Genomic DNA, 57,671 nt, shown 5'->3' with positions numbered 1-57,671 from the left:
TCGCTGCTGATTTGCCCGCCCGTCTGTTCCAGCAGGCGCATCAGCGCCAGCGCGGTGACCGATTTACCGGATCCGGACTCGCCAACAATCGCCAGCGTCTCGCCGCGCCTGAGCGTGAACGATAAATTCTGTACTGCGGGGATGAACTGCCGCTCTTCCTGAAACGCAATATTGAGCTGATGGACAGCCAGCACTTCGCGGTTGTCCAGTTCTTCACTGTGCGGCACGCGCTGCCCCCTTATTCACGATAGATGCCCGTGCTCGGCTCATCACCGGCATAGCCCCAGGCGCGGTACATACCTTCGCTGTTGAACGGCAGAGCCACGTTGCCCTCACGATCCACCGCAATGAGTCCGCCGACGCCGCCCAGGGCGGGCAGTTTCTCCATCACCACGCGCTCGCAGGCTTCGCTGAGGCTTAAACCGCCGTAATCCATCAGCGCGGTGATGTCGTAGGCCGCGAGGGCGCGAATAAACACTTCCCCGGTGCCGGTACACGACACCGCCGCCGTCGCGTTATTGGCGTAGCAGCCGGCGCCCGGCAGCGGGCTGTCGCCCACGCGTCCGGGCAGCTTGTTGGTCATCCCGCCCGTTGAGGTCGCCGCCGCGAGGTTTCCGGCCTTATCCAGCGCCACCGCGCCGACCGTGCCCATTTTGGTGGTTTCATCAAGCGGCGCTGCATGGTCAAGCTGCGTCATGCCCGCCGAACGGGCTTCCAGCAGCTGCTGATAGCGCTCCTCGGTGGAAAACAGATCCGGCGATACCGGTTCCATCCCGTGCCCGAAGGCAAACGCCTCCGCTCCGGCCCCTGTGAGCAGCACGTGCGGACTCGCCTCCATCACCAGACGCGCCGCCAGCACCGGATTGCGCAGATGACTCACGCCCGCCACGGCGCCCGCTTTCAGGGTGACGCCGTCCATCACGCAGGCATCCAGCTCGTGCGTTTCATCCCGGGTAAAGACCGAACCGATCCCCGCATTAAATAACGGGCACTCTTCCAGCAGGCGCACCGCCTCGGTGACCACGTCCAGCGCGCTTTCGCCCGCTTCCAGCATTTTCTGGCCCGTTTCCACAATGGCGTACAGCGCGTCGATATAGCGCTTTTCCTGCTCGGGACTGAGCTGTGCTCGGGTGATTGCCCCGGCGCCACCATGAATTGCGATTACCGCATTAACCATTCGCATCACCCGTTAGCCTGATTTGCGGCTTTTTCTATAAATATCATTATCGTCGATGAAACTTCAGATGATTTTTGAATATAGAAAGACGTAACTGTGATGTAAAGCGTACACCCATCGGGTCATACAGTTAGCCGCACTTTTCTGCCATAATGGCCGCTTTCGTTGTTACTCCGCAGGAGCCCACCATGGATTTTACCGCCGGACTGATGCCGCTTGAGACGGCACTCACGCAGATGCTTGACCGAGTTTCCCCGCTGAATGACGTTGAGACGCTGCCCCTCGTGCGCTGTTTTGGCCGTATTGCCGCGCGCGATATCGTCTCTCCGCTTAACGTGCCGGGGTTTGATAATTCCGCGATGGACGGTTACGCGGTACGCCTGGCGGATCTCCAGACGGGTAATGCCCTGCCTGTGGCGGGTAAAGCCTTTGCGGGCCAGCCGTTTAGCGGTGAATGGCCTGCGGGCACCTGCGTGCGCATCATGACCGGCGCGCCGGTTCCGGCTGGCTGCGACGCCGTGGTAATGCAGGAAGAGACCGAACAGACCGACGACGGCGTGCGTTTTACCGCGAACGTTAAAGCGGGCCAGAACATCCGCCGCACGGGCGAAGATATCACCCTTGGCGCGACGGTCTTTGCCGCCGGGCAGAAGCTGACGGCAGGTGAGCTGCCGGTGCTGGCGTCGCTCGGCGTGGCTGAAATCGACGTTATTCGTAAAGTGCGCGTGGCCGTCTTCTCCACCGGTGACGAACTTCAGCTTCCGGGCCAGCCGCTGCAGGACGGTCAGATTTACGACACCAATCGCCTGGCGGTACACCTGATGCTGGAGCAGCTGGGCTGCGAGGTGATTAACCTCGGCATCATTCCTGACGATCCGGAAAAACTGCGCGCCGCGTTTATCGAGGCGGATAACGCTGCCGACGTGGTTATCAGCTCCGGCGGCGTCTCTGTGGGCGAAGCGGATTACACCAAAACCATCCTTGAAGAGCTGGGCGAGATCGCCTTCTGGAAGCTGGCCATCAAGCCGGGCAAACCGTTCGCGTTTGGCAAGCTTCAACACAGCTGGTTCTGTGGCCTGCCGGGTAATCCAGTCTCGGCGGCACTCACCTTCTACCAGCTGGTGATCCCGCTGCTGGCGAAGCTTTCCGGCAACAGCGCCAGCCCGCTGCCGGAACGCCAGCGCGTGCGCGCCGCCACGCGCCTGAAAAAATCGCCGGGCCGCCTCGATTTTCAGCGCGGCATTCTGGCGCGCAACGCGGACGGAGAGCTCGAAGTGAGCACCACCGGGCACCAGGGCTCACACATTTTCAGCTCCTTCAGCCAGGGTAACTGCTTTATCGTCCTGGAGCGCGAGCGCGGCAATGTGGAAGCAGGCGAGTGGGTTGAGATCGAGCGTTTTAACCACCTGTTCGGAGGCTGACATGACGGTGGAGCTGAGCGACCCGGAGATAATGCGCTACAACCGCCAGATTGTGCTGCGCGGGTTTGATTTCGAAGGTCAGGAAGCGCTTAAGGCAGCAAGCGTGCTGGTTGTTGGGCTCGGCGGCCTGGGCTGCGCCGCCGCGCAGTATCTTGCGGCGGCGGGCGTGGGCAGGATGACGCTGCTGGATTTTGATACCGTGTCGGTGTCAAATCTCCAGCGCCAGACGCTGCACAGCGATGCGACGGTTGGACAGCCGAAGGTGGATTCTGCCCGCACGGCGCTGGCGCGCATCAACCCCAACGTTCAGTTCACCCTGATTGACGCGATGCTGGATGACGACGTGCTGTCCGCGCAGATTGCGCAGCATGATCTGGTGCTGGACTGCACCGATAACGTCACGGTCCGTAACCAGCTGAACGCGGGCTGCTTTGCCCACAAAATCCCGCTGGTCTCCGGCGCGGCGATCCGCATGGAGGGGCAAATCAGCGTCTTCACGTACGGGGAAGGCGAACCCTGCTACCGCTGCCTGAGCCGCCTGTTCGGCGAGAACGCGCTGACCTGCGTTGAGGCGGGCGTGATGGCGCCATTGGTCGGCGTGATTGGCTCGCTGCAGGCGATGGAAGCGATCAAGGTGCTGGCGCGCTACGGCACGCCTGCGGCGGGGAAAATCGTAATGTATGACGCGATGACCTGCCAGTTCCGCGAAATGAAGCTGATGCGTAACCCGGGGTGTGAGGTTTGCGGAGGTTAAAGCAAACGGCAACCTTCAGGTTGCCGTTTTAGTGTTTGCTCCCTCTCCCTGTGGGAGAGGGTTGGGGTGAGGGCATCAGGCCGCACCCGTCAGATAGACATCCGTCCAAACGCGCCCTGCCAGTCCTGCTCAAACTTCACAATCGCCGCATCCACGGCCGGAGAAGTAATAAACTGCTGCGCCACGTCCAGCGGCAGCGTGATGGACTCGCACCCTGCCAGCAGGCAGTCCAGCGCCTGACGCGGCGTTTTAAAGCTCGCGGCCAGCACCTTTGACTGCGGGGCGTGCAGCGTCAGCAGCTGTTGCAGCTCAACCACGGTCTGGATCCCGTCCCCGCCCTGCGCGTCCACGCGGTTAACGTAAGGCGCCACATATTCCGCCCCCGCCAGCGCGGAGAGCATCCCCTGCGCAGCACCGTAAACCGCCGTACCCAGCGTCGGGATCCCTTCCGCTTTCAGCATCTTGATTGCCGCCAGCCCTTCTGCGGTCACCGGCACTTTTACCACCAGGTCGTTGATGATGGCGCGCAGCTTACGCGCGTCCTCCACCATCCCTTCAGCGGTGGTCGCCATCACCTGGGCGAAAAGACGGCCTTTGCCGCCCAGCGCGTCGTGCAGCGCTGGCAGCAAAACGTCCAGCGGCGTTTTACCTGCCGCCACAATGCTTGGGTTGGTGGTCACGCCCGCCAGCGGGAAGATACGCGCCAGCTTTTTGACTGCCGCAACGTCAGATGTGTCGAGATAAAGTTCCATGATGTCACCCTCAAATTTAGCCTGTACTTACCCTATCACGACAAAACCTGCTCAGTAGTTGACCTGCATCAAGATAACTTTCATTCGAAAGTAATTTAATCTTCATATGCAATACGAGAGGCGAAATCATGATCTTCAATATTCAGCGTTACTCTACCCACGACGGCCCCGGTATTCGAACCGTGGTGTTCCTGAAAGGCTGCTCGCTGGGCTGTCGCTGGTGCCAGAACCCGGAAAGCCGCTCCCGCAGCCGGGACGTGCTGTTTGACCCGCGCCTGTGCCTGGACGGCTGCGACCTGTGCCAGCAGGCGGCACCGGGCTGTATCGAACGCGCGCTGAATGGCCTGGTTATCCACCGCGAGAAGCTTGATGAAGCGACGCTCAACGCCCTTACCGACTGCTGCCCGACGCAGGCGCTGACCGTCTGCGGTGAAGAACAGCAGGTCGAGGAGATCATGGCGACCGTACTGCGCGATAAACCCTTCTACGACCGCAGCGGCGGCGGGATCACCCTCTCCGGCGGCGAGCCGTTTATGAACCCTGAGCTGGCGTACGCCCTGTTTAAAGCCAGCCACGAACAGGGGATCCACACCGCCGTGGAAACCTGCCTTCACGTGCCGTGGCACTACATCGAGCCGTCATTACCGTACGTCGATCTGTTCCTCGCCGACCTGAAGCACGTCGACGGTGACGTGTTCAAACAGTGGACGGACGGTTCGGCTAAGCGGATCCTGGATAACCTGAAACGCCTTGCCGCCGCCGGGAAAAAAATCACCATCCGCGTACCGCTGATCCAGGGCTTTAACGCTGACGAAGCGTCCATCACCGCCATTACCAACTTCGCCGCCGACGAGCTCGGCGTCGACGATATTCATTTTCTGCCGTATCACACGCTGGGCATGAACAAATACACCCTGCTCGGCCAAGCCTACTCTGCCCCTGACAAACCGCTGGATAACCCTGCCCTGCTGGATTTCGCGCAGCAATACGCCTGCCAGAAAGGGTTAACCGCGACCTTACGAGGATAAACCTATGACGACCCTGAATCTCAACACCCTCAGCGAGCGCATTAAGGCGCACAAAACGGCGCTGGTGCATATCGTTAAGCCGCCGGTCTGTACCGAGCGCGCGCAGCATTACACCGAAATGTACCAGCAGCACATGGACAAGCCGATCCCGGTACGTCGCGCTCTGGCGCTGGCGCATCACCTGGCGGAACGTACCATCTGGATCAAACACGACGAACTGATTATCGGTAACCAGGCAAGCGAAGTGCGCGCCGCGCCTATTTTCCCGGAATACACCGTTTCCTGGATTGAGAAAGAGATCGACGATCTGGCGGACCGCCCGGGCGCGGGCTTTGCGGTGAGCGAAGAGAACAAGCGCGTGCTGCATGAGATCTGCCCGTGGTGGCGCGGCCAGACGGTGCAGGACCGCTGCTACGGCATGTTCACCGACGAGCAGAAAGGCCTGCTGGAAACCGGCATTATCAAAGCCGAAGGCAACATGACCTCCGGCGACGCGCACCTGGCCGTTAACTTCCCGCTGGTGCTGGAAAAAGGCCTCGACGGCCTGCGCGCTAAGGTGGCCGAGCGCCGCACGCGCATCAACCTGACGGTGCTGGAAGACCTGCACGGCGATCAGTTCCTGAAGGCGATCGATATCGTGCTGGAAGCCGTAAGCCTGCACATCAAACGCTTTGCCGATCTGGCGCGTGAAATGGCGTCCACCGAAACCCGCGAAAGCCGCCGCGACGAGCTGCTGGCGATGGCGGAAAACTGCGACGTGATTGCCCACGAGCCGCCAAAAACCTTCTGGCAGGCGCTGCAGCTGTGCTACTTCATCCAGCTGATCCTGCAGATTGAGTCAAACGGCCACTCCGTCTCCTTCGCGCGTATGGACCAGTATCTCTATCCGTACTACCGCCGCGACGTCGAGCTGAACCAGAGCCTCGACCGCGAACACGCTATCGAGCTGCTGCACAGCTGCTGGCTGAAGCTGCTGGAAGTGAACAAAATCCGCTCCGGTTCGCACTCCAAGGCTTCCGCCGGTAGCCCGCTGTACCAGAACGTCACCATCGGCGGCCAGAAGCTGGTCAACGGTGAGCCGATGGACGCGGTGAACCCGCTCTCCTACGCGATTCTGGAGTCCTGCGGTCGCCTGCGCTCCACCCAGCCAAACCTGAGCGTGCGCTACCACGCGGGCATGAGCAATGACTTCCTCGACGCCTGCGTGCAGGTGATCCGCTGCGGCTTCGGGATGCCCGCGTTCAACAACGATGAAATCGTCATTCCGGAATTCATCAAGCTCGGCGTTGAACGAGACGACGCCTACGACTACGCGGCCATCGGCTGTATCGAAACCGCGGTTGGCGGCAAGTGGGGCTACCGCTGCACCGGCATGAGCTTTATCAACTTCGCCCGCGTGATGCTGGCCGCGCTGGAAGGCGGGCGCGACGCCACCAGCGGCAAGGTGTTCCTGCCACAGGAGAAAGCGCTCTCCGCCGGTAACTTCGACAACTTCGACGAAGTGATGGCGGCGTGGGACAGCCAGATCCGCTACTACACCCGCAAATCTATCGAGATTGAGTACGTGGTGGATACCATGCTGGAAGAGAACGTCCACGACATTCTCTGCTCGGCGCTGGTGGACGACTGCATCGAACGCGCGAAAAGCATCAAGCAGGGCGGCGCGAAGTATGACTGGGTCTCCGGCCTGCAGGTGGGCATCGCTAACCTCGGCAACAGCCTGGCTGCAGTGAAAAAGCTGGTGTTCGAACAGGGCACTATTGGTCAACAGCAGCTGGCGGCGGCGCTGGCGGATGACTTCGACGGGCTGACCCACGAGCAGCTGCGCCAGCGCCTGATTAACGGCGCGCCGAAGTACGGCAACGACGACGACAGCGTGGACATGCTGCTGACGCGCGCCTATCAGACCTACATCGAAGAGCTGAAGCAGTACCACAACCCGCGCTACGGTCGCGGCCCGATTGGCGGTAACTACTACGCGGGCACCTCTTCCATCTCCGCAAACGTGCCGTTCGGCGCGGCAACGATGGCCACCCCGGACGGACGTAAGGCGCACACCCCGCTGGCGGAAGGAGCAAGCCCGGCCTCCGGTACGGACCACCTCGGCCCGACGGCGGTAATTGGCTCGGTGGGTAAACTGCCGACGGAAGCGATTCTCGGCGGCGTGCTGCTGAACCAGAAGCTGAACCCGTCGACGCTGGAAAACGACAGCGATCGCCAGAAGCTGATGGTGCTGCTGCGCACCTTCTTCGAGGTGCATAAAGGCTGGCATATCCAGTACAACATCGTCTCGCGCGAAACGCTGCTGGAAGCGAAGAAACATCCTGACCAGTATCGTGACCTGGTGGTGCGCGTGGCGGGCTACTCGGCGTTCTTCACCGCCCTGTCGCCGGACGCGCAGGACGATATTATCGCCCGTACTGAGCATACGCTGTAACAGCATATCCCCTCACCCCGCCCCTCTCCCACGGGGAGAGGGAGAAAACACTAACAACGGCAACCTCGGTTGCCGTTTTGCTTTTACTTTCGAATGAAATTAAATTTGTGCTCCCCGTCACCTTGTTATTAGAATGTTTCAAAACGCAGTGACCCAGGAGCACAGTATGACCGTTAAAGTTATCGTCACCGATATGGACGGAACTTTCCTTGATGATGCCAAGCAGTACGATCGTGACCGCTTCCAGGCACAGTTTGAACAGCTTAAAGCCCGCGACATTGAATTCGTTGTCGCCAGCGGCAACCAGTATTACCAGCTCATCTCCTTCTTTCCGGAGCTGAAAGACAGGATCTCCTTCGTGGCGGAAAACGGCGCGCTGGTGTTCGATCGCGGCGAACAGATTTTCCACGGCGAGCTGACGCGTCATGAATCGCAGATCGTGATTGGCGAACTGCTGAAAGACAAAGGGCTGAACTTCGTGGCCTGCGGGCTGGAGAGCGCCTGGGTCAGCGACCAGGCTCCTGAAGAATTCGTGGCGCTGATGTCAAAGCACTATCACCGCTTAAAGCGCATCAGCGATTACCGCGAAATTGACGACGTGCTGTTTAAGTTCTCCCTGAACCTGCCGGACAGCGATATCCCTAATCTGGTGGATAAACTGCACGTCTCCCTGGACGGCATCATGAAGCCGGTCACCAGCGGCTTTGGATTCGTGGATTTGATTATCCCCGGCCTGCACAAGGCCAACGGCATTAGCCGTCTGCTGAAACGCTGGAAAATCTCCCCGCAGGAGTGCGTGGCCATTGGCGACAGCGGCAACGATGCCGAGATGCTGAAGCTGGTGAAATATTCCTTTGCGATGGGCAACGCGGCAGAGAGCATCAAAGAAATCAGCCGCTACGGCACCGACGACAACAACCATCAGGGCGCGCTGAACGTCATCCAGGCCGTGCTCGACAACCATTCCCCGTTCGACGTCTGATCCTCTCCTCGCCGGAGCGTCGCTCCGGCCTCTCACTCTTTTTCCGACCTGTGGCTTGCGTCAAGTTTTTAAACTTGCATTAACTTATTTTTAACTTAAAGTATCACTTGTAGACATTTTTACTTTCGAATGAAAGATGCGAGGCAGTTATGACCTTTACCAGTGAAACCTTGCCAGCGGATCACAAAGCGGCAATCCGTCAGTTAAAACGTGAGATGCGCGCGCAGATCGGCGACGTGCAGGCAGTGTTTAATAAGCTCAGCGACAAAATTGCCACCCGCGTGGCGGAAATCAACGCGCTTAAGAACAAAGGCGAATCCGTCTGGCCGGTGATCCCGTTTGCGAATGTGAAAAACGGCACCATTACCGACGCACAGCGCGAGGCCGTTAAACGCCGCGGCTGCGCGGTGATTAAAGGTCACTTCCCGCGCGAGCAGGCGCTGGCGTGGGATCAGTCGATGCTCGACTACCTCGATCTGAACAAGTTTGACGAGGTGTACAAAGGCCCGGGCGATAACTTCTTCGGCACCCTGACGGCCTCTCGTCCGGAGATTTACCCGATTTACTGGTCTCAGGCGCAGATGCAGGCGCGCCAGAGCGAAGAGATGGCGCAGGTGCAGTCGTTCCTGAACCGTTTGTGGACATTCGAGAGCAACGGCAAGCAGTGGTTCGACCCGGACGTGAGCGTGATTTACCCGGACCGTATCCGCCGCCGTCCGCCGGGAACAACCTCGAAAGGGCTTGGGGCACATACCGACTCCGGCGCGCTGGAGCGCTGGCTGCTGCCAGCCTATCAGCAGGTGTTTGCCCGCGTGTTTGACGGCAACGTCGATAAGTACGATCCGTGGAACGCCGCGCACCGTACCGAAGTGGAAGAGTACACCGTCGATAACACCACTAAATGCTCGGTGTTCCGCACCTTCCAGGGCTGGACGGCACTGTCGGATATGATCCCAGGTCAGGGGCTGCTGCACGTCGTGCCAATCCCGGAAGCGATGGCCTACATTCTGCTGCGTCCGCTGCTGGACGACGTGCCGGAAGACGAGCTGTGCGGCGTGGCGCCGGGGCGCGTGCTGCCGGTTTCCGAGAAGTGGCACCCGCTGCTGATCGAGGCATTAAGCAGCATTCCGGCACTCGAGGCGGGCGATTCCGTGTGGTGGCACTGCGATGTGATCCACTCCGTGGCGCCGGTGGAAAATCAGCAGGGCTGGGGCAACGTGATGTACATCCCTGCCGCGCCGATGTGCGAGAAAAACCTCGCCTACGCGAAGAAGGTCAAGGAAGCGCTGGAAACCGGCGCGTCGCCGGGAGACTTCCCGCGCGAGGATTATGAAAAAAGCTGGCAGGAACGCTTTACCGTGAACGATCTCAACATCCACGGCAAGCGCGCGCTGGGCATGGTTTAACTGTCATACAGCCCTTCCCGCTCCACGGCGGTGCGTCGTTTCCCCTGACGTATCCGCCGTACCGATTCCCGCACGGCCAGCGTGCCGTTAAGCAGTAACGTCCCCACCGGCGCGTCCGGGCGCATCAGCCGCTGCTGGAGCATATATACCGCTTCGGTTCCCAGCTCATCGCGCGGAACGTGCACCGCCGTTAATGGAACATCCTGAATCGCCGCCAGGTTAAAGCCGTCAATGCTCATCACCGACACGTCCTGTGGCACGCGCAGGCCGTGGTTTTGTAATGCGCTAATGGTGCCCGCCGCCATAAAGTCGCCGCCGACCAGGAACGCGGTCGGTAAATCCTTCCCCTGCACTTCACTGAGCCAGCCGCTGACCATCTGTTCCGTTTCGCGCGCGCTGAAGCTGGGCACCACCAGCAGATCGCGTTTATCGATGAATTTCAGGTTGTGAGACTGCCACGCGTCGCGGATCCCCGCCAGGCGCAGCTCCATGGTGTAGCGGCGCAGGCACAGCACGTTCATCACCTCACGGTGTCCCATCTCGAACAGATATTCCGCCGCCCGCTCGCCGATAGCGCGATGATCCGGCGCGACGGCAGGCAGACGCATGTGCCGGTCGCGGCAGTTAATCAGCATGCAGGGTTTACCCACGTCCACCGCCAGATCGTAGATATGGGGATCGTCGATGCCAAGAAGGATTGCCGCCTGAGTGTCCGCTTCGTTCATGCGTGCCAGAAACAGCTGGGCGTCGCTGTCGTTCTCCTCCAGCGCGCAGTAGCGAAGACGCACATCGTGGGACGCCAGGCCTTTACTCACGCTCTGGATCACGCGGTAGTAAAAGATGTCGGACCGCTCGTCAAACGCCCGCTGCGGGGCAAAAACCACCAGGCTGTTAAGCAGCAGACGCCCTGCCGCCATGCCGTCCATGACCCCCAGCTCCCGCGCGCACGCCAGCACCTTTGCGCGCGCTTTTTCACTGGTATTCGCTTTTCCCGCCAGCACTCGCGACACGGTGCTGATCGAGAGCTGCGTCCGGGCCGCGATTTCGGTGATTTTTAGCCTTTTGTCCATTTTGTGATCTGGCTCCATTTGCGAAATGAAAAAATTTTCATAGCGTATTGGTCAGACAATAGCTGACATAAGGGCCATCATGCCAGAGGGTATACGTCAGTTATGAGAAATTTTGCACAAAATCCACTTTTGCCCACTCATTTTCTTCCTTAAGGTGAACTTGTCACACAACTTCCATACTAGTTGTATACCAACTTAAGCATTTTAAACGGATATAAATCAAAGGCATAAAAATCCGTGTGACACCTGAACCTCCGTCCCCTTACCGTCCGTCTTGTGGAGAGTAAAATGAGTCAGGACATCAATAACACCGTAGCGACAAGCAAAACCCGTCGCGTCATCAAGAACCTGCGCTGGTACGTGCTGGTGCTGTTCTTACTTGGCGTCACCGTTAACTACATCACCCGTAACTCACTCGGGATCCTCGCCCCGGAACTGAAAGAGAGCCTCGGGATCACCACCGAGCAATACTCCTGGATCGTCGGTGCGTTCCAGATCGCCTATACCATTTTCCAGCCCCTGTGCGGCTGGCTGATTGACGTCATCGGCCTGAAGATTGGCTTTATGGTCTGCGCCGGGATCTGGGCGCTGATGTGTATCTTCCACGCGGGCGCCGGAAGCTGGCTGCACCTCGCTATTCTGCGCTTCTTTATGGGTGCCTCTGAGGCCGCCGCTACCCCGGCGAACGCCAAAACCATCGGCGAATGGTTCCCGAAATCAGAGCGACCCGTTGCCGCTGGCTGGGCTGGCGTGGGATTCTCCATCGGCGCGATGCTGGCCCCGCCTATCATCTACTTTGCTCACGCGTCGTTCGGCTGGCAGGGTGCGTTTATGTTTACCGGCGTGCTGGCGCTGCTGTGGGTGATCCTCTGGTGGGCGTTCTACCACAACCCGGAGCAGCACCCGAACCTGAGCAAGGACGAACTGGCATTTATCAAGCAGGATAACGAACCGCCTGCGGTCAAACTGCCCTTCCTGACCGCGCTGAAAACCGTCTCGAAAAACAAACGCTTCTACGGTATCGCCATCCCGGCCTTTATGGCGGAACCGGCCTGGGCGGTGCTGAGCTTCTGGGTGCCGCTGTACCTCGCCAAAGAGCACGGCATGGACCTGAAGCAGATTGCGATGTTTGCCTGGCTGCCGTTCCTCGCCGCCGACCTCGGCAGCGTGGCGAGTGGCTACCTGACGCGTCTGTACACCCGTCTGTTCGGCTGCTCGCGCGTTAACTCGGTCGTTGCCAGCTCCGTGACGGGCGCGTTCCTGATGATCTCGCTGGGCATCGTGGCCATTACCCGCGACCCGTATATCACCATCGTGCTGATCTCCATCGGCGGCTTCGGGCACCAGATTATCTCCTGCATGCTGAGCGCCCTGGTCGTTGAGTCGTTCGACAAAGGCCAGATGGCGACCGTCAACGGCATGCGCGGCTCGGCGGCGTGGATCGCCAGCTTCCTGTTCTCGCTGTTAATCGGCGTGACCGCCGACAAAATCGGCTTTAACCCGCTCTTTATTGCCATGGGCTTCTTTGACCTGATTGGCGCTGTCTTCCTGGTAGCATTTATTGCTGAACGTCGCACCAAGCGCGCCTGATAGTGGATGTATTGCATATGAAAACCCTGAAAAACTGGACCGTAGATACGCAGTCGGCAAACCATCTGGAACTGCTGGTCGATAACCAGCACCGCCTGTGCCTGTATGTGCTGGAAGAGAACCTGTTCCGCGTGCTGATTAAACGCAAAGGCGAGCTGGCGCTGGACCGCACCTGGAGCATCGCGCCGGAAGAAGACGTGCCGTGGGAAGGCCGCCGTCGTGACGATATAAGCGGTTTCTCCTGCCCGGCCTGGACCCTGACGCAGCAGGATGAGACGCTCACCGTGGCAACCGAACAGCTGCGCGTGACGGTCCACCAGCCGCTGTGGCTGGAGTGGCACTACCGCAATGAGGCGGGCGAGTGGCAGCCGCTGGCCAACGACCGTCCAACCAGCGCCTACCTGCTGAACGCCCACGGCGACGGCGTGGCGCACTACCTCAGCCGCCGCAAGGACGAGCGTTTCTACGGCCTTGGCGAAAAAGCGGGCGATCTGCAGCGCAACGGCAAGCGCTATGAGATGCGCAACCTCGACGCCATGGGGTACAACGCGGCCAGCACCGACCCGCTCTACAAGCATATTCCGTTCACTATCGCCCGCCGCGACGACGTCAGCTACGGCCTGTTCTACGACAACCTGAGCAGCTGCTGGCTGGATCTGGGTAACGAAATCGACAACTACCACACCGCCTATCGTCGCTGGCAGGCGGAAGCGGGCGACATCGATTACTACATCTTTACCGGCACGCGCGTGCTGGACGTCACCAAAGCCTTCGTGCGCCTGACCGGGAAAACGCTGTTCGGACCGAAATGGAGCCTGGGCTACAGCGGCTCGACCATGCACTACACCGACGCGCCGGACGCGCAAAACCAGCTGATGAACTTCATCCGCCTGTGCGAAGAGCACGCCATTCCGTGCGACTCGTTCCAGCTCTCCTCCGGCTATACCTCTATCAACGGCAAGCGCTACGTATTTAACTGGAACTATGACAAGGTGCCGCAGCCGAAGGTGATGAGCCAGGCCTTCCACGACGCTGGGCTGAAGCTGGCGGCAAACATCAAGCCGTGCCTGCTGCAGGACCATCCGCGCTATAACGAAGTGGCGGAGAGCGGTCTGTTCATTCGCGATTCAGAAACCGATGCACCGGAACGTTCCAGCTTCTGGGATGACGAAGGCTCGCACCTCGACTTTACCAACCCGCAGACGGTGCAGTGGTGGCAGAACGGCGTCACCACGCAGCTGCTGGAGATGGGCATCGACTCTACCTGGAACGACAACAACGAATATGAAGTGTGGGACGGGGAGGCGCGCTGCTTTGGCTTCGGCAAAGAGATCGCCATCAAGCATATTCGCCCGGTGATGCCGCTGCTGATGATGCGCGCCTCGCTGGAAGCGCAGCAGCGTTTCGCGCCGGAAAAACGTCCGTACCTGATCTCCCGCTCCGGCTGCGCCGGGATGCAGCGCTACGTTCAGACCTGGAGCGGCGACAACCGCACCAGCTGGGACACCCTGCGCTATAACATCCGCATGGGTCTGGGCATGAGCCTGTCCGGTCTGTTCAACGTCGGTCACGACGTCGGCGGTTTCTCCGGCGACAAGCCGGACGCCGAGCTGTTCGTGCGCTGGGTGCAGAACGGCGTGATGCACCCGCGCTTTACCATTCACTCGTGGAACGATGACCACACCGTGAACGAGCCGTGGATGTACCCGGGCGTCACGCCAGCCATTCGCGGCGCGGTTGAGCTGCGCTACCGCCTGCTGCCGTACCTCTATACCCTGCTCTGGCAGGCGCACGCCGACGACGAGCCGATGCTGCGCCCGACCTTCCTCGACCACGAACACGATGCGCAGACGTTTGAGGAGTGCGATGACTTCCTGCTGGGCCGCGACCTGCTGGTCGCCAGCGTCGTCGAAGCCGGGCAGCGCGAGCGCCGCGTCTGGCTGCCGGATAACACCACCGGCTGGTATGATTTTTACACCCACGCGTGGTATGCGGGCGGCCAGTCAATCGTCCTCGACGCGCCGCTGGAAAAACTGCCGCTGCTGGTGCGCGCCGGTGCCGGTCTGCCGCTGAGCGAACGCATCACGCATGTGAGTGCCGAAAATGATACGACCCGTGAACTGAAGCTGTTCCCGGTGAAGGGCGTCGGCACGACCACCGGAATGCTGTTTGAAGACGACGGCGAAAGCTGGGGCTACCAGAACGGCAACGCGCTGTGGGTGGAGTGGGAAATGGTGTGCGACGGCGCAACCATCAACCTGAAGGTCAACGCGCGCGGGGATTATCGTCCGGCGTGGAAATCGCTTAAGGTGTCGCTGCCTGCAGGGGAAAAACGTACGCTGCTGGTGAACGGGGTCGAAGGGGGCGAGTGGGTGGTCTAGTGCGGCCTGATGCCCTCACCCTAACCCTCTCCCACGGGGAGAGGGAACAGAACGTAGGCCGGGTAAGGCGAAGCCGCCACCCGGCTTTTTTTTAGTTCTCGATACCTTTACTGCGCAGGTAATCTTCGTAATTACCGGTGAAGTCCACCACGCGCTCTGGCGTAATTTCGATCACGCGGGTCGCCAGCGAGCTGACGAACTCACGGTCGTGAGAGACGAAGATCAGGGTACCCTGATACATCTCCAGCGCCATGTTCAGGGATTCGATAGATTCCATGTCCAGGTGGTTAGTCGGTTCGTCCATCACCAGGATGTTTGGTTTTTCCATCATCAGCTTGCCGAACAGCATGCGTCCCTTCTCGCCACCGGAGAGCACCTTAGCCGGCTTTTTGATGTCGTCCTGGCTGAACAGCAGACGACCCAGAATGCTGCGCACCGCCTGCTCGTCGTCGCCTTCCTGCTTCCACTGGCTCATCCAGTCGAAGACGGTGAGGTCGTTTTCGAACTCATATTCATGGTCCTGCGCGTAGTAGCCAATCTGCGCGTTTTCAGACCACTTCACGGTGCCGTTATCCGGCTGCAGTTCGCCGACCAGGGTTTTCAGCATGGTGGATTTACCCACGCCGTTGGCACCGAGGATGGCAATCTTCTCGCCCACTTCCAGCAGCAGGTTGAATTTTTTAAACAGCGGACCGTTCTCAAAGCCTTTTTCAAGGGCTTCCACTTCCAGCGCGTTACGGAACAGCTTCTTGTCCTGCTCGAAGCGGATGAACGGGTTCTGACGGCTGGAAGCTTTGACTTCGTCCAGCTTGATTTTGTCGATCTGACGGGCACGCGAGGTCGCCTGACGCGACTTAGAGGCGTTGGCGCTAAAGCGGCTGACGAAGGACTGCAGGTCAGCAATCTGCGCTTTCTTCTTGGCGTTATCCGCCAGCAGACGTTCACGCGCCTGGGTAGCCGCCGTCATGTACTCGTCGTAGTTGCCCGGATAAACGCGCAGCTCGCCGTAGTCCAGATCCGCCATGTGCGTACAGACCATGTTCAGGAAGTGACGGTCGTGCGAGATGATGATCATGGTGCTGTCGCGATCGTTCAGCGTCTGCTCCAGCCAGCGGATGGTGTCGATGTCCAGGTTGTTCGTCGGTTCGTCGAGCAGCAGGATGTCCGGGTTAGAGAACAGCGCCTGTGCCAGCAGCACGCGCAGCTTCCAGCCTGGCGCAACTTCGCTCATCGGGCCGTAATGCTGTTCAACCGGAATGCCTACGCCCAGCAGCAGCTCGCCCGCGCGCGCTTCCGCAGAGTAGCCGTCCATCTCGCCGTACTGCGTTTCCAGATCGGCCACTTTATAGCCGTCTTCTTCGCTCATTTCGGCCAGCGCGTAGATGCGATCGCGCTCCTGCTTCACTTCCCACAGTTCCCCATGCCCCATGATCACGGTGTCGAGCACGGTGAACTCTTCGAAGGCGAACTGATCCTGACGCAGCTTACCGATACGCTCGTTAGGGTCGAGCGATACGTTACCGAGCGTCGGCTCCAGGTCACCGCCGAGGATCTTCATAAAGGTGGATTTTCCGCTACCGTTGGCACCAATCAGGCCGTAACGGTTGCCGCCGCCAAATTTGACGGAAATGTTTTCGAACAGCGGCTTACTGCCAAACTGCATAGTGACGTTGCTGGTAACTAACACGGGGAGATTCCTGCGAAAAGTGTGATAAACACGGCATTATGCCACAATTCCGAATTGAGATCCCGTGTTGCGGCAATCCACTAAACTTTAACAAAATCGAAAAAAATGTGATTTCGTACACATCTGAATTCCCTGTTAGCGGGAATGCACATATAATGCGCTCCCATCACAGATTCAGACTTATCAACTCATCGCCAGAATGGCTTAGATACCTCGCACAACATGAACATGAAATTAACAACGCTTTTAGCGGCGGCGTTAGCCGTAGTAGGTTTTTGTAAGACCGCGTCTGCGGTGACGTATCCCCTGCCAACAGACGGTAGCCGTCTGGTAGGCCAGAACCAGGTTGTGACGGTACCAGAAGGTAACTCTCAGCCACTGGAGTATTTCGCTGCGCAGTACCAGCTGGGCCTGTCTAACATGCTGGAAGCGAACCCGGGCGTTGACCCGTATTTGCCGAAAGCGGGCACCGTGCTGAATATTCCTCAGCAGCTGATCCTGCCGGATACCGTTCATGAAGGTATCGTGATTAACAGCGCCGAAATGCGTCTGTATTACTACCCGAAAGGCACCAACACCGTTATCGTGCTGCCAATCGGTATCGGCCAGCTGGGTAAAGACACCCCGATGAACTGGACCACCAAGGTTGAGCGTAAGAAAGCGGGCCCAACCTGGACGCCGACTGCCAAAATGCACGCGGAATACATCGCTGCGGGTGAACCGCTGCCAGCCGTTGTACCGGCAGGCCCGGATAACCCAATGGGTCTGTACGCGCTGTACATTGGCCGCCTGTACGCTATCCACGGTACCAACGCCAACTTCGGTATCGGCCTGCGCGTAAGCCACGGCTGCGTGCGCCTGCGTAACGACGACATCAAATTCCTGTTCGAAAACGTGCCGGTCGGTACGCGCGTGCAGTTCATCAACGAACCGGTGAAAGCGACCTCTGAGCCAGACGGCAGCCGCTACATCGAAGTGCACAACCCGCTGTCCACCAGCGAAGACCAGATCAACAACAACGAAATCGTCCCTGTTACGCTGAACAGCGCGGTACAGGCGGTGACTTCTCAGCCAGACGTAGAAACGGCGATTGTTGACCAGGCCGTGCAGAACCGCTCCGGTATGCCGGTGCGTTTGAACTGATAGCGAAGCATTAAAAAAGCGGGCCTCGTTGCCCGCTTTTTTTTTATCCGTTATTCACGATCACGATCCCGCCGTGGTCGTACCGATAGTGGCAGTGGGCATACTCCAGCGGCGTGCCGTCCTCCAGATAAATCACCTGCTCCACTTCCAGGACGGGATCGGTCTGCTCGCAGACCAGATGCTCCCTGTCCAGCGCGTTGGGCTTAAGCGCCCGCACCACCCGATACGACCCCATAATTTTCAGCGCCAGCGTCTCCTGCACGTACTGGAAAACTGAACCTTCAAGATGGTTTTTCGTCAGGCCCGGCACCAGATTCATCGGCATCACCGTGGAATCCAGCGACATCGGTTCGCCGTTCAGCAGACGGAGTCGAATGAAGTCATAGATCGGCGCATCGGCGTTAATCATCAGCGACGCCTGCTCTTTTTCGTTCGGGAAGCGCAGCTCGAAATGCACTACCCGGCTGGTCACCGTGCCCAGATGCGCCCAGGTTTTGGTCGCGCCAAAGTAGTCGCTGCCGGAGAGGTCCCACTGCGAGAGCTGAAGGAAGTTTTTGCGGATGAACGTGCCCTGGCCCTGGCGGGTATAGACCAGACCTTCGACGATGAGCTGGCGCATCGCCTGCTGAATGGTCATCCGGCTGGAGTTGAACTCCGCCGCCAGCGCAAACTGGTCCGGCAGGGGTTCGTTGGCGGCGTACTGCTGGCTGATAATGCGTTTCTTAATTTCCCGCGCTATGGTGATGTACTTCGCCGCCATCGTTCTTCCTTTCAGTTAGTTTTCTATCCCGCTGTTTTTCAAGGCCACTCTCTCGGCAATCTTGAGGAAAGGCAGGTAGAAGAATACACCAAATACGATGATTGCCAACTGCACCACCACCGCCCGCCAGTCACCCGCCGTGGCCAGCCAGGCGCTGAGAATGGGCGGCGTGGTCCACGGGATCATCACAACGCAGCGCGACATTAACCCCAGCGTGGTACAGAGCCAGGCGAAGTAAATGCCGATGGCGGGCAGCAGCACGAATGGGATCATCAGCGGCAGGTTAAACACGATCGGCAGGCCAAAAATCACCGGCTCGTTGATGTTGAACAGACCGGGCGCCAGCGACAGACGCGCCACTTGCTTCGCCGACTTTTGTCGGGAGAAGATAAAGATGGCGATCAGCAGCGAGATCGTGCTGCCCGTGCCGCCCACCATGCCAAACGTCGGCACGAAGATGTTGTTGATGATATGCGGGATGGGCTGACCGTTGGCGAAGGCCAGCATGTTCTCGTTGGTGTTGATCAGCAGGAACGGCTCCAGCACCACGCTGTTAACGACTGACTGATGAATACCGAGCGTGAACAGGAAGTTACCGAAGCTGTAGATGAAAATCGTCCCCGGCAGGCTGGTGTTAATCAGCCGCAGCGGCTGCTGGATAAAGGTGGTAATAAGATGGATCAGGTCCGTGTGCAGCACGTTTGCCAGCACTGCCGCCAGCACCGCGAAAAGAGAGAGCGTGAGGATGGTCGGGATCAGCGCGGTAAAGGATTTGCTCACCGCCGGAGGCACGTTTTCCCCGAGGGAAATGTGCAGCGCCTTCAGGCGCGAAATGGCGATAAACACTTCCGTTGAGAGCAGCCCGATCAGCACCCCGGCGAAAATCCCGGTTGAGCCAATATTGGTGAACGTCAGCACCTGGGTGATGTTCACCGCGGCATCGCTGCCGACGGGCGTAATCTGCAGGCGCATCGGCATCATGATGATGAAGCTGCTGACGGCGATAACCACTGCCGAGACCGGATTGTCGAAATCTTTGTTGCGCGCCAGCGACCAGGCAATCATCGGGGCCAGCAGCAGCGCGGCAATGTTCAGCGTGCCGTTGATAATCGCCTCGCCCCACACCTTAAACTGCGCGAGCGTGTCGCCGTGAAAAATCCACGGAAATACCACGTTGTTCACCAGCACCGCCAGACCGGCGAGGATGAAAATCGGCATCACCGTGGCGAAAGCGTCGCGCAGGGAGCGCAGGTGCACCTGATTAGCCAGGCGCGCCGAGAACTCTACAAACTTATCGACAAAAGACTGCATGTGCGGTGTTATTTTTGTTTCAGACATAGCGGATAGTTCCCATCAATCAGTCACAAAAACGGCCCGGCAGCGTACGGCTTACATCTCGCGTCCGTTGGTATGGATAACCTGTTTTAACCACGCGTAACTCTTCTTCGGCACGCGCTTCAGGTCTTTCAGGTCGTGGTTTTCCCGATTGACATAGACCACGCCGTAGCGTTTACGCATGTCGCCCTGGGAGCTGAGAATGTCGATTAACCCCCAGCCGAGGTAGCCGATCACCTCTGCCCCGTCCTCGAACATCGCCTCCTTCATGGCATTGATATGCGCCCGGTGGTAGTCGATGCGGTAGGTGTCCTCGATCGGATTGACGCCGTCCCAGGACTCAATCACCCCGATGCCGTTTTCGATCGGGAAGACCGGCATCCGCCAGTCGTTGGCGTAGCGGGTGATGATGGTGCGAAAGCCCAGCGGATCGATCTGCCAGTTCCACTCGGTGGCCTTCAGGTACGGATTGTTTTTCTCGCCGTGCAGCAGGTAATAGTTCACCGGCGTGCCTTCCGGGATCGCATCGCTGTCCAGCGTTTTGCTGGCGTAGTAGCTGAAGGCCATATAGTCGTTTTTAGTCCGCGCCAGCAGCGCTAAATCCTCGGCGCGGTAGATATCGCCAAAGCCCTCCTGCTCCACCACCGCCATCACCGCCGGGCTGTAGCCCTGCCCTGCGAAGACGCGCAGCAGGTTCTGGTTGAGGAACTCGTCGTACTGCTGGGCGCAGAAGATATCGCGCGGTTTGCAGGTGGCCGGGTAGATCAGCTGGTGCGCCAGCATGCCGCCCATCAGCTGGCCGGGCCTGGTCTGATGCAGATACTCGGTCAGCGCCATGTGCGCCACCATCGTATGGTGCTGCAGCTCGTACAGCTCGCGCAGGGTTTTCTCACCGTGCATATAGCCGGAAATGCGGAACGCTTCAGGCATATGGAAGATGTTCTGCTCGTTGAAGGTCAGCCAGTACTTCACGCGGTCGCCATAGCAGTCGATCATCTTTTTGCCGTAGCGGATAAAGGCCTCCATCACGCGGCGGTCGTTGAAGCCGTTGTACTCCTGCGCCAGCGCCAGCGGCATATCGAAGTGGTACAGGCAGACCATCGGTTCGATGCCGCGGGCGATGAGATCGTCAATAAAGCGGTCGTAAAACGCGATGCCCTCGTCGTTGAACGCGCCGTCGCCCTGCGGGCAGACGCGGCTCCATGAGATCTGAAAGCGATAGCAGTTCATGCCCAGATCCTGCATCAGGTCGAAATCTTCCCGGTAGCGGTGGTAGGAGTCGGTCGCGACTTTCCAGTCGGAGACGTTCTCCCCGGCTTCGCGAATGTCGTAAACCGACATCCCTTTCCCGCCCTCGTTCCATGCCCCTTCCGTCTGCATGCTGGACACCGAGTTGCCCCATAAAAAATTGGCCGGCAGCGAATTGTTCATGCTCTCTCCCTATATGACTAGTCATTTAAAATTTCATGACTAGTCATATAGGCGAAGATGAAATGGGGATCAAAGAGGAGGATCGTTTTTTGTGAGCAATGCGGGAAAAAAAGCCCCGGTTAGCGATGCACTACCGGGGCGAGGAAGGTTATTGTTGCGCGAGCTGATTGCGGCGATATTCCCCCTGCCGCTCCAGCATCCAGCCAGGGTATTCGCGCGGCAGCGCGCTCACCGCATCAAGCTGCTTAAGCTCGTCTTCGCTCAGTCGGATCCCGGTCGCGGCGATATTGTCGTCCAGCTGTTCGACGCGTTTCGCGCCAATGATGACGCTGGTCACCGCTTTCTGATGCAGCAGCCAGGCCAGCGCGATTTGCGCGACGGAGACGCCCTTGCTTTCGGCGAGAGTGCGCATCACGTCCACGCAGTCGAAGGCGCGTTCTTTGTTCACCGGCGGGAAGTCAAACTCCAGACGACGACCACCGGCTTCGCTCTGACCGTCGCGGCCATATTTTCCGCTCAGCAGACCGCCCGCAAGCGGGCTCCAGACCATCAGCCCGACGCCTTCGCTCTGCATCATCGGTACCAGCTCGCGCTCAAGATCGCGTCCGGCAATGGTGTAATACGCCTGCAGCGACGCGAAACGCGCCAGCCCAAGACGTTCAGAAATACCGAGCGCTTTGGCAATCTGCCACGCCGCCCAGTTAGAGACGCCGATGTAGCGCACGTGGCCGTGCTGCACCAGGTTATCCAGCGCGTAGAGCATTTCTTCAATCGGCGTTGCGGGGTCGAAGCCGTGAAGCTGGTAGAGATCGATATGATCGAGCTGCAGGCGGCGCAGGCTCTCCTTCACGCTGCTGATGATGTGATAGCGCGAGCTGCCGCGCGAGTTCACCCCTGCCGTTCCCGTTTCGCCGAACACTTTCGTGGCGACCACCACGTTCTCGCGTGGGATCTTCAGGTTTTTCAGCGCCTGCCCGGTGATCTCCTCCGAGCGTCCTTCCGAGTAAACGTCCGCGGTGTCGATAAAGTTGATCCCGGCATCCAGCGCGCGGCCCACTAGCTGCTCGGCTTCACTTTGCTGGAGCTGGCCAATCTTGCCCCACATGCCGCCCTCACCGCCGAAGGTCATGGTGCCGAGGCACAGTTCAGAAACAAACAGACCGGTGTTGCCCAGTTTTTGATAACGCATAAGTTATTCCTCGCATGTCGATTGGGTACCCGATAGTTATACCCGCCCCTCAGCCATCGCGAATGTGGTGTTCCTGTCCGTTTCTTGCCCAATCCTCTGAATTTATCCGCGCGGGGCGTCGCCAAAGACGCTGTAGTTCGGTAACTGCACCTGCTGATACGGCTCCCAGCCGCCGCCGAGGGCCTTGTAGAGCGCCACCAGATCGAGCGCGCTCTGCACCTGCGCCTGTGCGCGCTGCTGCTGGGCCTGCGCCAGCTGACGCTGGGCGTCCAGCACGTCGATAAAGCTGGCAATCCCCTGGCGGTAGCTGTCGCTTGCCAGGTCAAAGGCGTTTTGCAGGGCGTCGATCGTTTTTGCGAGACCCGCTTCACGCTGCTGGTCGGTGCGATAGCTCACCAGCGCGTTTTCGACATCGCCGAGCGCGGTCAGCACCGTCTGGCGATAGTCCAGCACCGCCGCCCCCTGCTGCGCGCGCGCCACCTTGACGCTGGAGACCAGTCGACCGCCCTGGAAGATGGGAATGGAGACCTGCGGGCCGAAGCTGTAGAAGTGGCTGCTCCAGTCGGTCAGCCAGTTGGTTTCGCTGTTGCGCAGGCCAAACTGCCCGGAGAGCGTAAAGCTCGGGAACAGCTCCGCCACCGAGACGCCGATTTGCGCCGTGGCGGCATGAAGGTTCGCCTCCGCTTCGCGCACGTCCGGACGGCGTCGTGCCAGCGTGGACGGAATGCCGGTCTGCACGATATCCGGCAACGCCGGCATCGGCTGCACGCTTTGCAATTCCGCATCCAGCGCCCCTGGCGGCTTGCCGAGCAGGATCGCCAGGCCGTTCATCGCCTGCCGCTCCTGCGCCTGATATTGCGGAAGCTGTGCCTCAAGGTTGCCTAACTGCGCCCGGGCATTTTCCACATCCATCTGCGGCGACAGCCCGCCCCGCTGGCGGCTTTCGGTGAGATCCAGCGTCTGCTGCGCGCTTTTAATCTGGGTGTTCAGCGTGGCGATAATGCTCTGCGCCCCGCGCAGCTGGAGCCACGCGCGCGCCACTTCGGCCTCCAGCGACACCAGCGCGTCGTTACGCTGCTCGATAGCCGCTTTCTGCTGCGCTTCGGCGGCTTCCACCTGACGACGCACCTTGCCCCACAGGTCGATTTCCCACTGGGCGTCGAAGCTGCCCTGGTAGAGGTTAATCGGCTGCGTCAGCGGCCCCAGCGCGCCCTTCAGGTTGGGATCAATACTATCCACCTGGTCATACACGCCATGAGATTTCAGCTCTCCTTCCAGGCCAAGCTGCTGGCGCGTCGCCTGCAGATTGCCGTTCACCGACGGATAAAACGCCCCGCCCGCCTGGTTAATCTGCTCTCGCGCCCCGGCGATGCGCAGCACCGTCTGCTGCAGCGTCAGGTTTCCGGCGATGACGCGCTCAACCAGGCTGTCGAGCTGCGGCGAGCCGAAGGTCTTCCACCAGCGCGGATTGGTCGCAGCGGAAGTAGTTTGCGATTTCACCGCGCTGTCGCCCTTATCGTTCCAGTGCGTAACGGCGGGCGGCGCAGGCTGCTGGTAGTCAGGCCCGACGGCGCAGCCCGCCAGCAGCATCATTATCATCAGGGGGTGTAAACGTCTGTGTATCATCAATGTGCTCCTGCACTCCCCTCGCTCTTAACCGGCGAGAGCAACAAACAAAACGGAATCAGTAACAAAGCCACCGCGCTCAGAATGGTGAAGACGTCGATGTAGGCCAGGATGCGCGACTGCTCGATCATGGTCTGGTACATGCGTCCGGTGGCGATGCCGGTGGGGTCGCCCACCTGGGTGGTGAAGTTCTGGATCGCCTGGGCGCTTTCGCGTATCGCCTGCTGGAACTGCTCGTTAAGCGGCGAGGCGTGGTACGCCAGATGCGCGCTGTGCGCCTGCGCGCGTTCGGTGATGGCCGCCGTCGAAAGGGATATGCCAATCGAACCCGCGACGTTGCGGAACATGGTAAACAGCGCCGCCGCATCGGCATTCAGCCGCCTCGGTATCGAGATAAATGCAATCGTCGTGAGCGGCACAAACAGGAACCCCAGCCCTATCGACTGGGCGCTGCGGAACAGCACCAGGGTTTCGAAGTCGATATCCGGCGTCAGCGTTCGCGACCAGAAGAACGACACCGCCAGACAGGTAAAGCCAAAGGCGATAATCCAGCGCGTCTGCACCACCGGCATCAGCTTCAGCACCAGCGGAATGGTTAACACAATCAGCACCGCGCCGGGCGACAGCACCAGCCCCGACCAGGTAGCGGTGTAGCCCAGGTCCTGCTGCGCCAGCTGCGGGATCACCACCGAGCTGCCGTACAAAATCATCGCCATCCCCGCCATCAGCAGGCTGGAGATGGCAAAGTTGCGGTCCTTCATGCAGTGCAGATCCACCACCGGCTTTCTGGCATACACCAGCCAGTAGATGGCGCCGATAATGCCGACAAGCGTCAACACGCCGAAGGTGCGGATAAAGTTCGAGTAGAACCAGTCCTCATCTTCTCCCCGGTCGAGCATTACCTGCAGACAACCCAGCCCCAGCGCGATCAGGCCGATCCCCGTCCAGTCGATAGTCAGCTTCTCTTTTGATTTACTCTCCCACGGCGGATCTTCCAGCAGCTGGTAGATCGCCAGCACCGTGACAATCCCCACCGGAATGTTGATAAAGAACACCCAGCGCCAGGAGTAGTTGTCAGTGATCCAGCCGCCCAGCGTCGGGCCGAGCACCGGCGCAACGATAATCGCAATGGAGGACAGACCAAAGGCCTTGCCCCTGTCCTCCGGCTTGAAGTAGTCGAGCAGCACCGACTGCTGCGTGGGCTGCAGCCCGCCGCCAAAAAAGCCCTGCATCACGCGGAACAGGATGATCTGCCACAGCTCGGTGGCAATCCCGCACAGGAACGAGCAGACGGTAAACATCACGATGCAAATCAGGAAGAACTGCTTGCGGCCAAACACCCGGCTCAGAAACGCCGAGATGGGCAGCACGATGCCGTTCGCGACCAGATAGCTGGTTAACACCCAGGTGGATTCGTCATAGCTGGACGAGAGCGAGCCTGCCACGTGGGGGAGCGCCACGTTGACGATGGTGGTGTCCAGAATTTCCATGAATACCGCCAGGGTAACGACAATCGCCACCGCCCACGGATTGCTGGCGGGTTTCCAGCTGTCGTGGCTGTGATCCGTCATTCCACCGTCACCTTCGGTGCAACCGACAGCCCCAGCGGCAGCGGTTTGTTTGGATCCAGGCCTTTATCAATCACGATTTTGACCGGCACGCGCTGCACAATTTTGACGAAGTTGCCGGTGGCATTTTCTGCCGGGAAGGCGGAGAAGCGCGAGCCGCTGCCCTGCTGGATACTGTCTACGTGCCCTTCAAGCTCCATATCCGGCCACGCGTCGACGGACACGGTGACCTTATCGCCCGGCTTCATGCGCTCGAGCTGCGACTCTTTAAAGTTCGCGACCACCCACACGTTCGGGGAAACCAGCGAGAACAGCGCCGTCCCCGCCTGCACCAGCGTGCCGGGCTGCACGTTGCGTTTGGTGACAACGCCGTCGAACGGGGCGCGGACTTCGGTATAGGAGAGATTAAGGTTGGCGGTTTCCAGCTGCGCTTTAGCCTGATCGACCTGACGCTCGCGCGCTTCAACGTTGGTTTCCTGCTGGCGGATTTGCAGCTGGACCTGCTCTGCCACTTCCAGCTGCGCCTGAGCGCTGGCCAGCCCCGCCTGTGCGCTACGCAGCTGTGCGTTCGCGGAATCGATACTTTGCTGAGTGGTCGCACGCGGGTCGACGCCGCGCTGACGACGGTACTCTGCCTGCGCGTTCGCCAGATCGGCCTGCGCTTTCAGCACCTGCGCTTTGGCTTCGTCACGCTGGGCGGGATACTGGACTTTTGAAAGCGCCAGCTGCGCCTGAGCCTGATGCAGCTGCGCGATAGCCAGCCCAAGCTGGGCCTGAGCCTGATCGCGCTGCGCGGTGGTGTCCCGCGGATCGATAACCACCAGCAGATCGCCCTTTTTCACGCGCTGGTTATCGCGCACGCGCAGCTCGGTAACGTAGCCCGCCGTTTTGGGGGCAATCGTCACCACGTCGCCGTCGGTAAAGGCATCGTCGGTCGTCTCTTCGTTACGGGTTAAAAACCACCAGACCAGCGCCACGACGACCATCACCACCACGACAATGCCGAGGATAATTAACGGTTTCTTGCCCGGGCGCTTACGCTCATTATTGTTTTTGTCCTGCTCGTCAGCAGGCGGGTTTTGATCTTCAGCCATAGTTCAGCAACGGTCCTGTCAGTGAGCGGCATCACACTATGCCGTTCACTAAAGCTAGGACGTTGCTATACGTTTGCCAGGAAAAACTGACAAATTGCGCACTATATGAGAAGGAATATTCCGAAACCGATCGCCGCGGCCCAAACCAGCATCGGAATCGACCAGACGTGGAAACGCCACCAGATACGACGGTCATTGGCCATGCGCAGCGCAATCAGGTTTGCCAGCGAACCGGGCAGCAGCCCAAACCCGCCGATGTTGACCGCCCAGGCCAGGAGCGTATCGGGCGGAACATAGTTGAGCAGCAGAATGGTGGACGGCACGTTGCTGATAAACTGCGACAGGCCAATCGCCGTCAGCCACAGTCCCGGCTGAGACAGCGTGCTGACGCTGTGCAGAACGTTCTGCAGCACCGGAAGCTGGATAAGGAGATGCACATCAATAAACATCGCCATAAAGACCAGCAGCAGCGTCCAGTCCACGCTCACCAGCACGCGACGCGCCAGGACGACAAAGCCTGCGGCAACGAGCAGGACGCCCGCCAGCTCATACTTCAGCTCCAGCGCGAACAGAAAGACGATGTATAACCCGAGACAGCTCCACACAAGGCGCGGCTGCCACTGCGGGCCGGTTGTGCCGCTGTGATACTGCAGCTTTTTATCCGGAAACGCGAACCAGCACACCGCCATCAGCGACAGCATCATCACCAGCGCCAGAGGGGCCATCTGCCAGGTAAAGGCGGCGAACGACAGCCCGGACCGTCCCCACAGAAGGATATTTTGCGGGTTGCCGATTGGCGTCAGAAGCGAGCCCGCATTGACGGCCAGCGCTTCAAAGATGATCAGCCGGCTGACGGGGATCTCGCACAGCTTACGCAGCGTGAGCGTGAGGGGTACGATGATAAACAGCGCCACATCGTTGGTCAGAAACGTCGACAGCACCGCGGCGGAGAACACCATAAACAGGGACAGCCTGCGCTCGGTGGCAAAGCGGCGCACCATTTTACGGCCCAGAACGTCAAAATAGCCGCTCAGCTCGACCCCTTTGGTGAGCATCATCAAGCCGCTCAGGGTAATGATGGTGCGCCAGTCAATTGCGGCGGGCCAGGCGTGTGGCGCAAAAGGCACAAAGAGGCTTAACGCTGCGCCAATGATTAATAAGAGATGGAAGAAACGATCGCGTGCCAGGGCCTGCAGTCCGGGGATTTTCATTCAGCGGAGGGACCATATTTAAGGGTAAATTCGCGAAACTTCACCAGCGTCTCTTCGCTCACGTGGTGTTCCATTCCTTCCGCATCCCGGCGGGCAATCTCCGGGCTGACGCCCAGCACCAGTAAAAAATTCTCGACAAGCTGATGGCGCTCGCGGCTCTCCTGCGCGAGTTTCTCCCCTTCCGGCGTCAGAAAAACACCGCGCCAGGGGATCATTTCAATTAAGCCCACGGAGGCCAGGCGTTTTAACATTTTAGCGACAGTTGGCTGTGAGACCCCCAGCCTGGCGGCCATATCGACCTGGCGCGCTTCACCGACCTCACGAATCAGATCGGAAATGAGTTCAACATAATCATCAATCAGTTCACGCCGGTGCGCTTCACGGACCTGGCGAAAACCTTCGACATGTTCTTCAACATTCACCAGTTGCGTCGTTTTCCTCATTGTCGGATGACCTGCGCGACGGTTCATTGTACTTCCTCAGTGGGGTGACGCTTCCAGCGCCCGGATTCGAGAGCGCACATTGTAAACCATAGCTCCGCAAGCACAAAAAATTAACGAAATAGCCATAGCTATACAATATAGCCTGTGCTATATCTGTATGTAATGCAGTCACCCTTCACGGATCGAAGGGATCAAAACTCAGGAGGTATTATGAACGAATTCAAGAGGTGCATGACCGTGTTTACCCACTCTCCCTTTAAAGTGCGCTTAATGCTGTTGAACATGCTGTGCGATATGTTTAACACCAAACCGCATCAGGACGACAAACCTTCCCACTAAGCGGCGTTGCGGTACGCCGCTTCATTTTCCCGTCACAATCTCGCTGTAAACTGGCTTCCAGCCGCCTTATTCCCGATCTTTTTTACGGATTTGCAGTCCCCTTCGCAAAACATCTGCTTAGCAACTGTTGATATTCTTTAGCGCTCGCACTATCTTCTTGCAGCCCTGCACAATTTGCGGCTCGCTGAAGCGGACCCTCATTCCCTCTCCACGCACTGTCAGGCAGGTTATGACCCTTGACGCCAGGGTGAGCACATGGCGTTTTCATCCATGATAGTGACCTATGAATGTAACCCTGATAGATACCGTTGTGACCCGCAGCCGGGCCTTAAGCCCGTGGACGGGTTTTTACTTTTTGCAGTCATTACTGATTAACTTTGCGCTGGGTTATCCCTTTAGTTTGCTCTACGCGGTGGCGTTCACCTGCGTTTTGCATGTGCTGTGGCGATCCGCACCGCGCGTGCAAAAAGCGTTAATCGGGATCTGCTCGCTGGTCGCTGCACTCTATTTCCCGTTTGGCCAGGCTTACGGCGCGCCAAACTTTAATACCCTGCTGGCGCTGCACTCGACCAATATGGAAGAGTCAACGGAGATCCTGACGATCTTCCCGTGGTACAGCTACGTGGTCGGGATCTTTATCTTCGCGCTGGGCGTTATCGCCATCCGCCGTCAGCCGGGCGAGAAAAAACCCTGGGGTAAGATCGAAATACTCTGTCTGGTGTTCAGCGTTGCCGTGGCGTTTGTCGCTCCCATCCAGAATATTCCCTGGGACGGTAAGCTCAGGCTCACCAATATCGGCTATCCGGTTTTCCGCTTCGTGAAGGACGTCGTTGTCAATAATAAAGAGGTTCTCGACGAGCAGGCGCGCATGGCTGAGCTTTCCAATATGAAAGACACCTGGAACGTGCTGGCCGTTAAGCCAAAATATCATACCTATGTAGTGGTGATTGGCGAAAGTGCCCGTCGCGATGCAATGGGAGCCTTCGGCGGACACTGGGATAACACACCGTTTGCCAGTTCGGTTAAAGGCACGCTGTTTACCGATTATGTCGCGGCCAGCGGCTCGACGCAGAAATCGCTCGGCCTGACCCTAAACCGTGTCGTCGACGGCAAACCCCAGTATCAGGATAATTTTGTCACCCTGGCAAACCGCGCGGGTTATCAGACCTGGTGGTTCTCCAATCAGGGGCAAATTGGCGAATACGATACGGCCATCGCCAGTATCGCCAAACGTGCCGACGAAGTGCAGTTCCTGAAGAACGGCGACTTTGAAGCCGACAAAAACACCAAAGACGAAGCGCTGTTGAAAATGACGGCACAGGTTTTCGCCACTCCGCGCACCCAGCCTCAGCTGATCGTCCTGCACCTGATGGGGTCGCACCCGCAAGCCTGCGATCGCACCGGCGGGAAGTACGCGGAGTTCGTGCAGTCCAAAGAGACCTCTTGCTATCTCTACACCATGACGCAAACCGATGAGCTGCTGAGCAAGCTGTACGATCAGCTGCGCAATACGGGCGACAGCTTCTCCATGGTCTATTTCTCGGATCACGGACTGGCGTTTAAAGAGCGTGGTAAAGAGGTGCAGTACCTAGCGCACGATGACAAGTTCCAGCAGAACTTCCAGGTGCCGTTTATGGTGCTGTCGAGCGACGATAAAACGCATCGCGTGATTAAAGCGCGCCGTTCGGCAAATGATTTCCTGCAGTTCTTCTCGCAGTGGACGGGGATTACAGCCGAGCAGATAAAAACGGCTTACCCGTTTGTCTCTAACAAGAAAGCTCCTCCAGTGTACGTTACCAACTTCAAGTTACAGAAAGTTGACTACAACCATCTGGGTACGGATATTTTCGATATTAAGAGTAAGTAATTGCCGTCTCGTGCGGACTGATGCCCTCACCCTGGCCCTCTCCCACGGGGAGAGGGAACAAACACTAAAAACGGCAACCTGGGGTTGCCGTTTTGCTTTTACCTTCAAAAAAAAATCCGCCACATTGGGCGGATTTTTTATTAGCTCACCGGAGTGATTAGAAGCGGTAACCTACGCCCGCGATCCAGGTGCCAACGTCAACGTTGCGGATACGGCTCTGCTCATAGGAGAAGTCCAGAGCAACGTCCTGGATTGGGTTGAACTGCAGGCCTGCGCCATAGGAGAAGCCATAGTCGCTGTTGCTTGCAGTGCGGCTTTCGCTCTGGTTTTCAGTCTGCTGGAATTTACCGTAGCCAACACCTACAACACCGTAGATGCTCGCCCAGTCATTCAGACGGTAAGCTGGACCAGCGGTGATACCGTAGTACTGGCCTTTGTTGTATGCGCCGTTTTCAGAACGATCTTTCTCGGTGTAGGTGAAAGAACCGATCACGCCCAGTGGGTTGTTGTCCTGCTCGTAGCGATACTTCAGGTTGAAACCGTTAGCTTTGTTCATCACGCCCTGATAGTCGCTCTGAGCGTAACCACCAGTAACAGTAGAAGTAGCAGCTACAGCGGTACCTGCGGAAACAGCCAGTACAGCGGCCAGTGCTGAAAGACATGCAATTTTTTTCATAACCACCTCAAATGTGCTTCAAGTAAGTCCGTAAGTTTTAAATATATCAAAAAAATTTGCGAAACTCTTTGTGATTCGTGATGTCTAATGAAACCTTTCCTGTAACAGAACGTTTCCAGCATCAGCTATCTCTTTCAAATCACATGCAATTTTCACTACTAAATGCGCATATTGCGCGTACGCGCCGTTACATTCATCCAGATTATTCCTAATCTATCAGGCGATAAATCCACCAGCGCTTAACCATTTTACGGATTTGACACGGTTTTTTTTCAACAGCGCCTCAACCGTTGCCGCTTATTTCCTTTACACTGCAACCTTTACCTCATTTGACATAAGCTGACAGGAGAAAGGATGCCTGGGTTATCCCGCACGTCGTCGGTCTGGTTGCCGGTGGCAGTCATACTCATTGCCATGTTGTCCATTCAAAGCGGTGCTTCGCTGGCAAAATCACTTTTCCCGCTGGTAGGTGCGCCAGGCGTGACTGCCCTGCGTATCGTGCTGGGCACGGCGATACTGGTGGTCATTTTCAAACCCTGGCGTCTGCGCTTCAAAAAGGAGCAGCGTTTACCCCTGCTGTTTTATGGACTTTCCCTCGGGGCAATGAACTATCTATTCTACCTCTCTATTCAGACGATACCGCTGGGGATCGCCGTCGCGCTGGAGTTTACCGGCCCGCTGGCGGTGGCGCTTTTCTCCTCCCGACGTCCGGTCGATTTTATCTGGGTCGTGTTAGCCGTTCTGGGCTTATGGTTCCTGCTGCCGCTGGGCCAGAGCGTCGCTGAGATCGATCTGACGGGCGCAGCCCTGGCGCTGGGTGCTGGCGCCTGCTGGGCCGTCTATATACTTACGGGCCAGCGTGCAGGAGAAGAGCACGGTCCGGCAACCGTCGCGTTAGGTTCCCTGATCGCAGCCATCGTCTTCGTGCCTATCGGCATGGCGCAGGCGACCGACTCTATCTGGCAATGGTCCGTCATGCCCATCGGGCTGGCGGTCGCGATTCTCTCTACCGCACTCCCCTACTCTCTGGAGATGATTGCCCTTACGCGTCTGCCGACGCGCATATTTGGCACCCTGATGAGCATGGAGCCTGCGCTAGCCGCCATTTCTGGAATGGTATTTCTCGGCGAAACCCTGACATTGACGCAGACGCTGGCGCTCTGCTCGATTATCGCGGCATCAATGGGCTCGACGCTCACCATGCGCCCGGAACCTAAAGTTGAGAAAGTGGATATCAGCTAAGGCCATATATTCTGCATGGCTTCCACGCCATGCAGAATAAAGGCCAGAAAGACAGACGTTATAATTTCTTACACACTTTGTTCTATTTTCGAAATATCCCTCTGCGTTTACATCCCCATCCTGCAATTAAGATTGATCTGTATCAATTTTAAAATTACCCATTCATTTCAATGAATTAAATTCACAAGCCACTTCTCGCTATTAAACCGATAGGCACAGCCAAACCGCAGAGAAAAAATCCGGTGCTATACTTAGTTCCGTAATTACCTGGGACATAAACATCAAGAGGATATGAGATTATGAGTACCGCTAAACTGGTGAAAACGAAAGCGTCTAATCTGCTTTATACCCGTAACGATGTATCGGATAGCGACAAAAAGGCGACCATTGAGTTGCTGAATCGCCAGGTGATCCAGTTCATCGATCTTTCGCTGATCACCAAACAGGCCCACTGGAATATGCGCGGTGCAAACTTTATTGCCGTTCATGAAATGCTTGATGGCTTCCGCACAGCACTGGTGACACACCTCGATACGATGGCTGAACGCGCCGTTCAGTTAGGCGGCGTGGCGCTGGGTACCACGCAGGTGATCAACAGCAAAACGCCACTGAAGAGTTATCCGCTGGATATCCATACCGTTCAGGATCACCTGAAAGAGCTGGCGGACCGCTACGCGATTGTGGCCAATGACGTGCGCAAAGCGATCGGCGAAGCCAAAGACGAAGATACGGCAGACATTTTCACTGCCGCCTCCCGCGACCTGGACCAGTTCCTGTGGTTTATCGAATCTAACATCGAATAATTCATACGAATTTTCTATCAAACCCTCGCCCTCCGGTGAGGGTTTTGCACATCTATGGTGCACAGTTTTTGTCTGCACACCTGCAAAAGTGAACGAAATGTAATAATCACCTCACACAACCGTTAACGGAAGATTGTTTTTTCGTCAGAATTTACGCTAAATATCTCCCCGTCAGTTGAGCCAAACGAAGCGCACCAAAACGGTGCTCCACTTTGGTGCAATAAAGCCTCATTGCCCCATTTATTGTGCAATGCATGACATCATCCCCTTTGCAAAACAATAGCTTGTAAAGTTGGCACGATTTTTTCATTGTGCCACCTGTTCTCGCAGGGGATCGCCCCGTGGATATAAAAGGAAATGCTATGAAGTCTGTATTAAAAGTTTCACTGGCTGCACTTACCCTGGCTTTTGCAGTGTCCTCTCAGGCTGCCGACAAACTGGTTGTGGCGACCGACACGGCGTTCGTCCCGTTTGAATTCAAACAGGGTGATAAATACGTTGGTTTTGATGTGGATCTGTGGGCCGCTGTCGCAAAAGAACTCAAGCTGGATTACACCCTGAAGCCTATGGACTTCAGCGGCATCATCCCGGCACTGCAAACCAAAAACGTTGATCTGGCGCTGGCAGGCATCACCATTACCGATGAACGTAAAAAAGCGATCGACTTCTCTGACGGCTACTACAAAAGCGGCCTGCTGGTCATGGTCAAAGCCGATAATAACGACGTAAAAAGCGTGAAAGATCTCGACGGCAAAGTGGTGGCAGTGAAGAGCGGCACCGGTTCTGTTGATTACGCGAAAGCAAATATCAAAACCAAAGACCTGCGTCAGTTCCCGAACATCGACAACGCGTACATGGAACTCGGCACCAGCCGTGCTGACGCTGTTCTGCACGACACGCCTAACATCCTGTACTTCATCAAGACAGCCGGTAACGGTAAGTTCAAAGCCGTTGGCGAGTCTCTGGAAGCGCAGCAGTACGGTATCGCGTTCCCGAAAGGCAGCGACGACCTGCGCACGAAAGTTAACGGCGCGCTGAAAACGCTGAAAGAGAACGGCACCTATAACGAAATCTACAAAAAATGGTTCGGTACCGAGCCTAAATAATAAGACGTAAAAATGACGTTCACTCGGGGGCGACCTTTCGCCCCTGCTATTTTTGAAACACGGTAACAGTAACAGGAAATTATCATGCAGTTTGACTGGAGCGCCATCTGGCCTGCCATTCCACTCTTGCTTGAAGGCGCTAAAATGACCCTGTGGATTTCGGTCCTGGGTCTGGTTGGTGGGTTGATTATCGGTCTTGTCGCCGGTTTCGCCCGCACCTACGGCGGCTGGATCGCAAACCACATCGCACTGGTTTTCATCGAAGTGATCCGCGGCACGCCTATTGTCGTGCAGGTCATGTTCATCTACTTCGCCCTGCCTATGGCGTTCACCGACCTGCGCATCGACCCGTTCAGCGCAGCCGTCGTCACCATTATGATCAACTCAGGCGCCTACATTGCGGAAATCACCCGCGGTGCGGTGCTGTCGATTCATAAAGGTTTCAGTGAAGCCGGTCTGGCGCTAGGTCTTTCTCGTCGCGAAACGATCCGCCACGTTATTCTGCCGCTGGCGCTGCGTCGCATGCTGCCGCCGCTCGGTAACCAGTGGATCATCAGCATTAAAGATACCTCGCTGTTCATTGTTATCGGCGTGGCAGAGCTGACCCGTCAGGGGCAGGAGATCATAGCTGGCAACTTCCGCGCGCTGGAAATCTGGAGTGCGGTAGCCGTTGTCTACCTGATCATTACTCTGGTTCTGAGCTTCGTTCTGCGTCGTCTTGAAAGAAGGATGAAAATCCTGTGATTGAATTTAAAAACGTTTCCAAGCACTTTGGCCCAACCCAGGTGCTGCACAATATCGATCTGAACATCAAACAGGGTGAAGTGGTGGTGATTATTGGGCCATCCGGCTCCGGTAAATCCACCCTGCTGCGCTGCATCAACAAGCTGGAAGAGATCACCAGCGGCGATCTGATCGTCGACGGCCTGAAGGTAAACGACCCGAAAGTGGACGACCGTCTGATTCGTCAGGAAGCGGGCATGGTGTTCCAGCAGTTCTACCTGTTCCCACACCTGACGGCGCTCGAAAACGTGATGTTTGGCCCGCTGCGCGTGCGCGGTGCCAGCAAAGCGGCGGCGGAAGCGCTGGCAAAAGATCTGCTGGCGAAAGTCGGCCTGGCAGAACGTGCGCACCACTTCCCTTCCGAGCTCTCCGGCGGTCAACAGCAGCGTGTGGCGATTGCCCGCGCCCTGGCGGTCAAACCAAAAATGATGCTGTTTGATGAGCCTACGTCCGCACTCGACCCGGAGCTGCGCCACGAGGTGCTGAAAGTCATGCAGGATCTGGCGGAAGAAGGGATGACGATGGTTATCGTAACCCACGAAATCGGCTTTGCCGAGAAAGTGGCGTCCCGCCTGATCTTTATTGATAAAGGCCGTATCGCGGAAGACGGTAACCCGCAGGAATTGATTGCGAACCCGCCGAGCCAGCGTTTGCAGGAGTTCCTGCAGCACGTCTCCTGATCCATCGCTTTACGCTAAGCCGGGCTTGCCCGGCTTTTTTACGCCAGATTGTTCCCAAAAATCCCCCTCCTCGCCTCGACTTCTATACTTATCATTTTGTTCGACATTTTCACCGGAGGACGCCGTGCCGTGGATCCTGCTGCTGTTGATTAGCCTGTTTAGTGCGCCTTCGTTCGCCGTCGCGATCCCCGGCGTCACCACCGGAACCCCTGCGACCCAGCAAAATACGCCGCCTCCGGAACCCGATGTTGAACAGAAAAAAGCCGCCTACGGTGCGCTTGCCGACGTCCTTGAAAACGACACCTCCCGGCAGGAGCTCATTGGCCAGCTGCGCAAAGCCGCCGCCACGCCGCCGCAGGAGTCGGTGCCAACCCTCACCCCGCCGCAGGTTGATGAGCAAAAAACGGTGCTGGAAAACGTCACCGACGTGAGCCGCCACTATGGGGAAGCGCTCTCCTCACGCTTCGCTCAGCTGTACCGCAACCTGATTGGCTCCCCGCACAAGCCGTTTAACCCGCAAACGTTTACCGCCGCCGCTACGCAGTTCCTGATGCTGGCGGGTGCGGTATTTCTTTTTTACTGGCTGGTGCGCCTGTGCGCGTGGCCGCTGTACCGCAAAATGGGGCAATGGGGACGCAGGAAGAATCAGCATAAAAGCAGCTGGCTGCACCTGCCGTTGATGATAGCCTCAGCGTTTATCATCGATTTACTGCTGCTGGCGTTGACGCTGTTTTTAGGCCAGATGCTGGCCGACAGGCTGAATGCAGGCAACAAAACCATCGCCTTCCAGCAGTCGCTTTTCCTGAATGCCTTTGCCCTGATTGAGTTCTTCAAGGCGCTGCTGCGGTTACTCTTTTGTCCGCACGTGCCGGAGTTGCGTCCCTTCTCCATTCGGGATGCGAGCGCGAAGTACTGGGCGCTGCGTCTGAGCGTGCTCAGCGGGCTGATTGGCTACGGCCTGCTGGTTGCCGTGCCGATCATCTCCAACCAGGTGAACGTCCAGTTTGGCGCGCTGGCAAACGTGCTGATCATGATCTGCATTACCGTCTGGTCGCTGTATCTTATCTTCCACAATAAAAAAACCATTACCCAAAGCCTGCTGAATCTGGCCGATCGCTCCCTCTCGTTCTTTAGCCTCTTTATTCGCGCGTTCGCTCTTGTGTGGCACTGGCTGGCAAGCGCTTACTTCATCGTGCTGTGCTTCTTCTCGCTGTTTGACCCGGGCAATAGCCTGAAATTTATGATGGGGGCGACGTTCAAAAGCCTGGCCATTATCGGCATCGCGGCCTTTGTGTCGGGGCTGCTGTCGCGCTGGATTTCAAAAACCATCACCCTGTCGCCGCAGGTGCAGCGTAATTACCCGGAACTGCAAAAGCGGGTAAACGGCTGGATGTCGGTATCGCTCAAAGTGGCGCGCATTCTCACCGTCTGCGTGGCGATTATGCTGCTTCTGAATGCGTGGAGCCTGTTTGATTTCTGGAACTGGCTGCACAACGGTGCGGGTGAAAAAACGGTCGACATCCTGATTCGCATCGCGCTGATTCTCTTCTTCTCCGCCGTCGGCTGGACGCTGCTGGCGAGCCTTATTGAGAACCGCCTGGTATCGGATATTCACGGCAGACCCCTGCCCAGCGCGCGGGCAAGAACGCTGTTAACCCTGTTCCGCAACGCGCTGGCGGTGATTATCAGCACCATCACCATCATGATCGTGCTGTCAGAAATCGGCGTGAATATTGCCCCGCTGCTGGCGGGTGCCGGTGCCCTGGGGCTGGCCATCTCCTTCGGCTCACAAACGCTGGTGAAGGATATTATTACCGGCATCTTCATTCAGTTTGAGAACGGGATGAACACGGGCGATCTGGTGACCATAGGACCGTTAACCGGCACCGTGGAGAGGATGTCCATCCGTTCGGTTGGCGTGCGTCAGGACACCGGGGCCTACCACATCATCCCCTGGTCTTCGATCACCACCTTCGCCAACTTTGTGCGCGGGATTGGTTCCGTTGTGGCGAACTATGATGTGGATCGCCACGAGGATGCGGACAAAGCGAAGCAGGCGCTGCGCGATGCGGTAGAAGAACTGATGGAGATGGAGGATATCCGCGGGCTGGTGATCGGAGAGCCGTCATTTGCCGGCATCGTCGGGCTGACGAACACGGCGTTTACCCTGCGCGTGTCGTTCACCACCCAGCCGCTGAAGCAGTGGACGGTGCGCTTTGCCCTCGACAGCATGGTGAAAAAACACTTCGATCTGGCGAACGTGCGGATGCCCGTGCAGACGTATCAGGTATTGCCGCCGCCCGCATCGCCGCTCCCGCCGCAGGAGCCGACGCTGTAACCGAGCCGGGTGGCGGCTTTCACCTTACCCGGCCTATGACAGGGTGCTATTTGCGACGTTTGTTGTTGTCCATAAACGTCCAGGCGATAAAGCGGCTCTGTTTCTGGCCCTGCGCCATCTCTTTTTTCACCACTTTTACGGCGCCCGCTTCGGTCAGCGCGCGGTAGAGCGGCGGCAGGTTATCCCCGCGGGAAACCAGCGTCGTGAACCACTTCACCTGACGGCCAAACTGTTTGCTTTCCGCAATCATGCGCAGGATAAACGCCACTTCGCCCCCGTCGCACCAGAGCTCCTGCTGCTGTCCGCCGAAGTTCAGCGCGGCATCTTCAGCCTGACCGAGGTTACGGCGCTTGCGCTCGCTGCCCGCACGGGCCGATGCCGCCGAATCATGGAACGGCGGATTGCACATCGTAGCGTCATAGCTTTCGTTTTTGTGAATAATGCCGTTGAAGATCGACCCTGCATCTTTCTGACGACGCAGGCGAATGGCGCGGCTTAATCCCGGGTTAGCGCTGATAATCGCCTGGGCGCTGGCAAAAGCCTCGTCACCGATTTCGCTTCCGGTAAAGCGCCACTGATATTCATGCGCCCCGATCAGCGGGTAAATCAGGTTCGCCCCGGTGCCAATATCCAGAATGGTGGCCTGCTGTGGCACGACACCCTCATTGCCTTCGGCAAGAAGGTCGGCAAGGTGATGAACGTAATCCGCGCGGCCCGGCACGGGTGGACAGAGAAAGCCTTCCGGAATATCCCAGTGAGCCACACCGTAAAAATGCGCCAGCAGGGCTTTGTTCAGCATTTTAACCGCCTGCGGGTCGGCAAAGTTAACCGAGGGCTCACCCGCTGGGGTCTGAACAAGATAGTCCTTCAGCGGCGGGCAGCTCAGGCATAACGCGTTCATGTCGTAGCGGCTGCGGTGGCGATTTCGCGGGTGCAATCCCGGCTTTTGGGCAGTCATGGCATTCTCCTTTAAACAGCGGCGTAAGATACCCTTTGCAGGCCCAACGGTAAATCTTTCTCTGCGACGCTCAAAAAACCGCCATAAATCAAACACCTTTATGTCTATGATCCGTCAGCGAATTGTCAATTTATATCGTTCAAAAAATAAGCATATCATCATCAAATATTTGCGCTAAGTCACACTCGTCAGGCTTCTAAACTTAAAGGGAATCACCTGTTGTTTCCTCATGAGGATGTGATTATGAAAAAGTACCTGACCCTTGCTGTTATCGCAGCCGCCCTGGCGACCGCGTCCTTCTCTGCCATGGCCGTCCAGTCGCTGACCCAGAGTACTGACAACAGCCAGCTACGCCCTGCGGGCACCGTTTCGGTAAGCCGTGCCAGTAACCTTGACGACCTACAGGCTAAACTCGCCGAAAAAGCCCGTCAGGAAGGTGCAAAAGGATTCGTGGTGAACTCCGCTGGCGGAGATAACCATATGTACGGCACTGCGACTATCTATAAATAACCTGTCTCTTCCACAAGACTGCATCTGCCCAACGGGTGCAGTTCTCTTCTCCCTTCGCCTTGATTGTTCATTTTTTAACCCCATAGTAAACGTATGGCCTAAACCGATTTCAGGAGGACGCTATGGCTTCCGGCTGGGCAAATGACGACGCTGTTAACGAACAGATCAACAGTACAATTGAAGATGCGGTTGCGCGTGCCCGCGGTGAAATTCCGCGCGGCGAAAGCTTAACGGAATGCGAAGAATGCGGAGAACCCATTCCGGAGGCGCGTCGAAAAGCCATCCCCGGCGTGCGGCTTTGCATTACGTGTCAGCAGCATAAAGATTCGAAAAACTCATCTCACTCAGGATATAATCGCAGAGGTTCGAAAGACAGCCAGTTGCGTTGACTTTACTTTACCCAGGCTAACCGAGCCCGCACGTTCCTTTACGCTCACGGTTTTTAGCCAGACGCGTAGCAAAACGTGCCCTTCGTATTGCTTCTGTAAAGCGCATCCGTAAGAAGTGTAAAGGGGTGCTTTGAATTTATTAATATTCAATAAGTTATTTGTCATTCAATTTTTTTGAGCAACCACGTCAATTCTCTTCGATTTTATCACTCGCAAAAAACCGTGATACTTATCACATCGACGGAACATCGTCCCCTTAACAGAAACACCTGCGAGAGATTAATTATGAAAACCATCAAATATGCTGTAGCTGCTGTTGCCCTGTCCGCTCTGTCTTTCGGCGCTTTCGCCGTAGAGCCTGTCTCTTCTACTCAGGCACAGAACATGAACAAAGTTGGTGTGGTCAGTGCTGATGGCGCCACCACGCTGGACGGCCTGGAAGCCAAACTGGCTGAGAAAGCCGCTGCTGCCGGTGCAAGCGGATACACCATTACCTCCGCTAACGGCAATAACAAGCTGAGCGGTACCGCGGTTATCTACAAATAATCGACTGAATGAATGCTGTACCCTCGCCATACCCTCTGGTGAGCTGCTCCACCCTCATTGACCCTGTTGTTGTTACCCTTGCTTGCCCGTCCGCCACTGGACGGGCTTTTTTTTGTCTAAAACGCCTGCGCCACGCGTTCAAGCCCGGCCTGAACGGATTCCACTTCTCCGGTAGCCAGCAAACAGCAGGCCATCTGCAGCTTGATCGAATGCGGAACAGGAACATTTCCGGCAAGGCACTGCTCAATCCAGTGGGCTGTAGTATGGGGATCTTTTGCCTCAGGCAGTATCACACCGGTATTCTCTTCCCCGCGCTCAAGAATAGCGCGCGTGCCTGCAGAATCAATCAGCATCACCTGCGGGCAGCGCTGCGGGTTCGCATAAACCTCTCCTTCCGTTCCGTGCATCAGCAACGCCCTTGCGCCAATTGCCTCAAAGAACTGCCCCACGCGCGCCACGTATTCCGGGTGCGAGACGCTGGAAAGACGCAGGGCGGCATCTTCACCAAACGGCGTGGCCAGTTTCGCCAGCGTGTGCGCGCTGTTGCGCACGCCCATGCGCCAGCGCATATCGAGCTGCTTTTCCAGCGGCGGGCAGAGCGTGCCGACCGGGATATAAACAGGCTGATGACCATCCAGCTTCGCCTGCGCCTGGCCGGCATGACGCGTTGGCTCGATGCCCAGCATCCCGAAAATGGTCTCCGTCAGCACGCGAGTGGGATCTTCGCTAACGCCGTGCACCACAACCGGGAACCCCATCTTGTGTAACAGGATAGCGAGCAGCGGGGTTAAGTTTGCCTGCTTGCGCGCGCCGTTATAGCTCGGGATCACAATCGGCATCGGTTTCGCCACCGGCGGCGTTAAGCGCAGCGTTTGCGCCTGCATGGCATCATAGAAACCGCGCATCTCCGCTTCACCTTCGCCTTTGATACGCAGCGCAATAAGAATACCGCCCAGCTCCAGCTCCGGTACCTCGCCGTTAAGCATGCGGGTATAAAGCGCACGCGCGGTTTCAAGGTCCAGATCGCGGGCGTGGTTTTTGCCTCTGCCTACCTCTTTGATAATTTTACGATAATCCACGACATTTCTCCTTACAGCAGGTTATCAACAATATAGCCCTGATGATGACTCCGCTGTTAGTTTTTTTGCCCACTCTGCGGTTTTTTATAATCAGTTGTTTTAGTAAGAAAAATTATTTTTCAAGAATTAATTGAATTATTTGGAAGCCGCGCGGGACCTTTCCCGGCCTGAATTTTCTGATTAAATAGCCAGCGGTGAGTAGTTGAGACATAACTTCGAATAATGCGGGATGCAGATGTCGAAAGGAGAAACATACAGGTTTAAATATGAAAAAAGTCACTTTAGGTATATTCATTGCTGCCGCTTTGGGATGCTCTGCATCTTCTTTCGCAGCATCCACCGGTGAAGGGCAAATTAACTTCACAGGTGAAATTATCGATTCCGCCTGTCAGGTGGTTAACGGCTTAAGCAGTCCGCTGAATGTTGCGCTGGGCAAAGTCTCCAAAACAGCGTTTACCGGCGCAGGCTCTACCAGCACCTTAACGAAATTTGATATTCAGTTAAAAAACTGCCCGGAAACGGTCACATCTGCAGCCATCAACTTCGGTGGTACGCCAGATGCGGATAATAACACCACGCTGGCCTTGACCCCGGGTGCGACGACGGCAACTGGCGTGGCGATTCAGCTGGTGGATTCTTCCGAACAGCCCGTCAGTTTATATACGCCTTCGAAGCAGTATCCTTTAGCTGCTGGCACGACGGTAAATAATCTGGAGTTTGGCGCACGTTATATACAGACACAGGCATCGATCACTGCCGGCCAGGCTAACTCAGCGTCTACTTTTACAGTTATTTATAACTGATACGATCAATAAGGAGATATTCGCCTTCACGCGAAGGTTAATATCTCCTCTTTCTTTGAGACAGATTTATGCGACACAGTTATTTATTAAGCGCACTTTTACTGACCGCAGTAACAGCCCATGCAGGTGTGATTATTAATGGCACCCGACTGGTTTATCAGGGAGAGAAAAAAGAGTCTTCGATTGGGATTTCCAATCCGGATGATATTAACTATCTGGTACAGTCCTGGGTGGATACCGGTTTGAAAAAAGGCGGTAAAGCGCCATTTCTGATTACCCCGCCGCTGTTCCGTCTGAACGCTAAAGAAGACAACGTGCTGCGCGTGGTGCGCACCGGCGGAAATATGCCAGAAGATCGCGAGTCGTTGTACTGGTTAAATATTAAAGCCATTCCTTCTTCAAGCCATGAAGAGGGCGTTAATACATTACAAATAGCCATTAATACCCGTATTAAATTGCTGTATCGCCCTGCATCGATTAAAGGTAAACCCGAAGCAGTGGCTGATAAACTGGAATGGCACCGCGAAGGCAATGATCTGGTGGTAAACAACCCCACGCCTTTCTATATGAATTTCCAGAGCGTAACGCTGAACGGCCAAAAAGTGGCAAAAGCTACCTGGGCTGTGCCAGATACCTCTACCCGCTTTGCCCTTCCGGCAAATATGAACGGTAACACCGTAAGCTGGTCGGTCATTAACGATTACGGAAGCATCAGTAAAACCTGGTCTGCACCCGTTCGTTAATACTCTATTCAACGCCTGGATAATCATGTACAGCACAACTAAGCCGCTATTACGTCGACTGCGTGAAATGCTGCCCACTTTTTGTGGGATAGCGGTGACATGCTGCGCGCTGCAGGCCCACGCTGATGATTATTTTAACCCTGCCCTGCTGGATATTGATAATCCAGAGCAGGCAAAGACCGATCTCTCTGTTTATGAAAACGGTCCCGGTCAGGCGCCAGGTAAATATCAGGTCACGATGTTCGTCAATAATAATAAAATCGACACTCGTGACGTCCTTTTTATATTACAAAAAGATGCGCAGGGAGATGATTCCCTGCAGCCATGCCTGAGTCTGGATGAATTAACGCATCTGGGCATCAAAACCAAAGATTATCCAAAGCTGGCGGCAAAAGGGGAATGCGCGGATATCAGCGCCATCCCTTCGGCCTCGGCGACTTTCCGTATCAAAAACCAGCAACTACTGCTGAGTATTCCCCAGTCGGCGCTGGGCCAGGTGCCTCGCGGCTATATCGATCCGAAAGAGTATGACGAAGGGATCACCGCGGGCATCCTGAACTATAGCGTTAACGCCAGCCAAAGCCACGCCCGCCAGCATGGGAAAGCGGACAACAGCAGCCAGTTTATTAACCTGCGCCCCGGTTTTAACACCGGTGCCTGGCGCGTGCGAAATTACAGCACCTGGAACCACAATTCGGATGGCGGTCAGGGCGACGGCAAGCTGACCCCGGTCTATACCTATGCCCAGCGCGATATCGTGGGGCTGAAGAGCGAGCTGACCATGGGACAGAGCAGCACCCAGGCCGACGTTTTCGACAGTGTCTCTTACACTGGCGCACAGCTGGCTACCGAAAGCGACATGCTGCCGGACAGCGAGCGCGGGTATGCCCCGGTGGTACGCGGTACGGCGCACAGTAACGCCCAGGTGGTGGTTCGCCAGAATGGCTACGTTATCTACCAAAACACCGTCGCCCCCGGCGCGTTTGAGATTAACGATCTCTACCCCACCGGCAGCAGCGGCGATCTGAACGTCACGGTAAAAGAGACCGACGGCAGCGAGAGTCACTTCGTGGTGCCGTTTGCCTCCGTGCCGGTGCTGCAGCGGGAAAAACACCTCAAGTACAGCATCGCTGCAGGGCGCTACCGTTCATATGATAAAGAGGTTGAGAAGACCCCTTTCGCCCAGGGCAGCGCCATCTATGGCCTGCCACACGGCGTCACCGTTTACGGCGGTACGCAGCAGAGTTCGCATTACCACTCCGCCGCGCTCGGCGCAGGGAAAAACGTTGGAGACCTCGGCGCGTTCTCCGTAGACGTTACCCGCGCCAAAGCGTTACTGAAAAAGCGCAAAACCAGCAAAGGGCAATCCCTTCGTCTGCGCTACAGCAAAAATTTTATCGCGACCGGCACTCACTTTTCGCTGGCGGGTTATCGCTACAACAGCAAAGGCTTTTACACCCTGCAGGACACCATGGAGTCCTGGACCAGTGCAAACGACTGGTCCGCTCCACAGCAGCGCCGCGCACGGGCGGAGGCCACCGTCGACCAGACGCTGGGCGAAAAGTGGGGTTCGGTGACGCTAAGCCTGGTGAAAGAGAGTTACTGGAGCCAGCGTCAGGATATGACCTCCCTGAGCGTTAACTACAACAATAGCTGGCACGGCGTGAGCTATAGCCTGAGCTACAGCATCAATAAAAACAGCGACGACACGGACGAGGACGGTAAATCCATCAGCTATGACCGACAAATCGGCCTTAACGTGTCGGTTCCGCTCGACCGCTGGCTGCCTAACACCTGGGCAAACTACAGCCTGAACAACGGTAAAGACGGCACCACCCACAACCTGGGCCTGAATGGTACCGCGCTGGAGGGAGACAAGCTGAGCTGGAACGTTCAGCAGGGACTGGACAGCGCCAATAACAACACCTCCACCAGTATGAATGCGGATTACAAAGGCACCTACGGTGAAGTGCGCGGCGGCGTAAGCCAGGACAGCCATCAGCACACCGTGAACGCCGGGATCCAGGGCGGCATCGTCGCCCACTCTGACGGCGTCACCTTCGGTCAGACCCTGGGAGAAACCGTGGTGCTGATTAAAGCGCCGGGAACGCACGGCACGCACGTTGCCAACCAGACGGGCGTGGAAACGGACTATCGCGGCTATACGCTGGTGCCGTTTGTCACTCCGTGGCGTCACAACCCAATTTCGCTGGATACCGAGACGCTGCCAGACGATGCCGACGTGACACACGCCTCGCAGACGGTAACACCAACGCGCGGCGCGATAGTTCGCGCCAGCTTCGATACTCGCGTGGGCAACCGCGTCTTAATGACGCTGGCCTGGAAAGACAAACCGCTGCCCTTTGGCGCAACGGTCACCACGGAAGACAAGAGCAGCGAATTTATCGTCGGTAACGACGGCCTGGTGTATCTCACCGGACTGCCGCAGCAAGGACGCCTTTTCGTTTCGTGGGGCAAGGAGGCGAGCGAGCATTGCGTCGCCGATTACGCCCTGACGCAAGAGAAGGATGACACCAACATTATTAACGCTGCCGCGCAGTGTCACTGATTAACACCGGACCGATCAGAATGCAGATAGCAAAATCGTTTTTCTTACTTTTAGTTCTGGCGACGGCAGCACTCTTCATGCCGCACGCAAAGGCCAACTGTGTCTCACCAAATTTACCAGCGCTGCTGTCGTTAGCGTCTATTTCAGTGCCTACCAGCCTTCCCGTGGGAGAAACCATCCCGGGAACGGAACGTTCGGCTCACATTGCGGGGGGCTGCTATACAGCCGAAGACGCAGGCCGTCAGATCATTGCCTGTTACCACGGCCTAGGTAGAGAGACTCCCAATATCCCTGGTGTTTATGAGTCGGGTGTTGCCGGGATCGGCGTGTCGCTCCGAAACAGTAAAGGGGAGCGTGTGATGGGAGCAGCAGACCAAATCTGCACAACTAAGTCTTCCGTGGGTCAGGTGTCTGATTCGAGCGGTAGCGATGGTTCATTTGCGTTTAGCTTCGACGTCTCGCTGGAACTGGTGAAAACCAGCGAGGTGGTAACCGCCGGTACACTCACATCCAGTAATACACAATTTGGCTTTGGTGTTGAGCAAGTAGAAAGCTTGAGTTATCCAAACACCCTCTCCTACTCAGGTAACGTGGTGGTTAAAGCAGTCACCTGCACCGTATCACCCAAATCTCTGACCGTCACGCTGGGGGATTTTCCGGTGAGCCGTTTTACCGGTCCGGGAACCCTGGTCTCCCAGTCGGTATTCAATATCGACATGCTCTGCGATCAGGATGTACAGCCGGAAATGATGATCACCAGCGCCAATGGCTATGAAACGAATTTTCCTGGCGTGATCAAATTAACGCCGGAAAACGGCGTGGCGACCGGCGTGGGGGTGAGAATGCTCTTTAACGGTCAGATACCTGTTTTCGGGCAATACATGGATACCTTTACCGCCTATGCCAATATCCGCTCGCAATATCCCTTCAGCGTCTCTTACGAACAAACCAGCTCGGAGGTAACGCCCGGAACGGCGAATGCCGTCGCAACCATTACGGTGGCCTACAAATGAAAACCTTATTAGCCCTTTTACTCCTTGGAGTCGCCAGCCAGAGCTTGGCGGAAGAGATTCAGCTCGATATTCGCGGAAACATTTATGCCAACGCCTGCCAGGTAGACAGCGCCAGCCAGAACCTGACGGTCAATCTGGGCAAAGCGAATGCCGGCGATTTTAAGGATGTGGGCGATACCGGACAATGGCATTCATTCGACTTAACCCTGTCGAAATGCCCAACCACTTCCGTGCTGGCCACGGCCACCTTTCACGGTCAGCCAGACAGCATTCATCCGACTAAATTCGCCAGCACCGGAACAGCGAAAGGACTGGCGCTGGAGCTTGCCGACCCGCAGGATCAGATCTCGCTTGCCCCGGACGCCAGCTTCAGCGTGTTGATCAACCAGGACAATCACACGGCGGATTTCCCGCTGGCCGCCCGCTATTACGCCACCTCATTGCCGGTCACGGCAGGAACGTTCAGCAGCGTGGTGCAGGTGACCTTCATTTACCAGTAGGACCGCGCCCCTTAGCACGGAGGCTTTTCTTGCGCCCGGAAGTCAGTTTGACCGGCGGTTTTTTTACCTCGGGCACTTCCGGCTGTTCGATCGGGAAGATCGGCAGCGCGTTCAGGAGCCGTTGGCCGTAATTTTTGGTGAGCAGACGTTTGTCATAAATCACCACCTCGCCCCAGCAGCCGTGGCTACGAATCAAGCGCCCGACCTGCTGAATCAGGTTAAACGACGCCGCAGGCAAACTCTGTACCTCAAACGGATAGCGGTTGAGGCTTTTCAACCATTCCCCCTCGGTGATCACTACCGGGCTGTCGATGGGTGGGAAGGCGATTTTATGGATATGCACCTGCGTCAGGTAATCGCCTTTCAAATCCAGACCTTCAGCAAACGACTGCAACCCCACCAGCACGCTGCGCTCGCCGTTATCAATGCGCTTACGGTGGGTTTCCACCAGCCGGTAGCGCGGCTGATCCCCCTGCACCAGCAGGAGTAAACGCAGATCGGTGACGTGTTCGAGGAAGCGCTGCATCGCCCGCCCGCTGGCAAACAGCACCAGCATACCGGGGTACTTTTTACTCTCGACCTGCTCGCGGAAGTAGGCCGCCATTTCCGCGATGTGCTGCTCTTCGTTGTCGATGAGCGGCTCGAATTTCATGCGCGGAATGACCAGCTTGCCCTGCTCGCAGTGGTTAAACGGCGAGTCCAGCGCCACGAAACGGTCGCCCGCTTTCTCTTTTAGCCCGCTCATCTCCTGCAGCCTTGAGAAGCTGTTCAGGGAACGCAGCGTGGCAGAGGTGACAACCACGTGCGGCACGCTGCGCCAGATCAGCTTTTCCAGCTGATCGGCCACGCGGATGCCCACGCAGTGGAAAAAGAGGTGCACCTGCCCGTCCCGCACTTCGCGGGTGGCCCATTTGGTGACCGGCGCGCCGGACGCCTGCGCCATCGAGGCCAGCCGCCAGAGCTTGCTCTGCGCTTCGAACATCCCCAGCGCGCGGTTCATCTGCAGCAGAACGCGGTGCAGACGCACCACGTCATGCGAGCCGGTTTTCTCGCTGAGATCGTTTAAGAACATCTCCGCCAGCCCGCGCAGCTTTTCCAGATGTTTCGCCAGCTGCTGGCAGATCTCCATCACCTCTTCCGGTAGCTCACCCATCGCAAAGCGGTGTTCGGCTTCCTGGGTTGCCGGAAGATAAAGATTCAGGATGTTGTTCAGGGATGAAATGAGGCTATAGACCTCTTCACAGTGGTCGCTCAGCCGCTCCGGCACCGCCAGCGGCGGCGTGGTTTTCGGGCGGAACTGCTCCATGCAGGTCGCTACCAGCTTGCAGAAGAGATCCAGCTGCAGGCGGAACCACGGAGCGGTGATTTCGGCGCTCATCTCCAGCGCATCCCGCGCCACGTCCGGCAGATGGTGGCCTTCGTCGAGCACCAGCAGCAGGTTTTTGGGCTCCGGCAGCACCGCTTCGCTCTCCAGCGCCGCCATCACCAGCGCGTGGTTTGCGACCACAACCTCCGCCTCCTGAATCTCGCGCCGGGCGACAAAGAACGGGCACTCGCGGTAGTAGTGACAGTTGCGGTTCAGGCAGCTGGCTTTGTCGGTGCTGAGCCTGCGCCACAGGTCGTCGCTGATGGCCTGGCTGGTGTGATCCCGCAGGCCGTCCCACTTATAGCCGTCGAGCTCGACTTTGAGTTTTGCACACTGCTCCTGCTCGGCCTTATTGTTTGGCGTTAGCTCGTCATCCAGAAACGCGAGCAGATCCTGCTGATTCGGCTCGCTGCTGGCCAGCGCCGCCAGGTTACGCGGGCACACGTAACGCCCGCGCCCAAAGGCTGCCGTAAACCGCAGGTCGGGGATGATTTTGCGCAGCAGGGGTAAATCTTTGCTGAAGATCTGATCCTGCAGCGCCACGTTGGCGGTGCTGACCACCAGCGTTTTGTCCTCTTCCCGCGCAATCGCGATGCCGGGAATAAGATACGACAAGGTTTTCCCGACGCCGGTTGGGGCTTCAATCGCCAGATGTCGCCCGTCGTCCCCGGCGAGCGTTTTTGCCACGTCAGCAATCATCTGCCGCTGCGGCGCTCGGGGGATAAAGTCGGGGATCTGCTGCTGTAGCGCCTTATACCATGCGCCAATTTGCGCCTTGAGCGCAGCGGTTAAAGCCATCGGAAAACCTGAAATACTGTATAAACAGCCACTATTGTGGCACTTTCTCTTCGCTGCCGCAAAAAGAAAAGCCCGGCTTTACGACCGGGCTTCCAGATTACTGCGGGTTAGCAGGCTTGCGCGGGCGGCGTCGACGCTGCCCTTCACCTGCCGGTTTCCCTTCGCCGCTGCGCCACGGGTTTTCACCCGCCGGTTTGCTGTCGTTGTTACGACGCGGCGGTTTGCCGGATGATTTCGGCGCACCGCCTTCGGCACGACGCGGCTGCTGACCGCGACCGCCCTGACCACGTCCACCGCCGCCCTGACGACCGTTCTGAATCGGCTCGGCTTTGATCGACGGATCCACTTCGTAACCCGGGGTTTCGATGCGCGGGATCTCTTTCTTCAGGAGGCGCTCGATGTCGCGCAGCAGCTTGTGCTCGTCCACGCAGACCAGAGAGAGCGCTTCACCGGTTGCCGCCGCGCGGCCGGTACGGCCGATACGGTGAACGTAATCTTCCGGCACGTTTGGCAGCTCGTAGTTCACCACGTGCGGCAGCTCTTCAATGTCAAGGCCACGGGCGGCGATGTCGGTCGCCACCAGCACGCGGATGTCGCCGGATTTGAACTCAGCCAGCGCACGGGTACGCGCGCCCTGGCTCTTGTTGCCGTGGATCGCCGCACTGCGAATGCCGTCTTTGTTCAGCTGTTCCGCCAGGTGGTTGGCGCCGTGCTTGGTGCGGGTAAAGACCAGCACCTGCTGCCAGTTGCCCTGGCCGATCATCTGGGAGAGCAGTTCCCGCTTGCGCTTTTTATCCACAAAGTGAACGTGCTGCGTCACCTGCTCGGAGGCGGTGTTGCGGCGCGCCACTTCCACTTCCAGCGGGTTATGCAGCAGCTTTTCCGCCAGCGCCTTGATCTCGTCGGAGAAGGTCGCGGAGAAGAGCAGGTTCTGACGACGCGCGGGGAGCTTGGCCAGCACGCGACGAATATCGTGGATAAAGCCCATGTCGAGCATGCGGTCGGCTTCGTCCAGCACCAGAATTTCAACCTGGTCCAGCTTCACCGCATTCTGGTGCTCCAGATCCAGCAGGCGACCTGGAGTCGCAACCAGAACGTCGACGCCGCTGCGCAGCTTCATCATCTGCGGGTTGATGCTTACCCCGCCGAAAACCACCAGCGAACGAATGTTGAGATAGCGGCTATAGTCACGCACGTTCTCACCAATCTGCGCCGCCAGCTCGCGGGTTGGGGTCAGGATCAGGGCACGAACCGGACGACGGCCTTTGGCGTGCGGCTGGTTTTTTACCAGCAGTTCCAGCAGCGGCAGGGTAAAACCAGCGGTTTTGCCGGTACCGGTCTGGGCGCTCGCCATCAGGTCACGGCCCTGCAGAACGGCGGGGATCGCCTGCTGCTGGATTGGGGTTGGCTCAACGTAGCCCTGCTCTGCGATCGCGCGCAGAATTTCCGGGTTCAGGCCAAGGGAATCAAAAGACATAAAAACTCCGAACCGCCCCGACCATCACAGGTGTAGTTTTCAGGGAGATATAACGAATAGGGGAGGACAAAAACCACAATGTCGCGAAGGAGCGGAGTGTAGCAGCTTTTGTGACGTGGCGCATAAAATATCCCTCAGCGTTCCCTCGACGTTAGCGTGAATCAGGCATAATCTTAATCAATCGATTGATTAATTCTTAATGCCGCCATGAATACAATACCCACAACAACCAAAGGTGAACAGGCTAAAAATCAGCTTATCGCCGCCGCGCTGGCGCAGTTTGGTGAGTACGGGCTGCATGCCACCACCCGCGATATTGCCGCGCTGGCCGGGCAGAACATTGCGGCGATTACCTACTATTTTGGCTCAAAAGAGGATTTATACCTCGCCTGCGCCGAGTGGATCGCCGATTTTATCGGCACGCAGTTTCACCCGCACGTTGAGGAAGCCACCGCGCTGCTCGGCCAGCCGTCGCCCGATCGCGCCGCCGTTCGCCAGCTTATTCTCAATGCCTGCCACGATATGATCCGCCTGCTCACGCACGACGATACGCTCAACCTGAGCAAGTTTATCTCCCGGGAGCAGCTCTCCCCGACCGTCGCCTACCAGCGGGTACACGATCGGGTGATTGAGCCAATGCACTCGCACCTGACCCGGCTGATCGCCGCCTATACCGGGCGGGACGCCAGTGATACCGAGACAATTTTGCATACCCACGCCCTGCTGGGGGAAATTCTTGCCTTCCGTCTGGGCAGGGAAACCATCCTGTTACGCACCGGCTGGACACAATTTGATGAGGATAAAGCCGCGCAGATTAGCAAGGTGATCGCCTGTCACGTCGATCTGATCCTGCAAGGCTTAACGCAAAGGAGCCTGAAGTCATGAAAAAACCTGTCGCCATCATTCTGGTGGTTATTGTTTTGCTTGCCGCCGGAGTCGGTGGATGGCTGTGGTATCAGAGCCATCAGGATAAAGGCCTGACGCTGTACGGCAACGTGGATATTCGCACGGTGAACATGAGCTTCCGCGTGGGCGGACGTCTCGCCTCGCTGAGCGTTGACGAAGGCGATGCCATTAAAAGCGGGCAGACGCTGGGGATGCTGGATAAAGCGCCCTATGAGAATGCGCTGCTGCAGGCCAAAGCGGGGGTGTCCGTCGCCCAGGCGCAGTATGACCTGATGCTGGCAGGCTATCGCGACGAAGAGATCGCCCAGGCCGCCGCTGCCGTTAAGCAGGCGCAAGCCGCCTATGACTACGCGCAGAACTTCTACGCGCGCCAGCAGGGGTTGTGGAAAAGCCGCACCATTTCCGCTAACGATCTGGAAAATGCGCGCTCGTCCCGCGACCAGGCGCAGGCAACGCTGAAGTCCGCGCAGGATAAGTTAAGCCAGTACCACACCGGTAACCGCCCGCAGGATATCGCCCAGGCGAAAGCCAGCCTTGAACAGGCGCAGGCGCAGCTGGCTCAGGCAGAGCTGGATCTGCACGACACTACCTTAATCGCGCCGTCTGACGGCATGCTGATGACCCGCGCCGTGGAGCCGGGCAGCATGCTCAGCGCGGGCAGCACCGTCTTAACGCTCTCCCTGACCCGCCCGGTCTGGGTACGCGCCTACGTTGATGAGCCGAATCTCGGCCAGATGCAGCCGGGCCGCGAACTGCTGCTTTATACCGACGGTCGCCCGGACAAGCCGTATCACGGCAAAGTGGGCTTTGTCTCCCCTACCGCCGAATTCACGCCGAAAACCGTTGAAACACCGGACCTGCGTACCGACCTCGTGTATCGCCTGCGCATCATCGTGACCGATGCGGACGACGCGCTGCGTCAGGGCATGCCCGTCACCGCAAAAGTAGACAACGGGGAACGACATGAATGACGCGGTTATTCAGCTCAACAATCTGGTTAAACGCTTCGCGGGAATGGACAAACCGGCCGTCGCGCCGCTGAACTGCACCATCCGGAAAGGCTATGTGACCGGGCTGGTCGGTCCGGACGGCGCGGGGAAAACCACGCTGATGCGGATGCTGGCGGGGTTGCTCAAGCCGGATGAAGGAAGCGCCAGCGTGCTCGGTCTTGACCCGATCGAGGATGACGGAGCCCTTCACGCCATGCTCGGCTATATGCCGCAGAAGTTTGGCCTGTATGAAGACCTGACGGTGATGGAAAACCTGAACCTGTACGCCGACCTGCGCAGCGTCACCGGCGAAACGCGGCAGAAAACCTTCGCGCGCCTGCTGGAGTTTACCTCCCTCGGCCCGTTCACCGACCGGCTGGCGGGCAAGCTCTCCGGCGGGATGAAGCAGAAGCTGGGGCTGGCCTGCACGCTGGTCGGCGAGCCGAAAGTGCTGCTGCTGGATGAGCCCGGCGTCGGCGTAGACCCGATTTCGCGCCGCGAACTGTGGCAGATGGTGCACGAGCTGGCGGGCGACGGGATGCTGATCCTCTGGAGCACCTCCTACCTCGACGAAGCGGAACAGTGCCGGGACGTGCTGCTGATGAACGAAGGCGAACTGCTTTATCAGGGCGAGCCGACGACGCTGACGCAGAGCATGGCCGGGCGCAGCTTCCTGCTGCACAGCCCGCAGGAGTCTAACCGCAGGCTGCTGCAGCGGGTGCTCAGGCTGCCGCAGGTCAGCGACGGGATGATCCAGGGCCGCTCGGTACGGGTGATCCTCAAAAAAGAGGCCACCGTCGACGATATTCGCCAGGCGCCCGGCATGCCTGAGATCGAGATGGAAGAGACCGCGCCGCGCTTTGAGGACGCGTTTATCGACCTGCTGGGCGGCGCGGGTACCTCAGAGTCGCCGCTTGCCGCCATTTTGCATACGGTGGAAGGCACGCCGGGCGAAACGGTGATTGAAGCCAAATCCCTCACCAAAAAGTTCGGGGATTTCGCCGCCACCGACAACGTCAACTTTGCGGTGAAGCGGGGGGAAATTTTTGGCCTGCTCGGACCGAACGGCGCGGGAAAATCGACCACCTTTAAGATGATGTGCGGCCTGCTGGTGCCGACGTCCGGCAAGGCGCTGGTGCTGGATATGGACCTTAAGGTCAGCTCCGGCAAGGCGCGCCAGCATCTCGGCTATATGGCGCAGAAGTTTTCCCTGTACGGCAACCTGACGGTCGAGCAGAATCTGCGCTTTTTCTCCGGCGTGTACGGCCTGCGCGGGCGGGCACAGAACGAGAAAATCCGCCGCATGAGCGACGCCTTCGCCTTAACCAACATTGCCTCCCACGCCACCGACGAGCTGCCGCTCGGCTTTAAGCAGCGGCTGGCGCTGGCCTGCTCGCTGATGCACGAGCCGGATATTCTGTTTCTTGATGAACCCACTTCTGGCGTTGATCCCATTACCCGCCGTGAGTTCTGGCTGCACATCAACAGCATGGTGGAAAAAGGCGTGACCGTGATGGTGACCACCCACTTCATGGACGAGGCGGAGTACTGTGACCGCATCGGGCTGGTGTATCGCGGCAAGCTGATTGCCCACGGTACCCCGGACGACCTGAAAAACCAGGCCGCCGACGATGAGGTTCCGGATCCGACCATGGAGCAGGCGTTTATCACCCTCATCCACGACTGGGATAAGGAGAATGCCCATGCGCAGTAATGCCATTTCCTGGCGCAGGGTGCGCGCGCTGTGCATTAAAGAGACGCGGCAGATCGTGCGTGACCCCAGCAGCTGGCTGATTGCAGTGGTGATCCCCCTGCTGCTGCTGTTTATCTTTGGCTACGGCATTAACCTGGACTCCAGCAAGCTGCGGGTCGGGATTTTGCTGGAGCAGCAGAGTGAGGATGCGCTGGACTTTACTCACGCCATGACCGGATCGCCCTACATTGACGCCACTATCAGCGATAACAGGCAGGAGTTGATCCAGAAAATGCAGGCCGGGAAAATTCGCGGCCTGATCGTCATTCCGGTGGATTTCGCCGCCAATATGGCGCGGGCGGATACCGACGCGCCGATCCAGGTGATTACCGACGGCAGCGAGCCAAACACCGCCAACTTTGTACAGGGCTACGCGGAGGGGATCTGGCAGCTGTGGCAGATGCAGCGCGCGGAGGACCGGGGTGAAGAATTTAAACCGCTGATCGACGTGCAGACGCGCTACTGGTTTAACCCCGCCGCCATCAGCCAGCACTTTATTATTCCGGGCGCGGTGACGATTATCATGACGGTGATTGGCGCGATCCTGACCTCGCTGGTGATTGCCCGCGAGTGGGAGCGCGGGACCATGGAGGCGCTGCTCTCTACCGAAGTGACGCGCGTCGAGCTGCTGCTGTGCAAGCTCATCCCCTACTATTTCCTCGGCATGCTGGCGATGCTGCTCTGTATGCTTGTCTCAGTCTTTATCCTCGGCGTGCCGTATCGCGGCTCGCTGGTGGTGCTGTTTTTTATCACCAGCCTGTTTTTACTCAGCACGCTGGGCATGGGGCTGCTCATCTCCACCATCACCCGCAACCAGTTCAACGCCGCGCAGGTGGCCCTCAACGCCGCCTTTTTACCGTCGATTATGCTGTCCGGGTTTATCTTCCAGATAGACAGTATGCCTGCGGTGATCCGCACCGTGACCTATGTTATTCCGGCGCGCTACTTTGTGAGCACGCTGCAAAGCCTGTTCCTGGCGGGGAATATTCCGGTGGTGCTGATCGTCAACACGCTGTTTTTAATGGCGTCAGCGGCGATGTTTATTGGGTTGACGTGGATGAAAACCAAACGGCGACTGGATTAAGGAGCGAACATGTTTCACCGATTATGGACGTTGATACGCAAAGAGCTGCAATCCCTGCTGCGCGAGCCGCAAACCCGCGCCATTCTGGTCTTGCCGGTGCTGATCCAGGTTTTACTGTTCCCGTTTGCCGCCACCCTTGAGGTGACCAACGCCACCATTGCCATTTACAACGAAGATAACGGCAAACATTCCGTCGAGCTGACGCAGCGTTTTGCCCGTGCAAAAGCCTTTACCCACATCCTGCTGCTGAAAAGCCCGCAGGAGATCCAGCCCATCATCGACACGCAAAAAGCGCTGCTGCTGGTGCGGTTCCCGGCGGATTTTTCCCGCAATCTGGATACCTTCCAGACCGCGCCGATGCAGCTGATCCTCGACGGGCGTAACTCCAACAGCGCCCAGATAGCGGCCAACTACCTGCAGCAGGTGGTGAAGGATTACCAGCAGGAGCTGATGGACGGCAAACCGAAGCCCAACAACAGCGAGCTGGTGGTGCGTAACTGGTACAACCCGAACCTGGACTACAAGTGGTTCGTGGTGCCGTCACTAATCGCCATGATAACCACTATCGGGGTGATGATCGTGACTTCCCTTTCCGTCGCCCGCGAGCGCGAACAGGGCACGCTGGACCAGCTGCTGGTCTCCCCGCTCGCCACCTGGCAAATTTTCGTCGGCAAAGCGGTCCCGGCGCTGATCGTCGCGACGTTTCAGGCCACCATCGTGCTGGGGGTGGGAATTTGGGCCTATCAGATCCCGTTCGCCGGTTCGCTGGCGCTGTTTTACTTCACGATGGTCATTTACGGGCTGTCGCTGGTGGGATTTGGACTGCTGATCTCGGCGCTCTGCTCGACGCAGCAGCAGGCGTTTATCGGGGTGTTCGTCTTTATGATGCCCGCGATTTTGCTCTCGGGGTATGTTTCACCCGTCGAGAACATGCCGGTGTGGCTTCAGGATCTGACGTGGGTAAACCCGATTCGGCACTTTACGGACATCACCAAGCAAATCTATCTGAAGGATGCGAGTCTGGATATTGTCTGGGGAAGTTTGTGGCCGCTACTGGTCATAGCGGCCACGACGGGCTCAGTGGCGTACGCGATGTTTAGACGCAACATTGCGTAGCTTTTTCTCTTTGGTCAGCAGCGAGACCACCGCAGGCCCTGCGAGGATAGCCAGACCGGCCAGGGCCAGCAGCAGGTTGTTTTGCAGCACGCGCGACAGCAGCCAAAGCACAATCATCGCCGCGCCAAAATACCAGGTGGTGGTGAGCTCTTCGAGCACATCACCCACCTCGCGCCAGCGCGCTTCATGGTGGCGCTGTAAGAACAGCATCGACAGCACGGTGACGCCATAAAGGACGCATAGCCCCAGGCCAACACGCACCAGCGTGCCGCTCATCCAGCCCATCACCAGTACGGCCACGACCAGTAAATGCAACATTATCTGCCAGCAACTCAGGCCAGTTGCGACACGAACACGTTGTTGCCACTTCATGGCTTCTCTCCTGAAGGATTTTTCTCTGCTTAATCAGACTACCGCACTTTACGGAAAATTCCGTAACGCCGCATCTTTTTGTGACGACGACTACACTTTATTTTCATTGGGATAGTCACTCAGGAAGGAGCTTATGACTCAAAAAATGCAGCATTTCTCGCTTAAGGTGCTGACGATAAACATTCATAAGGGCTTCACAGCATTTAACCGCCGCTTCATTTTACCGGAGCTGCGCGACGCGGTACGCACCGTCAGCGCGGATATTGTCTGCCTGCAGGAGGTGATGGGCGCACACGAAGTGCACCCGCTCCACTTTGAGAACTGGCCAGATACGCCGCACTATGAATTTCTGGCCGACACCATGTGGAGTGACTACGCCTA

Annotated in this window: 51 protein-coding genes (2 of these 51 running past the window's edge); 31 read left to right on the top strand and 20 right to left on the bottom strand. The window is 57.5% G+C overall.

Going from position 1 to position 57,671, the window contains the following annotated elements; all coding sequences use genetic code 11:
- Positions 1-227 carry the 5' end (the start) of a glutathione ABC transporter ATP-binding protein GsiA gene (gsiA, locus tag HB664_RS10020; RefSeq protein ID WP_087822233.1) on the bottom strand. It extends 1,645 nt beyond the left edge of the window, so only the first 227 of its 1,872 coding nucleotides appear in the window; its start codon is at positions 225-227; its stop codon lies off the left edge, out of view.
- 11 nt (positions 228-238) lie between these two features.
- Complete coding sequence (gene iaaA / locus HB664_RS10015; protein WP_087822851.1) at positions 239-1,177, bottom strand: beta-aspartyl-peptidase; 939 nt, start codon at positions 1,175-1,177, stop codon at positions 239-241.
- A 188-nt stretch (positions 1,178-1,365) separates the two neighbouring features.
- On the opposite strand from iaaA, the gene moeA reads away from it, so the two are divergent.
- Both moeA and moeB read left to right on the top strand, forming a co-directional pair.
- Positions 1,366-2,598 (top strand): molybdopterin molybdotransferase MoeA, encoded by a 1,233-nt coding sequence (moeA, locus tag HB664_RS10010; protein ID WP_219940740.1) that lies wholly within the window; start codon positions 1,366-1,368, stop codon positions 2,596-2,598.
- A gap of 1 nt (position 2,599) precedes the next feature.
- Positions 2,600-3,352, top strand: a complete 753-nt coding sequence (gene moeB / locus HB664_RS10005) for a molybdopterin-synthase adenylyltransferase MoeB (RefSeq protein WP_143347332.1) — start codon at positions 2,600-2,602, stop codon at positions 3,350-3,352.
- 89 nt (positions 3,353-3,441) lie between these two features.
- Here moeB and fsa read toward each other — a convergent pair whose 3' ends face one another.
- Positions 3,442-4,104: a fructose-6-phosphate aldolase gene (fsa, locus tag HB664_RS10000; RefSeq protein ID WP_033145019.1), complete on the bottom strand. Its 663-nt coding sequence runs from the start codon at positions 4,102-4,104 to the stop codon at positions 3,442-3,444.
- A gap of 128 nt (positions 4,105-4,232) precedes the next feature.
- Here fsa and HB664_RS09995 point away from each other — a divergent pair, with 128 nt between their 5' ends.
- The 4 genes from HB664_RS09995 (at position 4,233) to HB664_RS09980 (ending at position 9,957) form a co-directional block, all read left to right on the top strand.
- Entirely contained in the window at positions 4,233-5,132 is a 900-nt protein-coding gene (locus HB664_RS09995) for a glycyl-radical enzyme activating protein (RefSeq protein ID WP_219940739.1), read from the top strand.
- Between the two features lie 4 nt (positions 5,133-5,136).
- Positions 5,137-7,569 (top strand): formate C-acetyltransferase/glycerol dehydratase family glycyl radical enzyme, encoded by a 2,433-nt coding sequence (locus HB664_RS09990; protein ID WP_219940738.1) that lies wholly within the window; start codon positions 5,137-5,139, stop codon positions 7,567-7,569.
- Positions 7,570-7,735: 166 nt separating this feature from the next.
- The gene (locus tag HB664_RS09985; protein WP_048976801.1) at positions 7,736-8,551 is read left to right on the top strand and encodes a Cof-type HAD-IIB family hydrolase; all 816 of its coding nucleotides are present in this window, start codon (positions 7,736-7,738) and stop codon (positions 8,549-8,551) included.
- A 149-nt stretch (positions 8,552-8,700) separates the two neighbouring features.
- Positions 8,701-9,957, top strand: coding sequence for a DUF1479 domain-containing protein (locus tag HB664_RS09980; protein WP_219940737.1), 1,257 nt, complete (start codon positions 8,701-8,703; stop codon positions 9,955-9,957).
- On the opposite strand, the gene HB664_RS09975 is transcribed toward HB664_RS09980, so the two are convergent.
- On the bottom strand, positions 9,954-11,027 hold the full coding sequence (locus tag HB664_RS09975; RefSeq protein ID WP_219940736.1) for a LacI family DNA-binding transcriptional regulator: 1,074 nt from the start codon (positions 11,025-11,027) through the stop codon (positions 9,954-9,956). The genes HB664_RS09980 and HB664_RS09975 overlap by 4 nt on opposite strands.
- Positions 11,028-11,315: 288 nt before the next feature.
- Here HB664_RS09975 and HB664_RS09970 point away from each other — a divergent pair, with 288 nt between their 5' ends.
- Together HB664_RS09970 and HB664_RS09965 are read left to right on the top strand one after the other, a co-directional pair.
- Positions 11,316-12,617 (top strand): MFS transporter, encoded by a 1,302-nt coding sequence (locus HB664_RS09970; RefSeq protein WP_219940735.1) that lies wholly within the window; start codon positions 11,316-11,318, stop codon positions 12,615-12,617.
- 17 nt (positions 12,618-12,634) lie between these two features.
- Positions 12,635-14,998, top strand: a complete 2,364-nt coding sequence (locus HB664_RS09965; RefSeq protein WP_219940734.1) for a glycoside hydrolase family 31 protein — start codon at positions 12,635-12,637, stop codon at positions 14,996-14,998.
- Between the two features lie 91 nt (positions 14,999-15,089).
- On the opposite strand, the gene HB664_RS09960 is transcribed toward HB664_RS09965, so the two are convergent.
- Entirely contained in the window at positions 15,090-16,685 is a 1,596-nt protein-coding gene (locus HB664_RS09960; protein WP_039261438.1) for an ABC-F family ATPase, read from the bottom strand.
- Between the two features lie 222 nt (positions 16,686-16,907).
- Between HB664_RS09960 and ldtB the strand changes: the two genes are divergently transcribed.
- The gene (gene ldtB / locus HB664_RS09955) at positions 16,908-17,828 is read left to right on the top strand and encodes a L,D-transpeptidase (protein WP_023310896.1); all 921 of its coding nucleotides are present in this window, start codon (positions 16,908-16,910) and stop codon (positions 17,826-17,828) included.
- Positions 17,829-17,871: 43 nt separating this feature from the next.
- Here the strand turns inward: ldtB and HB664_RS09950 are convergent, their stop codons facing one another.
- From HB664_RS09950 to mntR, 9 genes are all read right to left on the bottom strand, one after another.
- Positions 17,872-18,588, bottom strand: a complete 717-nt coding sequence (locus HB664_RS09950) for a GntR family transcriptional regulator (RefSeq protein WP_039261436.1) — start codon at positions 18,586-18,588, stop codon at positions 17,872-17,874.
- Positions 18,589-18,603: 15 nt separating this feature from the next.
- A complete protein-coding gene (locus HB664_RS09945) occupies positions 18,604-19,926 on the bottom strand; it encodes a PTS sugar transporter subunit IIC (protein WP_048976796.1) in 1,323 nt (440 codons plus the stop codon).
- A 51-nt stretch (positions 19,927-19,977) separates the two neighbouring features.
- On the bottom strand, positions 19,978-21,354 hold the full coding sequence (locus tag HB664_RS09940; protein ID WP_045887588.1) for a glycoside hydrolase family 1 protein: 1,377 nt from the start codon (positions 21,352-21,354) through the stop codon (positions 19,978-19,980).
- 148 nt (positions 21,355-21,502) lie between these two features.
- Positions 21,503-22,543, bottom strand: coding sequence for an aldo/keto reductase (locus tag HB664_RS09935; protein ID WP_033145005.1), 1,041 nt, complete (start codon positions 22,541-22,543; stop codon positions 21,503-21,505).
- A 102-nt stretch (positions 22,544-22,645) separates the two neighbouring features.
- On the bottom strand, positions 22,646-24,169 hold the full coding sequence (locus HB664_RS09930) for an efflux transporter outer membrane subunit (protein WP_219940733.1): 1,524 nt from the start codon (positions 24,167-24,169) through the stop codon (positions 22,646-22,648).
- Positions 24,169-25,740 (bottom strand): DHA2 family efflux MFS transporter permease subunit, encoded by a 1,572-nt coding sequence (locus tag HB664_RS09925; RefSeq protein ID WP_047061442.1) that lies wholly within the window; start codon positions 25,738-25,740, stop codon positions 24,169-24,171. Before HB664_RS09925 ends, HB664_RS09930 begins: the two co-directional genes overlap by 1 nt.
- Positions 25,737-26,831 carry an HlyD family secretion protein gene (locus tag HB664_RS09920; RefSeq protein ID WP_032661279.1) on the bottom strand — a complete coding sequence of 365 codons (1,095 nt, stop codon included), beginning with the start codon at positions 26,829-26,831 and terminating at the stop codon, positions 25,737-25,739. Before HB664_RS09920 ends, HB664_RS09925 begins: the two co-directional genes overlap by 4 nt.
- Positions 26,832-26,932: 101 nt before the next feature.
- Positions 26,933-28,042 (bottom strand): anion transporter, encoded by a 1,110-nt coding sequence (locus HB664_RS09915; RefSeq protein ID WP_033145002.1) that lies wholly within the window; start codon positions 28,040-28,042, stop codon positions 26,933-26,935.
- Complete coding sequence (gene mntR / locus HB664_RS09910; protein ID WP_023310887.1) at positions 28,039-28,512, bottom strand: manganese-binding transcriptional regulator MntR; 474 nt, start codon at positions 28,510-28,512, stop codon at positions 28,039-28,041. Before mntR ends, HB664_RS09915 begins: the two co-directional genes overlap by 4 nt.
- Before the next feature lie 183 nt (positions 28,513-28,695).
- On the opposite strand from mntR, the gene mntS reads away from it, so the two are divergent.
- The gene (gene mntS / locus HB664_RS09905) at positions 28,696-28,824 is read left to right on the top strand and encodes a manganase accumulation protein MntS (RefSeq protein WP_045887583.1); all 129 of its coding nucleotides are present in this window, start codon (positions 28,696-28,698) and stop codon (positions 28,822-28,824) included.
- A gap of 283 nt (positions 28,825-29,107) precedes the next feature.
- The gene (locus HB664_RS09900) at positions 29,108-30,691 is read left to right on the top strand and encodes a phosphoethanolamine transferase (RefSeq protein ID WP_064672137.1); all 1,584 of its coding nucleotides are present in this window, start codon (positions 29,108-29,110) and stop codon (positions 30,689-30,691) included.
- A 157-nt stretch (positions 30,692-30,848) separates the two neighbouring features.
- Here the strand turns inward: HB664_RS09900 and ompX are convergent, their stop codons facing one another.
- On the bottom strand, positions 30,849-31,367 hold the full coding sequence (ompX, locus tag HB664_RS09895) for an outer membrane protein OmpX (protein WP_023310884.1): 519 nt from the start codon (positions 31,365-31,367) through the stop codon (positions 30,849-30,851).
- Between the two features lie 354 nt (positions 31,368-31,721).
- Here ompX and rhtA point away from each other — a divergent pair, with 354 nt between their 5' ends.
- From rhtA to ybiO, 6 genes are all read left to right on the top strand, one after another.
- Positions 31,722-32,609, top strand: a complete 888-nt coding sequence (gene rhtA, locus HB664_RS09890) for a threonine/homoserine exporter RhtA (RefSeq protein ID WP_219940732.1) — start codon at positions 31,722-31,724, stop codon at positions 32,607-32,609.
- A gap of 299 nt (positions 32,610-32,908) precedes the next feature.
- Complete coding sequence (gene dps / locus HB664_RS09885) at positions 32,909-33,412, top strand: DNA starvation/stationary phase protection protein Dps (RefSeq protein WP_010428924.1); 504 nt, start codon at positions 32,909-32,911, stop codon at positions 33,410-33,412.
- 362 nt (positions 33,413-33,774) lie between these two features.
- Positions 33,775-34,518, top strand: a complete 744-nt coding sequence (gene glnH / locus HB664_RS09880) for a glutamine ABC transporter substrate-binding protein GlnH (protein ID WP_033144999.1) — start codon at positions 33,775-33,777, stop codon at positions 34,516-34,518.
- Positions 34,519-34,602: 84 nt separating this feature from the next.
- Positions 34,603-35,262 carry a glutamine ABC transporter permease GlnP gene (gene glnP, locus HB664_RS09875; RefSeq protein ID WP_003858462.1) on the top strand — a complete coding sequence of 220 codons (660 nt, stop codon included), beginning with the start codon at positions 34,603-34,605 and terminating at the stop codon, positions 35,260-35,262.
- Entirely contained in the window at positions 35,259-35,981 is a 723-nt protein-coding gene (glnQ, locus tag HB664_RS09870; protein WP_032641580.1) for a glutamine ABC transporter ATP-binding protein GlnQ, read from the top strand. The genes glnP and glnQ overlap by 4 nt, the downstream gene beginning before the upstream one ends.
- A gap of 124 nt (positions 35,982-36,105) precedes the next feature.
- A complete protein-coding gene (ybiO, locus tag HB664_RS09865) occupies positions 36,106-38,319 on the top strand; it encodes a mechanosensitive channel protein (protein ID WP_219940731.1) in 2,214 nt (737 codons plus the stop codon).
- Between the two features lie 46 nt (positions 38,320-38,365).
- Here the strand turns inward: ybiO and rlmF are convergent, their stop codons facing one another.
- Positions 38,366-39,277, bottom strand: a complete 912-nt coding sequence (gene rlmF, locus HB664_RS09860) for a 23S rRNA (adenine(1618)-N(6))-methyltransferase RlmF (RefSeq protein WP_219940730.1) — start codon at positions 39,275-39,277, stop codon at positions 38,366-38,368.
- 243 nt (positions 39,278-39,520) lie between these two features.
- Here rlmF and mcbA point away from each other — a divergent pair, with 243 nt between their 5' ends.
- The 3 genes from mcbA to ybiJ all read left to right on the top strand — a co-directional run bounded on the left by mcbA (position 39,521) and on the right by ybiJ (position 40,722).
- Positions 39,521-39,787, top strand: coding sequence for a DUF1471 family periplasmic protein McbA (gene mcbA, locus HB664_RS09855; protein WP_219940729.1), 267 nt, complete (start codon positions 39,521-39,523; stop codon positions 39,785-39,787).
- A 122-nt stretch (positions 39,788-39,909) separates the two neighbouring features.
- Complete coding sequence (locus HB664_RS09850) at positions 39,910-40,176, top strand: DksA/TraR family C4-type zinc finger protein (RefSeq protein WP_033144995.1); 267 nt, start codon at positions 39,910-39,912, stop codon at positions 40,174-40,176.
- A 285-nt stretch (positions 40,177-40,461) separates the two neighbouring features.
- On the top strand, positions 40,462-40,722 hold the full coding sequence (gene ybiJ / locus HB664_RS09845) for a DUF1471 family protein YbiJ (protein ID WP_023310874.1): 261 nt from the start codon (positions 40,462-40,464) through the stop codon (positions 40,720-40,722).
- A gap of 116 nt (positions 40,723-40,838) precedes the next feature.
- Here the strand turns inward: ybiJ and ybiB are convergent, their stop codons facing one another.
- Positions 40,839-41,801 (bottom strand): DNA-binding protein YbiB, encoded by a 963-nt coding sequence (gene ybiB, locus HB664_RS09840; protein WP_219940728.1) that lies wholly within the window; start codon positions 41,799-41,801, stop codon positions 40,839-40,841.
- 266 nt (positions 41,802-42,067) lie between these two features.
- Between ybiB and HB664_RS09835 the strand changes: the two genes are divergently transcribed.
- The 5 genes from HB664_RS09835 (at position 42,068) to HB664_RS09815 (ending at position 47,429) form a co-directional block, all read left to right on the top strand.
- Positions 42,068-42,604, top strand: coding sequence for a fimbrial protein (locus HB664_RS09835; RefSeq protein ID WP_029739812.1), 537 nt, complete (start codon positions 42,068-42,070; stop codon positions 42,602-42,604).
- Positions 42,605-42,672: 68 nt separating this feature from the next.
- Positions 42,673-43,347, top strand: coding sequence for a molecular chaperone (locus HB664_RS09830; RefSeq protein WP_087822216.1), 675 nt, complete (start codon positions 42,673-42,675; stop codon positions 43,345-43,347).
- A 25-nt stretch (positions 43,348-43,372) separates the two neighbouring features.
- Positions 43,373-45,916 carry a fimbria/pilus outer membrane usher protein gene (locus HB664_RS09825; RefSeq protein ID WP_219940727.1) on the top strand — a complete coding sequence of 848 codons (2,544 nt, stop codon included), beginning with the start codon at positions 43,373-43,375 and terminating at the stop codon, positions 45,914-45,916.
- 20 nt (positions 45,917-45,936) lie between these two features.
- Positions 45,937-46,929 (top strand): fimbrial protein, encoded by a 993-nt coding sequence (locus HB664_RS09820; RefSeq protein WP_045887598.1) that lies wholly within the window; start codon positions 45,937-45,939, stop codon positions 46,927-46,929.
- Complete coding sequence (locus tag HB664_RS09815; RefSeq protein WP_058841685.1) at positions 46,926-47,429, top strand: fimbrial protein; 504 nt, start codon at positions 46,926-46,928, stop codon at positions 47,427-47,429. The genes HB664_RS09820 and HB664_RS09815 overlap by 4 nt, the downstream gene beginning before the upstream one ends.
- Here HB664_RS09815 and dinG read toward each other — a convergent pair.
- Both dinG and rhlE read right to left on the bottom strand, forming a co-directional pair.
- Positions 47,416-49,593: an ATP-dependent DNA helicase DinG gene (dinG, locus tag HB664_RS09810; protein ID WP_219940726.1), complete on the bottom strand. Its 2,178-nt coding sequence runs from the start codon at positions 49,591-49,593 to the stop codon at positions 47,416-47,418. The two genes, HB664_RS09815 and dinG, sit on opposite strands and share 14 nt — an antisense overlap.
- A gap of 97 nt (positions 49,594-49,690) precedes the next feature.
- The gene (gene rhlE, locus HB664_RS09805; protein WP_219940725.1) at positions 49,691-51,070 is read right to left on the bottom strand and encodes an ATP-dependent RNA helicase RhlE; all 1,380 of its coding nucleotides are present in this window, start codon (positions 51,068-51,070) and stop codon (positions 49,691-49,693) included.
- Positions 51,071-51,277: 207 nt separating this feature from the next.
- Between rhlE and cecR the strand changes: the two genes are divergently transcribed.
- The 5 genes from cecR to HB664_RS09780 are packed head-to-tail and all read left to right on the top strand — an operon-like array spanning position 51,278 to position 56,918.
- Complete coding sequence (cecR, locus tag HB664_RS09800; RefSeq protein ID WP_219940724.1) at positions 51,278-51,955, top strand: transcriptional regulator CecR; 678 nt, start codon at positions 51,278-51,280, stop codon at positions 51,953-51,955.
- A complete protein-coding gene (gene hlyD, locus HB664_RS09795) occupies positions 51,952-52,947 on the top strand; it encodes a secretion protein HlyD (RefSeq protein ID WP_219940723.1) in 996 nt (331 codons plus the stop codon). Before cecR ends, hlyD begins: the two co-directional genes overlap by 4 nt.
- Positions 52,940-54,679 (top strand): ATP-binding cassette domain-containing protein, encoded by a 1,740-nt coding sequence (locus tag HB664_RS09790; protein ID WP_064672130.1) that lies wholly within the window; start codon positions 52,940-52,942, stop codon positions 54,677-54,679. The genes hlyD and HB664_RS09790 overlap by 8 nt, the downstream gene beginning before the upstream one ends.
- Positions 54,669-55,802, top strand: coding sequence for an ABC transporter permease (locus HB664_RS09785; protein WP_219940722.1), 1,134 nt, complete (start codon positions 54,669-54,671; stop codon positions 55,800-55,802). Before HB664_RS09790 ends, HB664_RS09785 begins: the two co-directional genes overlap by 11 nt.
- Before the next feature lie 9 nt (positions 55,803-55,811).
- Entirely contained in the window at positions 55,812-56,918 is a 1,107-nt protein-coding gene (locus tag HB664_RS09780) for an ABC transporter permease (protein WP_219940721.1), read from the top strand.
- On the opposite strand, the gene HB664_RS09775 is transcribed toward HB664_RS09780, so the two are convergent.
- Entirely contained in the window at positions 56,880-57,290 is a 411-nt protein-coding gene (locus HB664_RS09775) for a YbhQ family protein (protein WP_014883088.1), read from the bottom strand. The two genes, HB664_RS09780 and HB664_RS09775, sit on opposite strands and share 39 nt — an antisense overlap.
- Positions 57,291-57,423: 133 nt before the next feature.
- On the opposite strand from HB664_RS09775, the gene HB664_RS09770 reads away from it, so the two are divergent.
- Positions 57,424-57,671: the 5' portion of an endonuclease/exonuclease/phosphatase family protein gene (locus HB664_RS09770; protein WP_023334979.1), read on the top strand. The gene runs 514 nt beyond the window's last position; 248 of the gene's 762 nt are visible here — the first part of the coding sequence; its start codon is at positions 57,424-57,426; the stop codon falls past the right edge of the window.

The sequence above is a fragment of the Enterobacter sp. DNB-S2 genome (assembly GCF_019443845.1).
Lineage (GTDB): Bacteria > Pseudomonadota > Gammaproteobacteria > Enterobacterales > Enterobacteriaceae > Enterobacter > Enterobacter asburiae_B.
The sequence above is the reverse complement of the archived record's forward strand: the minus strand, read 5'-3'. Positions and strand labels throughout refer to the sequence as shown.

What these genes read in the sequence shown, in the direction of transcription:
- iaaA (WP_087822851.1), bottom strand. Translation starts at nt 1,177, where the DNA reads ATGGTTAATGCGGTAATCGCAATTCATGGTGGCGCCGGGGCAATCACC.
- moeA (WP_219940740.1), top strand. Translation starts at nt 1,366, where the DNA reads ATGGATTTTACCGCCGGACTGATGCCGCTTGAGACGGCACTCACGCAG.
- moeB (WP_143347332.1), top strand. Translation starts at nt 2,600, where the DNA reads ATGACGGTGGAGCTGAGCGACCCGGAGATAATGCGCTACAACCGCCAG.
- fsa (WP_033145019.1), bottom strand. Translation starts at nt 4,104, where the DNA reads ATGGAACTTTATCTCGACACATCTGACGTTGCGGCAGTCAAAAAGCTG.
- HB664_RS09995 (WP_219940739.1), top strand. Translation starts at nt 4,233, where the DNA reads ATGATCTTCAATATTCAGCGTTACTCTACCCACGACGGCCCCGGTATT.
- HB664_RS09990 (WP_219940738.1), top strand. Translation starts at nt 5,137, where the DNA reads ATGACGACCCTGAATCTCAACACCCTCAGCGAGCGCATTAAGGCGCAC.
- HB664_RS09985 (WP_048976801.1), top strand. Translation starts at nt 7,736, where the DNA reads ATGACCGTTAAAGTTATCGTCACCGATATGGACGGAACTTTCCTTGAT.
- HB664_RS09980 (WP_219940737.1), top strand. Translation starts at nt 8,701, where the DNA reads ATGACCTTTACCAGTGAAACCTTGCCAGCGGATCACAAAGCGGCAATC.
- HB664_RS09975 (WP_219940736.1), bottom strand. Translation starts at nt 11,027, where the DNA reads ATGGACAAAAGGCTAAAAATCACCGAAATCGCGGCCCGGACGCAGCTC.
- HB664_RS09970 (WP_219940735.1), top strand. Translation starts at nt 11,316, where the DNA reads ATGAGTCAGGACATCAATAACACCGTAGCGACAAGCAAAACCCGTCGC.
- HB664_RS09965 (WP_219940734.1), top strand. Translation starts at nt 12,635, where the DNA reads ATGAAAACCCTGAAAAACTGGACCGTAGATACGCAGTCGGCAAACCAT.
- ldtB (WP_023310896.1), top strand. Translation starts at nt 16,908, where the DNA reads ATGAACATGAAATTAACAACGCTTTTAGCGGCGGCGTTAGCCGTAGTA.
- HB664_RS09950 (WP_039261436.1), bottom strand. Translation starts at nt 18,588, where the DNA reads ATGGCGGCGAAGTACATCACCATAGCGCGGGAAATTAAGAAACGCATT.
- HB664_RS09945 (WP_048976796.1), bottom strand. Translation starts at nt 19,926, where the DNA reads ATGTCTGAAACAAAAATAACACCGCACATGCAGTCTTTTGTCGATAAG.
- HB664_RS09940 (WP_045887588.1), bottom strand. Translation starts at nt 21,354, where the DNA reads ATGAACAATTCGCTGCCGGCCAATTTTTTATGGGGCAACTCGGTGTCC.
- HB664_RS09935 (WP_033145005.1), bottom strand. Translation starts at nt 22,543, where the DNA reads ATGCGTTATCAAAAACTGGGCAACACCGGTCTGTTTGTTTCTGAACTG.
- HB664_RS09930 (WP_219940733.1), bottom strand. Translation starts at nt 24,169, where the DNA reads ATGATACACAGACGTTTACACCCCCTGATGATAATGATGCTGCTGGCG.
- HB664_RS09925 (WP_047061442.1), bottom strand. Translation starts at nt 25,740, where the DNA reads ATGACGGATCACAGCCACGACAGCTGGAAACCCGCCAGCAATCCGTGG.
- HB664_RS09920 (WP_032661279.1), bottom strand. Translation starts at nt 26,831, where the DNA reads ATGGCTGAAGATCAAAACCCGCCTGCTGACGAGCAGGACAAAAACAAT.
- HB664_RS09915 (WP_033145002.1), bottom strand. Translation starts at nt 28,042, where the DNA reads ATGAAAATCCCCGGACTGCAGGCCCTGGCACGCGATCGTTTCTTCCAT.
- mntR (WP_023310887.1), bottom strand. Translation starts at nt 28,512, where the DNA reads ATGAACCGTCGCGCAGGTCATCCGACAATGAGGAAAACGACGCAACTG.
- mntS (WP_045887583.1), top strand. Translation starts at nt 28,696, where the DNA reads ATGAACGAATTCAAGAGGTGCATGACCGTGTTTACCCACTCTCCCTTT.
- HB664_RS09900 (WP_064672137.1), top strand. Translation starts at nt 29,108, where the DNA reads ATGAATGTAACCCTGATAGATACCGTTGTGACCCGCAGCCGGGCCTTA.
- ompX (WP_023310884.1), bottom strand. Translation starts at nt 31,367, where the DNA reads ATGAAAAAAATTGCATGTCTTTCAGCACTGGCCGCTGTACTGGCTGTT.
- rhtA (WP_219940732.1), top strand. Translation starts at nt 31,722, where the DNA reads ATGCCTGGGTTATCCCGCACGTCGTCGGTCTGGTTGCCGGTGGCAGTC.
- dps (WP_010428924.1), top strand. Translation starts at nt 32,909, where the DNA reads ATGAGTACCGCTAAACTGGTGAAAACGAAAGCGTCTAATCTGCTTTAT.
- glnH (WP_033144999.1), top strand. Translation starts at nt 33,775, where the DNA reads ATGAAGTCTGTATTAAAAGTTTCACTGGCTGCACTTACCCTGGCTTTT.
- glnP (WP_003858462.1), top strand. Translation starts at nt 34,603, where the DNA reads ATGCAGTTTGACTGGAGCGCCATCTGGCCTGCCATTCCACTCTTGCTT.
- rlmF (WP_219940730.1), bottom strand. Translation starts at nt 39,277, where the DNA reads ATGACTGCCCAAAAGCCGGGATTGCACCCGCGAAATCGCCACCGCAGC.
- mcbA (WP_219940729.1), top strand. Translation starts at nt 39,521, where the DNA reads ATGAAAAAGTACCTGACCCTTGCTGTTATCGCAGCCGCCCTGGCGACC.
- HB664_RS09850 (WP_033144995.1), top strand. Translation starts at nt 39,910, where the DNA reads ATGGCTTCCGGCTGGGCAAATGACGACGCTGTTAACGAACAGATCAAC.
- ybiJ (WP_023310874.1), top strand. Translation starts at nt 40,462, where the DNA reads ATGAAAACCATCAAATATGCTGTAGCTGCTGTTGCCCTGTCCGCTCTG.
- HB664_RS09835 (WP_029739812.1), top strand. Translation starts at nt 42,068, where the DNA reads ATGAAAAAAGTCACTTTAGGTATATTCATTGCTGCCGCTTTGGGATGC.
- HB664_RS09830 (WP_087822216.1), top strand. Translation starts at nt 42,673, where the DNA reads ATGCGACACAGTTATTTATTAAGCGCACTTTTACTGACCGCAGTAACA.
- HB664_RS09825 (WP_219940727.1), top strand. Translation starts at nt 43,373, where the DNA reads ATGTACAGCACAACTAAGCCGCTATTACGTCGACTGCGTGAAATGCTG.
- HB664_RS09820 (WP_045887598.1), top strand. Translation starts at nt 45,937, where the DNA reads ATGCAGATAGCAAAATCGTTTTTCTTACTTTTAGTTCTGGCGACGGCA.
- HB664_RS09815 (WP_058841685.1), top strand. Translation starts at nt 46,926, where the DNA reads ATGAAAACCTTATTAGCCCTTTTACTCCTTGGAGTCGCCAGCCAGAGC.
- dinG (WP_219940726.1), bottom strand. Translation starts at nt 49,593, where the DNA reads ATGGCTTTAACCGCTGCGCTCAAGGCGCAAATTGGCGCATGGTATAAG.
- rhlE (WP_219940725.1), bottom strand. Translation starts at nt 51,070, where the DNA reads ATGTCTTTTGATTCCCTTGGCCTGAACCCGGAAATTCTGCGCGCGATC.
- cecR (WP_219940724.1), top strand. Translation starts at nt 51,278, where the DNA reads ATGAATACAATACCCACAACAACCAAAGGTGAACAGGCTAAAAATCAG.
- hlyD (WP_219940723.1), top strand. Translation starts at nt 51,952, where the DNA reads ATGAAAAAACCTGTCGCCATCATTCTGGTGGTTATTGTTTTGCTTGCC.
- HB664_RS09790 (WP_064672130.1), top strand. Translation starts at nt 52,940, where the DNA reads ATGAATGACGCGGTTATTCAGCTCAACAATCTGGTTAAACGCTTCGCG.
- HB664_RS09785 (WP_219940722.1), top strand. Translation starts at nt 54,669, where the DNA reads ATGCGCAGTAATGCCATTTCCTGGCGCAGGGTGCGCGCGCTGTGCATT.
- HB664_RS09780 (WP_219940721.1), top strand. Translation starts at nt 55,812, where the DNA reads ATGTTTCACCGATTATGGACGTTGATACGCAAAGAGCTGCAATCCCTG.
- HB664_RS09775 (WP_014883088.1), bottom strand. Translation starts at nt 57,290, where the DNA reads ATGAAGTGGCAACAACGTGTTCGTGTCGCAACTGGCCTGAGTTGCTGG.